Genomic DNA, 55,699 nt, shown 5'->3' with positions numbered 1-55,699 from the left:
CAATTTCATCCGCAACATGCCCGGCCGCCTGGCCGGCGAAACCGTGGATGCGGACGGGCGGCGCGGCTATGTGCTGACGCTGTCGACGCGTGAGCAGCATATCCGGCGCGACAAGGCGACCTCCAATATCTGCACCAATTCCGGCCTGATGGCGCTGGCCTTCACCATCCACATGACGCTTCTGGGCGAGGCGGGCCTGCGCACGCTCGCCCGGCTCAATCACGAGCGCGCCTGTGAGATGGCCGACCGCCTCGCCGCCCTGCCGGGGGTGGAGGTGATCACCAGCGCCTTCTTCAACGAGATCACCGTGCGCCTGCCCAAGCCCGCCGCAGACGTGGTGGAAGCCATGGCCGCGCGCGGCGTGCTGGCCGGCGTGCCCGCCAGCCGGCTTTATCCGGGCGCCGGGCTCGATGATCTCCTGATCCTGGCGGCGACCGAAACCAATACCGAAACCGATCTCGACGCGCTCGAGACGCGCCTGAAAGAGGTGCTGGGATGAGGCTGGCTGCGCTCATTCTCGGCATTGCCGCGGCGGGCTATCTCGCCGTGGCGGCGCTGGCGTGGGCGTTTCAGGCGCATCTGATCTATTTCCCCAACCCGGCGGCGGGCGAGCCGCCCCAGGGCTCGCCCTTCACGGCGGTGCAGGTGGACACCGAAGACGGAGAGACGCTGGCGGCCTGGCGGGCCGCGGCGCGTCCGGGATGCCCGACCCTTTTGCTGCTGCACGGCAATGCCGGGCATGTGCCCTCGTCCGGCTGGCTGTACGAGCAGCTGAACCGCGCCGGTGCGGGCGTCCTGGCCTTGTCCTGGCGGGGTTATGCCGGCTCCACCGGCACGCCGAGCGAGGCGGGCCTGTATGCCGACGCCGAAGCGGGCTTCATGGCGCTGATCGAGGACGGCACGCCTGCCGGGGAAATTGTGGTGCACGGGTTTTCGCTGGGCTCGGCGCCGGCGGTCAGGCTGGCGGCGGATCATGATTTCAACGCCCTGATCCTGGAGGCGCCCTTCCTGTCGGCCGAAGCGGTGGCGCGCGAAAGCATGCCGTTTCTGCCCGTGGGATGGCTGTTGCGCGACCGCTACCGCACGGACGAGATGATCGCGGACGTCGACATGCCGATCCTGATCGTCCATGGCGCGGCGGACACCATCATTCCCGCCCGCCATTCCGAACGGCTGGCCGCTCTGGCCCGGGCGCCGGTGACCCGGATCCTGATCGATAATGCCGGCCACAATACGCTCGCCCAGAACGGGATGTACGAAACGGCCGTGTGGCCGTTCCTGTCCGACCGTTTTCCTGATTGCCGCTTTGCGGCTGAAGAAGTGGAAGTCTGACCATGGCCATGAACACCCAGGGACGTCCCTCCCGCCCGCTCCACGCCCATGATGCGGGGGCCTATACCGACACGTTTTCCGGCTCGCGCGGGCTGGACCAGGCCGAGCCGCTGATCTTCGAGCGCGGGCGCGTGGATGTGACCGGTGTGGACCTGCCCGAGCCCTCCGGCGCGCCCTTGCGCGTGGGCGGGCTGGAGCGCAAAGCCGAGATCGGCCTGCCGGGCCTGGCCGAGCCGGAGACCATGCGCCATTACGTGCGCCTGTCGCGTAAGAATTACGCCATCGATCTGGGGCTTTACCCGCTGGGGTCTTGCACCATGAAACACAATCCGCGCCTCAACGAGAAGCTGGCGCGCCTGCCCGGCTTTTCCGACGTGCACCCGCTCCAGCCCCAGTCCACCGTGCAGGGCGCGCTCAAGCTGATCGGCGAGCTGGCCCACTGGCTGATGGTGCTGACCAATACGCCGTGCGTGGCCATGAGCCCCAAGGCCGGCGCCCATGGCGAGCTGTGCGGCATGATGGCGATCCGCGCCGCGCTGGACGCGCGCGGCGAGACCGGACGCCGCCGGGTGCTGGTGCCCGAAAGCGCTCACGGCACCAATCCGGCCACGGCGGTGCAGTGCGGTTTCTATTGCGACGAGATCCCCGCCGACGCCACGGGCCGGGTGGACATGGAGGCCTTCAAGGCCAAGCTGGGCCCGGACGTGGCCGGCATCATGCTGACCAACCCCAATACCTGCGGCCTGTTCGAGCGTGACATCAAGGAGATCGCCGACCTGATCCATGAGGCGGGCGGGTATTTCTACTGCGACGGGGCGAATTTCAACGCCATTGTCGGGCGGGTGCGGCCGGGCGATCTGGGCATCGACGCCATGCATATCAATCTGCACAAGACCTTCTCCACCCCCCATGGCGGGGGCGGGCCGGGCTCGGGGCCGACGGTGTTCTCGCAAGCCCTGGCGCCTTATGCGCCGGTGCCTTACGTGGTGCGCGAGGGCGAGACCTGGCGCATGGTCGAGCATGAGCACGAGGCCGAAGGCGAACCCTTCGGGCGCATGGTCGCCTTCCACGGCCAGATGGGCATGTTCACCCGCGCGCTCTCCTACATGATGAGCCATGGCTCGGACGGGCTGAAACAGGCCGCCGAGGATGCGGTGCTGAACGCCAATTATGTGCTGGCGCGCCTGCGCCATGTGATGACGGCGGCCTTTGACGGGACCTGCATGCACGAGGCGCTGTTTGACGACCGCTTCCTGAAGGGCACGGGCGTGTCCACCCTCGATTTCGCCAAGGCGATGATTGATGAGGGCTATCACCCCATGACCATGTATTTCCCGCTGGTGGTCCATGGCGCCATGCTGATCGAACCCACCGAGACCGAGAGCAAGGCGTCGCTGGACCGGTTCTGCGACACCCTCGAAGGCCTCGCCCTGGCGGCGCAGAACGGCGAAACCGAGCGCTTCACCGCCGCCCCGCGCCATGCGCCGGCCAAGCGGCTGGACGAAACCCGCGCCGCGCGCAGTCCGGTGCTGCGCTGGACGCCGCCGCAGGATCAGCCCCAAGCGGCTGAATAAGCTGAAGCCTGAAGCGCCGCGCCGCCACACAATCGCCGCGGCCTGCATGCACTGACTGCTAAAACCGGTCCGGCGCACTTTGTCGGGCCGGGTGCGGCGCATTAGATTAAGCCGACGCCCTGCCGGTCCGGCCGGCGCACGGGAGCCAGAACGCGGTGGCGATGAACGAAGGCATGAATGGCTGGGGCCGTAACGGCGTGACGCACATCGTCCAGGCGGTGTTGCGCGCCATTGGCGTGGCGCTGGGCCTGTTCCTGCTGGCGATTTCCATCCCCCTGTTCTTCCTGCCCATTCCGCTGGGTCTGCCGCTGGCCATTCTGGCGCTGATCCTGCTGGCGGCCACCTCCAAGACCGCCCACCGGGCGATCACGGGCTGGCTGCGCCGCCATCCGGCGGTGTGGGAGCGGGTGAAGCATTTCTTCGACCGCGGCCAGCGCGACTAAGCCTCTGGCCGCCCATCTGCTTTCAGACGAGAGGCCGCCCATGACCCTTACCCTTCACCATCTCGGCCAGTCGCGCTCGGAGCGCATTATCTGGCTGCTGGAAGAGCTGGGCGCGCCCTATGAGCTGGTGGTGCACAAGCGCGACGCCGCGACCCGTCTGGCGCCGGCCGCCCTGGCGGACATCCACCCGCTGGGCAAGGCGCCGCTGCTGGTGCTGGACGATGGCCGCGCGCTGGCCGAGACCGGGGCCATCGCCCAGTATCTTCTGGACCGGTTCGACATCGCCAACCGGCTTCGGCCGGTCCCGCAAAGTCCCGCCTGGCCGGTCTATCTGGAATGGATGCACGCCAGCGAGGGCGCGGTCTTCCTGCCCTTCCTGATGAACGCCTATCTGCGCCCGTCCGGTCTGATGGACAGCCCGCTGGGCCAGTATATGGCCGCTGAACGCGCCAAGATTCTCGCCCATGTGGACGCGCATCTGGCCGCCCATGCCTGGTTTGCGGGCGAGACGTTCAGCGCCGCCGACTGCCTGATGGGCTTCCAGCTGGAAGCCGCCGACCAGGCCGGCGCGATTTCTGAAGATTCGCCGGTGAAAGACTGGCTGGAGCGCATCCGCGCCCGCCCGGCCCACCAGGCCATGCGCCAGATCACGGCGAAGGACTGACCGCCCCTCACGCATTGTGACGCCCGCCAGAGTCTGCTATATAACAATTGTTATATAGGCGGAGACCGGCATGCAAAAGCTCAAGATCACCAGCGTGGGCTCCTCTTCGGGCGTGATCCTGACCAAGGAGGTCATGGCCCATCTCAAGGTCCGCAAAGGCGATACGCTTTACCTGACCGAGGCGGCGGACGGCGGCTATCGCCTGACGCCTTATGATCCCGATTTTGAGCGGCAAATATCGCTGGCGGAAGACATCATGCATGATGACCGCGAGGTGCTGCGCGCGCTGGCCAAGTGACAGGTCCGGCGCCGGGCAGGGACTGGCGCTGGATCAGCGCGGCGGTGATCTACGCCCTTCATGACCGGCAGCTGGCCGAACATGGCGGCGCGCAAGGGGTGCGTGATGCGGGCGGGATCGACAACGCGCTGGCCCGGCCGGTCAATCTGGCCGGATACGCCAGCGCGGACGCGGCGGCGCTGGCGGCTGCCTATGCCTATGGCCTGGTCAAAAATCATGGATTTGTGGACGGCAACAAGCGCATTGCCTGGATCGCGGCGCGCCTGTTTCTGGCCGATAACGGATTTCGCCTGCGCTTCGAGCCCGCTGACGCGGTTCGCCTCATGGAAGGGCTGGCGGGCGGGCAGGTGACGCAAGACGAACTGGCCAGCTGGTTTCGCGACCGCCTGGTTTGAGGCCGCCTTTGCCCGTCATCGCGCCCTTCATGGCGATTTTCACCCCATCGCCTCGCCGGCCAGCTGGGCGCTGGCGTCTTCCAGGATGGATTCGCTGGCTTCGCCGAACACCGCCTCGCGCCCGACCTCGAGCATGACCGGCACGGCGAAGGGGGAGATTTTGGCGAGCGCGGCGTGATCGATCCGCCCGGCGACTTTCGCCAGCCGGTCAGACAGCCGCCGGATGTCCAGGAGCCCGGAAGCCGCGTCGCGCCAGGCGGCTTCGAGCAGGATATGGCCGGGCTCATGCTCGCGCAGCACGTTATAGATGAGGTCGGACGAGAAGGTGACCTGGCGCCCGGTCTTCTCCTGGCCGGGAAAGCGCCGCTCGATCAGGCCGGAGATGAGGGCGCAATTGCGGAACGTGCGCTGCATCAGCGCGCTCTCGGCCAGCCAGGCGTCGAGATCATCGCCCAGCATGTCTTCGCTGAACAGCGCCGCCATATCGGCGTCAGCCATGTCCTTGAGGCCCCACACCGCCAGCGCGTACTCATTGGCCACAAAGCCCAGCGGGCGCAGGCGCGCGCGTTCGAGCCGGCGGGTCAGCAGCATGCCCAGGGTCTGGTGGGCCAGGCGCCCCTCGAACGGATAGCACACCAGATAGAATTTGCCCCCGCGCGGGAAGGTCTCCACCAGCAGCCGGTCCGGCTCGGGCAGGCGCGAGCGCTCTTTCTGAAGCGCGAGCCAGTCGCGCACCTGTTCAGGCAGGCCGTCCCAGGCCGATGGGGTGTGGACCAGTTCACGCACGCGCTCGGCCAGAAAGGTGGTGTAGGGAAATTTGCCGCCCTGCCAGCTGGGGATTTTCGGGTCCTCGCCGCCGGCCCGGCTGACCAGGCATTCGGTCCCGCTGACCCCTTCAAAGCGCAGCATCTGACCGGCGAACAAAAACGTGTCGCCGGGGGTGAGCTGGTCGGCGAACCATTCCTCCACCTGGCCCAGCCTCGCGCCCGCGCCGCGCAGCGTGGGCTTGCGCGCGGCGCCCGGGGCGGACGGCAGCGGCGCGCCGGCGGCATAGGAGGGCGGGGCGGTGAGGCGGGCGGGCGCAGCGCGCGTGCTGAGGCTGGCGGGCTGGGGCTGGGGCGTCTCCGCCTGACCCTTGCGCCGGGCCGCGAAGCGCACGTCCAGCATGGGGCTTTCGATGATCACGCCGATATTGAGCCTGTGGCGCTGGGCCGCGTCGCGATTGCGCACCCGCCACAGCCCGTCGCGCCCCTGCACCATGCGCCGGAAGCGGTCATAGGAGCCCAGCGCATAGCCGCCCGTGGCGGCGAATTCCAGCACCCGGTCAAAGGTTTCGCGCGGCAGGTCCGCATAGGGCGCCGCGGCGGTGACTTCGCCATAGAGATCATCAGCCGAGAAGGGATCGCCGCAGGCCCGGCCCATGATGTGCTGGGCGAGCACGTCCAGCGCGCCCTCGCGCAAGGGCTCGCCGTCCAGCGCCCCGGCATGGACCGCCTCGCGCGCGCAGGCGCATTCGAGATGCTCAAACCGGTTGGACGGGACCAGCACGGCGCGCGAGGGCGCGTCGAGCCGGTGATTGGCCCGGCCCAGGCGCTGCATCAGGCGCGCGGCGCCCTTGGGCGCGCCCATCTGGACCACCAGATCCACATCGCCCCAGTCAATGCCCAGATCCAGGGTGGAGGTGCATACCACCGCGCGCAAGGTCCCGGCGGCCATGGCGCTTTCCACCTTGCGGCGCTGTTCGGGCGAGAGCGAGCCGTGATGAAGCGCGATGGGCAGTCCGTCCTCATTGGCCGCCCACAGCATCTGGAACACGAACTCGGCCTGGGAGCGGGTGTTGACGAACACCAGGGTGAGGCGCGCGTGCGCGATCATCTCATACACCGCCGCGATGGCGTGACGGCCCGAATGGCCCGCCCAGGGAATGCGCGCGGCATCCGGGGTGAGGATGTCGACCACCGGCGCCGCGCCGGGCGCGCCGTGGATGATGCGGGCCTGACGGGTTTCTCCCGGGCTCTGCCGGGCGAGCCAGCGCGCATGACCGGCCTCGTCCATCACCGTGGCCGACAGCCCGGCGCGGCTGGCCGCCGGGGCGTAGCGCGCCAGCGCCGCCAGGCCCAGCGCCAGCAGATCGCCGCGCTTGCCTGCGGCCAGCGCATGCACCTCGTCGATAATGATCCGCCGCAGATCGGCGAAGAAGGCCGCGCCATTATCCTGGGCGCAGAACAGGGCGAGCTGTTCGGGCGTGGTCAGAAGGATGTCGGGCGGCGATGCCCGCTGGCGCGCGCGGCGCGATTGCGGCGTGTCGCCGGTGCGCGTCTCGATGCGCAGATCCAGCCCCATCTCCGAAACCGGCGTGGAGAGATTGCGCGCCACATCATAGGACAGCGCCTTCAGGGGCGAGACATAAAGGGTGTGCAGCCGGTGCGGCCGGTCGGCGCCTGCGCCGTCGGTGCGCCGGGCCAGATCTGTCAGGCTCGGCAGAAACCCGCCCAGCGTCTTGCCCGCGCCCGTGGGCGCGATGAGCAGGGCGTCCTCACCCGCCTCCGCCGCCTCCAGCATGGCCAGCTGGTGGCTCCGCGGCGCCCAGCCGCGCGCTTCGAACCAGGCCTGAAACCGTGCGGGCAGGGCGTTCATGGCATGAGACATAGCGCATGGGCGGCGCTTTGCTGCATCCCCTCATGCGTTTTCCCGGCTTGCGTTGGGGAAACGCAGGGTGTGGGGGTGGCGTTCTGGTGATCGCCTGCGCCCCCTCACCTTTATCCTCTCCCCTCTTTGAGGGGGTGAGGCCGCCAAGTCTGGTCCGGGGGATCAGACGATCGGCCGAACGGAAGGTGAGGGGTGCGGCGCGCCAGCATAAGACGATTTTCCGCTCCATCTCCCACCCCGCGTTTTCCCGGCGCAAGCCGGGATCCAGACCAACGGTTCTCCTGGGCCCCGGCTTTCGCCGGGGAAACGCAGGGTGAGAGGCTTGGGCGAGGTGATCGCCTGCGCCCCCTCACCTTACCTCTCCCCCATGGTCATGGGGGAGAGGGGGCTTTGACGCCGCGCTTCATCCTGTGGGCTTGGCGCTTAGCATTTTCCGAATAGAACTCGGCGTCGAAGCCTCCTCTCCCCTCTTTGAGGGGAGAGGGTAGGGTGAGGGGTGCGGCGCCTGCGTCAGATGATTTTCCCCTCCATCTTCCCCCATGCGTTTTCCCGTCGAAAGACGGGATCCAGACATACGGCTCTCCTGGGCCCCGGCTTGCGCCGGGGAAACGCGGATGGAGAGGTTTGGGAGAGTTGAGAGACGGGGCCTGGGAAGGCGCCTAGCGGCGGTCGGTGGTGTCGCCGTCCACGGTCCAGCCATGGGGGCCGCGATGGGCTTCCAGGATGCGCGGGTCCTTGCGCGGACGGGTGCGCCCGCGCACCTTGGCGTAGAGCCACCAGGCGCCCGCGCCGGCCAGCGACACCGCCGCCACGATCAGGGCGGCCATGGTGACGAAGGCGGCCAGAATCACCGCCAGAGCGATCACCGCGCCGGCCAGCAGCGCCGCCGCGACGGCGCGCAGGGCGGTCATGAGGCCCTGAGAGTTCAAGGCGCCGGTATGGGTCATGGGCGGGCTCCTGCGCTTGAGAGGACGCATGATGCGCGTGCGAACACACACAAGGTTGGGCTTTATGACCCCTTCGTCAATGGCTGGCGCCTTACAAAGGCGCAAGAAAGGCTGCAGGGGGAGCGTGTCTCCATCCTTGCCTCAAGCGTTTTCGGCGAAACGCATGGGGGAGAAGTTTGAGTTCTGGTGATCTGCCGCGCCCCCTCACCTTTATCCTCTCCCCCATGTCCATGGGGGAGAGGGTAGGGTGAGGGGTGGGCGCGCGGGTCTGAAGTTTTTCTCTGCAGCAATCCCCCCTTGGCGTTTTCCCGTCGAAAGACGGGATCCAGAACCGCCGGCGCCCCTGGACCCCGGCTTGCGCCGGGGAAACGCGAGGGCGGAGGGGACTTGATCGAAAGCGCGGCTCCTCTGTCCTTCCCTGCTTGCGGGGAAGCTGCGCGTCAAATCCTTGCGCCTGCCTGAACCGCCGCTCAGGCCGGCTGGGATTCAAGGCGGCGGGGGCGCAGGCCGCGGGCCTGCATGACGGCGTCATAGGCGGCGTTGATCACGGCCATTTTCTCGTCGGCGATGCGTTGCAGCTCGGCGGGCGCGCCGCGCGCGATCAGGCGGTCGGGATGATTGCGCGCGGCGATGGCGCGGTAGGCCGATTTGATCTCGGCGTCGCTGGCCGAGCGGCTGACGCCCAGGATCACGTAAGGATCGTTTTCGGGCGGGGCGATATGGGCGTATTTGATGCGCTCGAAATCCTGGGCGCCGAAGCCGAAAATCTCCGCCACTGTGGCCAGATACGCCTCTTCATCGGGGGTCACCCGGCCATCGGCCTTGGCGATATGGAACAGGCCGTCGAGCACGTCTTCCAGCACCGCCGGGTGATGGCGCATGCGCCGGGCCAGGCGCCGGGCATAGCCCTCAAAGCCCAGCGTGGTCTGTTTGGCCAGATTATAGGCGCGCGCCAGCGGCGCCTCGAAGCCGGGCGGGGCGCGGAAGACCTGGGCGAAGGCGGCGGTCTCCTCGGCGCTCACCTCGCCATCGGCCTTGGCCATCTTGGCGCCCAGCCCGATCAGCGCCATGGCGAATTCGGCGTCGTCCACCCGCCGTCCGGGCGGGCAGTCCTCCTCCGCACACGCGAACGGATCGGGCGATCCGGTCAGAAGGGCGGCCAGCTTGCGCCAGAAATTCATCGCCGGTCAGGGCTCCGCAAGGCGCGCCGGACGGGCGCGGCCTGAGCGTTCTGATTGACCGGCGCGCCGCGGGGCGTCAACCCGCCCCGGCGCCCGGCCTTGCAGGGGCGGGCGGGCTGTGCTGCATAACCCTTTGCAATTCAGGCAGGAGCGCCGGCGGCCGCGATGACCCAAGGGCTGGAAATCTGGATCGACCGGGGCGGGACCTTCACCGACATCCTGGCGCGCCATGGCGACGGCCGGCTGGAAGCGTTCAAGCTGCTGTCCCAGTCGCCGGCCTATGACGATGCGGCCAGCGCCGGCGTGCGCCGGGCGCTGGGCCTGGCCCCTGATGCGCCCCTCCCGGACGGCGCCGTGGCGGCGGTGAAAATGGGCACCACCGTGGCCACCAATGCGCTGCTGGAGCTGAAGGGCGCGCGCACGCTGTTTCTGGTCACCCAAGGGTTTGAGGACGCGCTGATCATCGGCGATCAGAGCCGGCCCGATATTTTCGCCCTGCGCATTGACCGCCCCGCCCCGCTGGCGGCGCGGACCGTGGGCGTAGCCGGGCGCATGACCCCGGAAGGCGCGGTGGCCGATCCGCTGGACGAGGATGCGGTGCGCGCGGCGCTGGCTGCAGCGCGGGCGGAAGGTTTCCAGTCCGTGGCGGCGGCGCTGATCAATTCGTATGCGAATGATGCCCAGGAGCGGCGCATCGAGGCGCTGGCGCGCGAAGCCGGTTTCGCGCATGTGACCCTGTCCAGCGCGGCCAGCCCGCTAATCCGCTTCGTGCCGCGCGCCTCCACCGCCGTGATCGACGCCTATCTCCAGCCCGTTTTGCAGGATTATGTGGCCCGCGTGGCGCGTGGGCTGGACGGCGCGCCGCTGTATTTCATGCAGTCCGGAGGCGGACTTTCGGATGCAAAGCAATTTGCCGCCCGCAATGCCGTCCTGTCCGGTCCGGCGGGCGGGGTGGTGGGCATGGCGCTGACGGCGCGGGCCGCCGGGTTCGAGCGGGTGATCGGGTTTGACATGGGCGGCACCTCCACCGACGTGTCGCGCCATGATGGCGGCGATTATGCCCGCGCCGACATGCACAGGCTGGATGGACGCGTACTGCGCGCGCCCATGCTGGCGGTCCATACCGTGGCGGCGGGCGGCGGTTCGATCCTGAGCTTTGACGGCGAACGGGCGCTGGCCGGGCCCCATAGCGCAGGCGCTGATCCGGGGCCTGCCTCCTACGGGCGGGGCGGACCGGCGGCGCTGACCGACGCCAATGTGGTGCTGGGCCGGCTGCAGCCCGGTTTCTTCCCGCGCGTCTTCGGCGCCGGTCAGGACCAGCCGCTTGATGTGGAGGCGGCGCGCAAGGCGCTGTCAGAGCTGGCTCAAGCCATGGATCTGCCCGGACCCGAAGCGGCCGCCGAGGGCTTTCTGGCGGTGGCGGTGGAGGCCATGGCCGGCGCGATACGCCAGATTACAACGGCCGAGGGCGTTGATCCACGCGGCTATGCGCTCAACGCCTTCGGGGGCGCGGGCGGCCAGCATGCCTGCCGCGTGGCCGGGGCGCTGGGGATCACCACCGTGCTGATCCACCCCCAGGCGGGGCTGTTGTCGGCCTATGGCATTGGCCTGGCGCCCGTGCGCGCGGTGCGCGAGGCGGGGCTGGAGCGGGCGCTGGATGCGGACGGCTTGCGCGAGGCCGGGCCTGTTCTGACGCAGCTGGCCGATGAGGCGCGCGGCAGCGCCGCCGGGCAGGGCGCTCAGAATATTCGCATCCGAAGGGAGTGGCGCGTGCGCGCGGCGGGCTCCGACACCGCCATCAGCGTCGGCGATGGCGCGCTGGAGGCCATGCGCGCCGAATTCGCCGCCGCCCATGAGCGCCTGTTCGGCTTTGCGCCGGATGCAGACGCCGCCCTGGTGCTGGAATCGGCTGCGGCCAGCGCAGAGGGCGATCCGCCGGGCGCGGGGCTGAAACCTGCGCCCTTGCCCGCCGGCGACGCCCCGCCTCAAGCGGCGGCGCAGGCGCAGATCTACGCCGGGGGCGGCTGGCGCGATGCGCCGGTCTATCGCCTGGCCGGTATCGCCCCGGGGCCGGACATCGAGGGCCCGGCCCTGATCGCCGATGATCACCAGACCATCGTGCTGGAGCCCGGCTGGCGCGCCCGTCGCAGCCCGGACGGCATGCTGATCCTGACCCGCGACAGCGCCGCCAGCGCAGCGGCGTCCGCGCACGCGTCAGATCACTCAGCCCCCGATCCGGTGACGCTGGAGCTGTTCAACCGGCGCTTCATGGGCGTGGCCGAGCAGATGGGCGCGGTGCTCGAGCGCACGGCCCATTCGGTCAATATCAAGGAGCGGCTGGATTTTTCCTGCGCGGTGTTCGACGCGGACGGCGGGCTGGTGGCCAACGCCCCGCACATGCCGGTGCATCTGGGCTCCATGTCGGCCAGCGTGCGCGCGGCGCTGGACGCCCATCCCGATCTGGGTCCGCGCGATGCGGTGGCGCTGAACGCGCCGTGGAATGGCGGCACGCATCTGCCCGACATCACCGTGATCCAGCCCGTGTGCGCGCCCGATGGCGAGCGATTGTTCTTCGTGGCCGCACGCGGCCATCACGCCGATGTGGGCGGCATCGCGCCGGGCTCCATGCCGCCGTTTTCCACCCGCATCGAGGAAGAGGGCGTGGTGCTGGATGCGGTGCGGCTATTGAAGGATGGCCGCTTCGAGGCCGGCGCCGTCCGCGCGGCGCTGGAGGCCGGGCCGTATCCGGCGCGCAATCCCGATCAGAATATCGCCGACCTGAAGGCCCAGCTGGCGGCCTGCGCGGCGGGCGGACGGGCGCTGATGGAGATGACGGCGCGCGAGGGGCTTACGACCGTGCGCGCCTATATGGGCCATGTGCAGGACAATGCCGAACGCGCCGTGCGCCGGGTGATCGGCGCGCTGGAGGATGGCGAGGCTGAGATGGCCATGGATGGCGGCGGGGTGATCCGCGTCGCCATACGGGTGGACCGCGCCGCGCGCGAAGCCGAAATTGATTTCACCGGGACCAGCGCGCAGCTCAGCGATAATTTCAACGCCCCCGGCGCGGTGGCGCGTGCGGCGGTGCTCTATGTGCTGCGCTGCCTGGTGGAGGATTCCATCCCGCTCAATGAAGGCTGTCTGAAACCCATCCGGCTAATCATCCCCGAGGCCAGCCTGATCGCGCCGCGCCCGCCCGCGGCGGTGGTGGCGGGCAATGTGGAGACCAGCCAGCTGATCGTGGATGCGCTGTTTGCGGCCACGGGCCGGCTGGCGCCCAGCCAGGGCACGATGAACAATCTCACCTTCGGCGATGCGCGCCGCCAGTATTACGAGACCATCTGCGGCGGGGCGGGCGCCGGCGTGCTGGCCGATGGGCGCGGGTTTGACGGCGCCTGCGGCGTGCACACCCACATGACCAATTCGCGCCTGACCGACGCTGAAGTGCTGGAACTGCGCTATCCGGTGCGCATCCTGGCCCACCGCCTGCGCACCGGTTCGGGCGGGGCCGGGCGCTGGCGCGGCGGCGACGGGACGGTGCGCCGCATCGCCTTCCTGGAACCCATGGAAGCCTCGCTCCTGTCGGGACGGCGCACCGTGGCGCCGCCGGGGATCAAGGGCGGGGCGCACGGCCAGCCCGGCGCCCAGCGCGTGATCCGCTCAGACGGCCGCGTTGAGGACCTGCCCGCCCTGTTCCGCGTGGAGGTGCAGCCGGGCGATGTTCTGGAGATCGAAACCCCGGGCGGGGGCGGCTGGGGCGAGGCCGGTTGAGGGCGGCCCCCGGCGGGGCTCAGCCCTGCGCGGCGAGGGCTTCGAGATCGCTCAGCGCCGTGCGGGCGTCGCGGAACACCAGATCAATATCGGCCATTTCCATAAGGCTGCGGTCCTCAAGGGTCAGGGGCGGGGCGGCCCCGATCACCGCCTGTGGCGAGACAAGGCGTATGGACACCACAAGCCTGACCAGCGCGGCCAAGGACCTGTCCGAGCTGAGCGACAGTCCGATCAGATAGGGCCGGGTGCGGGTGATGCGGTCCAGGATCGCCTGGTGTCCGGCGCCGGTGAGCAGATCAATGCTCCATCCCGCCTCGCGGAAAATCTCGGCCGCCAGGGTCACCCCCACCGCGTGGTCTTCACCGGGAACGGTTGCAAAGAACGCGGACCTGCGCGCGCTGACGGGATGGACAGGCCGTTCAGCGCGCAGGGCGCGCATCAGGGCGTAAAGATGACCGCTGGCCTTGGCCACCTGCAGGCTGGAGAGCGTGTCTTCCTGCCATTGCCGCCCCAGCCATTGCGCCGCCGCGGCGATATATCCCTGATACACGCCGCTACGCGTCAGGCCGGCCCGTCTTTGGCCGCCGATGAAGGCGAGCAGCGCATCAGGCTCGTCTTGCGTGATCAGGACGCAGAACTGGTCCAGGAGCTCGGGGCGAATATCAGACGACCGGGCCAGGCGGGTGTCCCGGGCCCGTTCGGACAGGCGCAATAATGTCTCGTCCACCAGCGCCCGGATGGCCGTGTGGGCCAACCGGTCAGACTTTGTTTTATAGAGCGAAACAGCTTTCTTATAGGTCTCGGGATCGAAGGTAAGTTCGTCGTCTGCCATTCCACGCCGCTCCGCCAGGCGGAGCCTTCCTCCTGTCATTATTGTTCCGCCACGGCTCTGGAACGAAGCCGCGCCGTGATCAGAACAACTATGCCGCGGAGCGCTTCAGGAAAGGCCCGGCGTCAAGTCTGTGACGTGATGGGTGATGAGGGGGGAAGGGCGCGCCTATTCCGCCGCCGCGGCGGCGGGCGCGTCCGGGTCATAGCCCAGGATCGGGGAGAGGGCGGTTTCGGCCTCCTCCAGGCTCCAGCCCTTACGCCGGGCATAGTCCTCCACCTGGTCGCGCGCGATGCGTCCAACGGCGAAATAGACGCTGTCGGGATGGGCCAGATAAAGCCCCGAAACCGAAGACGCCGGGTTCATGGCCCGGCTTTCGGTCAGGGTGATGCCGGTGCGCCCGGGCGCGTCCAGCAGGCGGAAGAGCAGGTCTTTTTCGGTGTGGTCGGGCTGGGCGGGATAGCCCGGCGCCGGGCGGATGCCCTGATAGGCCTCGGCGATCAGCTCGGCATTGTCCAGCGCCTCGTCCGGGGCGTAGCCCCAGATCTCCCGGCGCACGCGCGCGTGGAGATATTCGGCAAACGCCTCGGCGAAACGGTCGGCCAGCGCCTTGAACAGGATCTCCGAATAATCGTCATTGGCCTTGCGGAAGCGCTCGGCGATCCCGGCTTCAGCCTCGCCAGCCGTCACCGCGAACCCGCCGATCCAGTCAGGCCGCGAGGCGCTGATGAAATCGCTGATGGCGTAATGGGGCTTGCCTGAATCCTTGCGCAATTGCTGGCGCAGGCCGAAGAAGCGCCCGGCCTCGGTCTTGCGCGCCTCATCGGCGAAGACGATCACGTCATCGCCCTCGCGCCGGGCCGGCCACAGGCCTGCCACGCCGCGCGGTTTCAGCCAGTCCTCGGCGATCATCTGCTTGAGCATGGCCTGGGCGTCGTCGAACAGGGCGCGGGCCGCCTCGCCCCGGCGCGGATCGTCCAGGATTTTCGGATACACGCCCTTGATGTCCCAGGCCATGAAGAAGGGCGTCCAGTCGATATAGGGGGCCAGATCGGCCAGGCGCACATCCTCGATGGTGGTCAGCCCGGGCTTGCGCGGCGCGGGCGGCGCATAATCCTTCGCATCCACATCAAATGCATTGGCGCGCGCTTCGGCCAGCCTGACCCGGTCGCGGCTGGCCTGGGTGCGCGCGCGGGTGATGCGGGTCTTCTCGTGGCCGGCGCGGATTTCCTCCCAATAGGGCCCGCGCTGGTCAGCCGAGAGCAGGCGCGAGACCACGCCGACAGCCCGGCTGGCGTCATGGACATGGACCACGGGCGCGCGCTTGAAGGCCGGCTCGATCTTCACCGCGGTGTGGGCCGGGCTGGTGGTGGCGCCCCCGATCAGCAGGGGCAGCTCAAAACCCTGGCGCTCCATCTCGGCGGCCACATGCACCATCTCGTCGAGCGAGGGCGTGATCAGGCCGGACAGGCCGATAATATGGGCGTTTTCCTTGCGCGCGGTCTCCAGGATTTTCTCCGCCGGAACCATCACGCCCAGATCGATCACGTCATAGCCGTTACACTGCAGCACCACGCCCACGATATTCTTGCCGATATCGTGGACATCGCCCTTCACCGTGGCCATGACCACGCGTCCGGCGGACTCCTTGGCCGCGCCGCTGGCCTCGCGCTCGGCCTCCATGAAGGGGATGAGATGGGCCACGGCTTTTTTCATCACCCGCGCCGACTTGACCACCTGGGGCAGGAACATCTTGCCCTCGCCGAACAGATCGCCGACCACGTTCATCCCGTCCATCAGCGGGCCTTCGATGACGTGCAGCGGGCGGTCGAACGCCTGGCGGGCTTCTTCGGTGTCCTCCACCACGAACTCGTCAATGCCCTTGACGAGCGCATGTTTCAGCCGCTCGGCCACGGGGCGCGTGCGCCACTCGGCGTCCTCTTTCTTCGCAACCGTACCATCGCCCTTGAACCGGTCGGCGGCCTGCAGCAGGCGCTCGGTGGAATCGTCGCGGCGGTTGAGGATCACGTCCTCGGTCAGCTCGCGCAGCTCGGGGTCGATCTCGTCATAGATGTCCAGCTGGCCGGCGTTGACGATGCCCATATCCACCCCCGCCTTGATGGCGTGATAGAGGAAGACCGAGTGCATGGCCCGGCGCACCGGCTCATTGCCGCGGAAGCTGAAGGAGATATTGGACACGCCCCCCGACACATGGGCGCCGGGCAGTTCTTGCCTTATGCGCCGCGCCGCGTCGATGAAGGCGATGGCGTAGTCATTATGCTCCTCAATGCCGGTGGCGACGGCGAAAATGTTCGGATCGAAAATAATATCATTGGGATCGAATCCGACCGTGTCCACCAGGAGGTCATAGGCGCGCTTGCAGATGTCGAATTTGTGGTCTGCGGTCTCGGCCTGGCCGCTTTCGTCAAAGGCCATCACCACCACGGCCGCGCCATAGGCCAGGCAGGCGCGCGCCTGCTCCAGGAATTGGTCCTCGCCCTCTTTCAGGCTGATGGAATTGACGATGGCCTTGCCCTGCACGCATTTCAGGCCCGCCTCGATCACCTCCCATTTGGAGCTGTCGATCATGATCGGCACGCGCGCGATATCGGGCTCGGCGGCGATGAGATTGAGGAAGGTGACCATGGCCTGCTTTGAATCGAGCAGGCCCTCATCCATGTTCACATCGATGATCTGCGCGCCGTTCTCCACCTGCTGGCGCGCCACCTCCAGCGCAGCCGGATAGTCGCCATTCTGGATCAGCTTGCGGAACTTCGCCGAGCCAGTGACGTTGGTGCGCTCGCCCACATTGACGAACACAGCGCGGGAGGGGGAGGCGTCAGTCATCAGGCGCGGGACTCCAGTTGGGTGAGCGCGGCTTCGGCGCGGGACGAGAGCTTTCCGTCATCAAACACATGGATAACCTCAACCCCGCCCAGCCGGGCGCCATCGGCCATGTCCTCAGTGAGCAGGGCTTCGCATCCCGCTTCGCCGGCAGAGGCGAGCAGGAGCGCATCCCAATAGCCGAACCGCCCAGCGGCGGCCTCGGCCAACGCCCGCTCCACCGCAGTGCGGCTGGCGCGGAAGCTGGAATGAGAGCTGAGCAGGTTGCGCGCAGCCTGGGCCGCTTCCCAGGGCGTGCGCCCGCTATGGCGCACGGCGTTGACATAGAACTCGCCGCACACCTGCAGGGCGATGGGCGCGCCCGCGCTCTGGGCGCGGTTGACGAGTTCGGCGCAGATGGCGCCCTTTACCGGCTCGGCCTCGTCCACGGAGTAGAGATAGAGATTGGTGTCCAGCGTGATCATCCGCGCGGCCCCCGCTCGTGCAGCGCGTCGCGCCCGGAGGGCCGGGAGTCAAACCGCCAGCCTGCCTGACGAAGGGCGGTGAAAGCGGCCCAAGCGGCTTCCTTATCGGCGGGCGAGGCGGCTTCCAAGACATCTGCGCGGGCCTGGGGCCTTGCGCTGCGGCGGGCCGGGCTGCCTTCGGAAGGCGCCAGGGCGATGTCCACCAGCGCGCCGCGGCGGGTCTTGTAGAGGCCGAACCAGGCCTTGCGCGTGTCGTCATCAAGGGGTTTGAGGCCCCCGGTGGGGCGTCCGTCCTTACCGTCCGCCTTCTTCTCCCATACCCCCTTATGCCCCCCTACGGTGAGCGTGACGGTTTCACCTGCCTTGAGGCTTGCGAGCCGTTTGGTCAGGGCCGGGTCTCCGGAGATGTGCTTGAGCCATAGCGACCAGTCCGCCACTTTGACCTGGGCGGATGCATGGGGTGTGCTGTGCATGTTCATGACGTCCTCCTTCTGGATGACGCCAAACTAGCACTGCCCCTATAAGGGGTAAAGGGGGGTATAGGGGGGTTATAGCCCGTCATGCCAGCTCAAACGGTTCAAGGCCCGACAGGCGCATGGCCGGGGGGCGTTTGGCGATCTCGCGGGGGCGCCCGGCGAAGGCGGCTTTGGCGATGCGGGTGATATGGTCCGGCGTGGTGCCGCAGCAGCCGCCGACAATGTTCAACAGGCCCGATTGCGCCCAGTCGCCGATGAAGCCGGCGGTCTCTTCGGGCGTCTCGTCATACTCGCCGAAGGCATTGGGCAGGCCGGCATTGGGATAGGCGATCACGCGGGTCTCGGCGATGCGGCTCATCTCGGCCACATAGGGGCGCAGCTGTTCGGCGCCCAGCGCGCAATTGAGCCCCACCGCCCAGGGCCGGGCGTGGCGCACCGAGTTATAGAAGGCTTCGGTGGTCTGGCCCGACAGGGTGCGGCCCGACGCGTCGGTGATGGTGCCCGACAGCATGATCGGGATATCGGCGTCCACGCCGCCTTCGGCGCGCAGATCCAATAGCGCCTTGATCGCGGCCTTGGCGTTGAGGGTGTCGAAAATCGTCTCGATCAGGAAGAAGTCCACGAACGGCGCCATGGCCCTGGCCTGCTCGGCATAGGTGTCGCGCACCTGGTCGAAGGTCACGGCGCGAAACCCCGGATCCTCCACATCAGGCGACAGCGAGAGCGTGCGGTTGGTCGGTCCGATGGCGCCCAGCACGGCCTTGGGCTGGCCCGTCTCCGCCTCGGCGGCGTCAGCGGCCTCACGCGCCAGGCGCGCGCCCTCGGCGGCGATCTCGGCGGCGATGTCCTCCATGTGGTAATCGGCCTGGGCGATCTGCGTGGCCGAAAACGTATTGGTCTCCACCATGTCCGAACCGGCGGCGAAATAGGCCGCATGGATGTCGCGGATGGCGCCGGGCTGGCTCAGATTGAGCAGATCGTTATTGCCCTGGACGGGGCTTTTCCAGTCGGCGAAGCGCGCGCCCCGGTAATCGTCTTCGGTGAGTTTCAGGCGCTGGATCATGGTGCCCATGGCGCCGTCCAGCACCAGAATACGCTCCTGGCCCAGCGCTTCGAGCGCCTTGATGCGGTCCGTTCGGGTCATGGTTCAGGCCGCCTCCGCCGGTTCGGGTTTCACGCCCAGCAGCGCGCACGCCGCCAGCGCCAGCTCGGCGCGGTTGAGCGTGTAGAAATGGAACTGGTCGACACCGCCCGCTTTCAGCGCATCGCACAGATCAGCTGCGATATGGGCGGTGATCAGCTCGCGGGTCTTTTCGTCTTCGTCCATGCCGTCGAACACCGTTTCCAGGCGTTCGGGGATGGAGGCGCCGCACAGCTTGGCCATGCGCTTGAGGCCCTTGAAATTGGGCTGCAGCATGATGCCCGGCACGATGGGAATGGTGATCCCCGCCGCGCGCACCGTCTCCAGATAGCGCAGGAACACATCGGCATCGAAGAAGAACTGGCTGATCGCACGCGTCGCGCCATTATCGATCTTGCGCTTGAGATGATCGATATCGGCCTGAAGGCTGGCGCTTTCAGGGTGTTTTTCGGGATAGCAGCCCACCGAAATCTCGAAATCGGCGATGGCGCGGATCCCTGCGCTCAGGTCCGCCGCATTCTCATAGCCGCCCGGATGCGGGATATAGCGCTCGCCAATGCCCTCGGGCGGGTCGCCGCGCAGGGATACGATATGGCGCACGCCCGCATCCCAATAGCTGCGGATGACATCATCAATCTCGGCCCGGGTGGCGCTGACGCAGGTCAGGTGGGCGGCCGGCAGCAGGTCGGTCTCCTCCACGATGCGCTTGACCGTGCGGTGGGTGCGCTCGCGCGTGGAGCCGCCTGCGCCATAGGTCACCGAGACAAAGGCCGGACCCAGCGGCTGGAGCCGGTTGATGGAGTCCCACAACCGCGCCTCCATCGCCTCGTTCTTGGGCGGGAAGAATTCGAACGAGACATGCGGCGCGCCGGGCCGGAGCGTTGCATGAGCTGACATGGCCTTGTCCTTCAAATCCCCTTCGGCGCTCAAATTAGCGCAACGATATAAAGATATCTTTATGCGATTATCTGCCCGGATTCAATGGCCGGGATGCGCTGCAGGCCGGACTGCGCCTGCGCCCTGCGGCGGCTTGACGCAGCGCCCCGGCGCGCCAGTTTCCGCTCCAGCAGCACGCCAAGGAGACCTCATGCGCTGGCCCGTCCTGATATCCGCCGCCGCTCTGGCCCTGGCCGGGTGCGCCAGCGCGCCCGATCGCGCCAATGATCCGTTCGAGCCTGTGAACCGGGCCACGCTGGGCTTCAATCTGGCCGCTGACCGCGCCGTGGTGGGCCCGGCGGCGCGCGCTTACGGGCAATACACCCCGCAGCTGGCCCGCACCGGGATCGGCAATGTGCTGCGCAATCTCAGGGAGCCGGTGGTGTTCGCCAATCTGGTCCTGCAGGGCCAGCCCGGACCGGCGGCGGACGCCGCCTTCCGCTTTGCGGCCAACACCACGGTGGGGGTTGGCGGGCTGTTCGATGTGGCCGGCCGTGAGGGCGTGCCCCGCCATGAAGCCGATTTCGGCCAGACCCTGGCGGTGTGGGGCGCAGGCGAGGGGCCGTATATCGTGCTGCCCTTTATCGGACCGTCCAGCGTGCGCGATTCGGCCGGGCGCTTCGCCGACCGCTATCCCTATCCGCTCAACTGGAGCGAGGACTGGCCTGGTGATGGCGTGCGCTGGACCGAGCGGGCCTTGCGCGTGGGCGAGATCCGGCTGGAGCTGGAAGACACGCTCGCCCGGCTGGACGATGCGCCCGGCGGCGAAGACCAGGCTGACATCTACATCACCCTGCGCGAGGCCTGGCGGGCCGAGCGGCGCGCCTTCATCACCGCGCCGCGCGAGTGATCATCCGGTCTGCGCCGGGGCGCCATCACGATAGCGGGAGCGCCGGACGGCGCGCTTGAAGCGCGGGTGCGGCTTCGTTAGAGCCTTGCATCCATGAGCCTGCGCCATTTCGCCCTTTTGTTTCTCATCTGCCTGATCTGGGGCGTGAATTTCGTCGTGGCGAAATGGTCCGTTTCGGGCACGCCGGTGATTGTGGAGGGGTTTGAGGGCGCCCCGCCGGTGTTCTTCGCCTTCCTGCGCTTCGCCCTGCTTTATGCGATCCTGGCGCCCTGGCTCTTGCCTGTGCCACGGCCCTTCGGACCGGTGATCGGCGCAGCCCTGACCATGGGCGCCATCCAGTTTGCGCTGTTGTTCATCGGCCTGCGCTACGCCACGCCTTCGGCCATCGCCATCGTGGTCCAGCTCTCGGTGCCCTTCACCACCATATTGTCGGTGATCTTCCTGGCCGAGCGGGTGGGCTGGGTGCGCGCCAGCGGCATGGCGATCGCGTTCGCCGGCGCGGCGCTGGTGGTGTTCAAGCCGGCCGAGTTCTCGTTCACCATTGGCCTGTGGGCCGGGGTGGGGGCGGCGCTGGCGGCGGCGGCGGGCGCCATTTTCATCAAGCGCACGCCCGCGCCCGCCCTCAAGCTGCAGGCCTGGATCGGGCTGATCTCGTTTCCGCCGCTGGCATTGTTGTCGTTTGTGATGGAGCGTGACCAGATCAGCGCCGTCCTGGCCGGGGGCTGGCCGTTCTTCGCCACGCTGGTCTTCACCGTGGTGCTGGTCAATGTGTTCGGCCATGGCGCTTTTTACTGGCTTCTGCGCCGCTATGACGCCTCGCTGATCGCGCCCCTGACCCTGATGGCGCCCCTGATCGGGGTGATCAGCGGGGTGGCGCTGCTGGGCGACGAGATCACCTGGCAGCTGATTGCCGGCGGCATGCTGGCGCTGGCGGGCGTGGGCATTGTGGCCGCGCGCCGCTCCCGGCAGGCGCCGGTGGAGACCGTGTTGAGGAAGCCGCGATGAGCCCTTCGGTCATTCATGCGCCCTCGCCCAATTTCAATGACCGGCCCGCGCCGGTCTCGATCCTGGTGCTGCACTATACCGGCATGGAGACGGGCGCGGCGGCGCTGGAGCGGCTGCGCGATCCGCAAGCCAAGGTCAGCAGCCATTATCTGGTGGAGGAGGACGGGCGCGTCTTCGCCCTGGTGAGTGAGGACAAGCGCGCCTGGCACGCCGGGGCGGGCGCCTGGCGCGGCTGCCGGGATGTGAACTCGGCCTCCATCGGGATCGAGATCGTCAATGGCGGCCATGATTTCGACCTGCCGGACTTTGCTGACGCCCAGATCAAGGCGGTGACCGCGCTGTGCCGGGACATCCTGGCCCGCCACGCCATCGCTGCGCGTGATGTGATCGGCCATAGCGACATGGCGCCGGCGCGCAAGGCCGATCCGGGCGAGAAATTTCCCTGGCGCACGCTGGCTGAGGCCGGGATCGGGCTGTGGCCGGAGGCGCCGGTGGCGGGCCTCAGCGCGGACGCCGCACCCGCTGCGCTGGCCGCCATCGGCTATCCGGCAGCCGATAATGCGCTTGCAGATGTGGTCACGGCCTTCCAGCGCCGCTTCCGGCCGGCGCGCGTGGACGGGCGCCTGGATGATGAGACGCTGGGCCTCATCGCGGCGGTGCAGGCGCTCAGCGCTTGACGCGGCGGGCGCAAACCCCGACTTAAGAGCGGTGTCGGGCGGCCGGGCGGCCGCTCCTGCAAGCGCCGAAAGGCCGCAGGAGAGGAAAGTCCGGGCTCCATGGAGGCAAGGCGCCGGGGAAATCCCGGCGGGCCGGGCGACCGGTTCAGGGACAGCGCCGCAGAAATCAGACCGCCAGACCCGGCTCGCCGCGTCCGGCAAGGGTGAAACGGTGGGGTAAGAGCCCACCGCCCCGACCGCAAGGAAGGGGGCACGGCAAGCCCCGCCTGGAGCAAGACCGAATAGGGACGGACGCTGCAGCTCCGGCTGCAGCAGGCGCGCCTCCGCGCTGCCGTCCGGGTGGGTCGCATGAGGCGTCGCGCAAGCGCCGTCCCAGAGGAATGGCCGCCGCGCTGTTTCCGTCCCGGAAACAGCGGCACAGAACCCGGCTTACAGGCCGCCCGGCACGCTTGTCTTATGTCTGACCGCTCAGGCGCCGATCGGGGCTGAACGCTTCCTGGGCGATGTCTTCGAACAGCTCTTGCGGATCGCCCGCCCTTATGACGGCGTTCCAGCTATGGCGCGAGACGGCGCTGGGCGCGATCAGGACGTGATGGTCCGCCAGCACACGGTCGCCGAAGGCCTGCCGGGCGGGGACGGGAATGCCCGGTTTCAGCCAGTCCGGGTCCGGCCATGACGCTTCGTCAGCGACCCGGATCGACAGGCCGGGTTTCAGCCGGGCGCGGGTGAGCGTATGGGGCAGGGCGCCCAGCACCGGGAAGGTCTTGTGGGCGGCGACTTCCAGAATGGCGGTGGCCGGATCAAGGCTGGCATAGATCACCCGGCGGCCCGTGCTGTTCCAGCGTCCGCCCGCCAGCGCGCTGCCTGCGCCGCTATGCCAGGTCGGGGCGTGCACCGCCTTGTCCAGACGCCAGACATGAAGGCCCAGACCCGGAACAATCAGCGGCGCCAGCCGCTTCACGTATAGACGCCCTGATCGATGCGGATCAGCGCCTGGCGGACCAGTTCCTGCCCGGCGGGTGTTTCCAGCAGCGAGAGCGGCGTGCGCCCGTCCAGCGCCAGCGCCGGGCGGGCGAACCACTCAAGCGCCGCGGCGCGCGAACCCAAAGCATCCTCGGCCTGGGCGATCAGGCTGGCGAGCATCCAGATGCGGTTGCCGGCATCGGCGCTGACCGGGCCGTCGCGCAGCTTCCAGCGCTGATATGTGCGCCGGGACAGGCCCAGCGCACGGGTCAGCACCTCATCCTCGTCCAGCCGGGCCGGGCCGTCACGCGCGGTGAGGCTGAGGACGCGCTCCAGCGCCGCCACAGGCAGGCCGGCGCGCAACAGCTCATGGGCGCCCAGGCGCGTGCGCACATCGCGGTCCAGCACATCCGGCCCGCCCAGCAGCGCCGCAGCGCGCGCCACCATGTCGTCTTCGGGAAGGGCGTATTCGGCGACCATGAGGCCTGTCTCCGTCATATGTCGTATTCATAGTGCCATATGTCGCAGGCCGCCGCAAATCACCCCCACGCCCGGCCGGCCTCCGCCGGAGGCGTTAACCTGTTCTTTCTCTGTTCTTGAATCGGGCGGATTCGCCTGTCTGGTTTGACTTGTGGGCAACAGCATTACCCGTCTCCAGGACAGGTTTATGGATTGTGTCCCATGCTATCCCATGTTATCCCATAATTAACCACGCAAACCGGGGGCGTGGCTCAACGGGGAAGCCAGAACGGCCATGTTCGTCTCGACGACCACGAACGCGATTGACGCGAAGGGACGGGTCTCCGTTCCCGCCGATTTCCGTGCGAGCGTGGCCGCTGAGGGTTTCAACGGGGTTTATGTCTGGCGCTCGTTCAACGGCGCCTTCCTGGAAGGCGGCGGCAAGCGCCTTCTGGAGGACTATGCCGAGGCCATCGAGGAGATGGACCCCTATGACGATGCGCGCACCGCGTTCGAACGGGTGATCTTCGGCGGCGCGCGCGCCCTGGCGTTTGAATCCACCGGCCGGGTCACCCTGCCGCGCGAGCTGATGGAGCATGCCGGGCTGTCATCCTCGGCGGTGTTCATCGGCATGGGCCGGCGGTTCGAGATCTGGGATCCGGCCGCCCATGCCGGGCAGGCGGGCAAGGATCTGGCCTTTGCGCGCGACAACAAGGCGGCCCTGCGCCGTCCGCGCCGCCGGGAGGGCGCGTGATGACCGCCGCCCCGCACATCCCGGTCATGCTGGACGAGGTCCTGCGCCAGCTCGCGCCGCGCGATGGCGGGCTCTATATCGACGCCACCTTCGGCGCCGGCGGCTATAGCCGCGCCATTCTGGGCGCCGCCGACTGCCGGGTGCTGGGCATTGACCGCGATCCCACCGTGCGCCCCGCCGCCGACGCGCTCAAGAGCGCCTATCCGGGCCGTTTCGCCTTTGCGTTCGGGCCCTTCTCCCTGATGGAAGAGGTCATCGCCGAAGCCAACTCGTCCGGCGCGGACGGGGTGGTGATGGATCTGGGCGTGTCCTCCATGCAGCTGGACGAGGCCGAACGCGGCTTCTCCTTCCAGCAGGACGGGCCGCTGGACATGCGCATGTCGCGCTCAGGCCCCAGCGCGGCCGATGCGGTCAACACGCTGGAGGCTGACGAGCTGGCGGCGGTGTTTCGCATTTATGGCGAGGAGCGTCATGCCGGGCGCATCGCGCGCGCCATCGTGGCCGCGCGCGCCGAGGCGCCCTTCACCCGCACGCTGGCGCTGGCCGGGCTGGTGTCGCGCGTCATGCCGGGCAAGCCCCAGCGCATCCATCCGGCCACCCGCGTGTTTCAGGCGCTGCGCATTTTCATCAATGACGAGCTGGGCGAGTTGGCCCGCGGGCTGGAAGCCGCCGAGCGGACCTTGCGCCCGGCCGGGCGGCTGGTGGCGGTCAGCTTTCATTCGCTGGAAGACCGCATGGTCAAGACCTTCCTGCGCGCGCGCTGCGGGCTGGAAGGCTCGGGCTCGCGCCACCAGCCCGAACAGCGCCCGGCCCATGAGCCGAGCTTCTCGCTGCTCACCCGCAAGGCGCTGGCCGCCAGCGAAGCGGAAGCCGCCAGCAATCCCCGCGCGCGCTCGGCCCGTCTGCGCGCCGCCGCCCGCACGCCTGCGCCGGCCTGGCCGCGCGCCGCGGCGGCCCATTCACGCCTGCCCACTCTTGATCGTCTCACGGAGGCCTTATCATGATCCGCCTGGTCAATATCGTCGCGGCCTGTGTCGCGCTTGCGCTTCTGGCGGCGCTTTACGTGGCCAAGACCGGCACGGCCGGCGACCAGCAGACGCTGGCGGCCCTGCATGCCGAGCTGGCCCGTGAGCGCGGGCGCATCAGCGCGCTGGAAGCAGAAATCGCCCTGCAGGAAGATCACGAGAATCTGCGCCGCCTGGCGCGGCTCTATCTGGGCTTCGAGCCGGTGCGCCACGATCAGGAGATCGGGTTCAGCGACCTGCCGCGCCTGGCCGCGGGCGAGGGCGCGCCGGTGCGGGCCTCCTACAGGGAGGCGATCCGGCGCTAGATGGGGTTCTGGGGCAGGAAAATACGCGCGGTCACCGTACGCACCCAGCCGCGCCGCGGCGCGCCGGACGAGCGCGCGCCTGCGGGCATGACCCGTCAGGTGCGCCTGAAAGCCGGCCAGCCGGACCGCGATGACCGCACGCGCGGGCGCCTGGGAATCGCCGGGGCGGTGCTGGCCGCCGGCTTCGTGCTGGTGGCGGTGCGCGCGGTGGACGTGTCGCTGTTTTCTCCCGAAGGGCCGCGCGAGACGCGCCTGGCCGCCAGCGAGCCGCCGCGCCGGGCCGCGTTGACCGACCGCCATGGCCAATTGATCGCCCATACGCTTGATTTCTACACCGCCTATGCCGACGGCCAGCATATTCCGCGCGAGCTGATCGACGATACGGTGGAGCGCCTGTCCAGCGTGGTGACCGGGCTGGACGCCGAGCGGGTGGCCCGTTCCATGCGCGCGCGCCAGCGCTTTATCCCCATCGCCAGCGATCTCACCCCGCGCGCGCGCCAGACCATCCATTATCTCGGCCTGCCGGGCGTGTATTTCCGCATCCAGCCGGCGCGGGTCTACACCAGCCAGACCGCGGCGGCCCATGTGGTCGGCTATGCCGGGCGCGACATGCGCGGCCTGTCGGGCGCGGAACTGGCCTTTGACGCCGAGCTCAATGACCCGTCCGGACGCCCGGTGGCCCTGTCCATCGATCTGACCGCCCAGCACAGGGTGGAGAGCGTGCTCGGCGAGCATATGGCCCGCCACAAGGCCCAGGGCGCGGCGGCGATCCTGATGCGGGTGGGCACGGGCGAGATCCTGGCCATGGCCTCGCTGCCGGGCTTCAATCTCAATGAATACCCCCATCTGCGCGCCCCGGCGGGGGGAGAGGGCATGGACCCGCGCTTCAACCGGGCCAGCCTTGGCGTGTACGAGCTGGGCTCGGTGTTCAAGCCGCTGGCGCTGGCCGCCGGGCTGGAGAGCGGGAAGGTCACGCTGGAGGACCGGTTTGACGTGCGCCAGCCCTTGCGCGTGGGCGGGCATTCGATTGACGATTTCCGCGGCCAGCGCCGGGTGCTCACCGCGCGCGAGGTGATCATCCATTCCTCCAATATCGGCTCGGCCCGCATGGCCGAACAGATCACGGGGAACACGCTGCGCGGTTTCTACGAGGCGCTGCGCCTGCATGAGCGCGCGCCGGTGGAGCTGACCGAAAGCGGGCGCCCGCGCATGCCGCGCAGCTGGGGTCCGGCCGAGACCATGACGGCGTCCTATGGCCATGGCCTGGCGGTGTCGCCGCTGGCGCTGACCTCGGCCTATGCGGCGCTGGCCAATGGCGGGGTCTATGTGCCGCCGACCCTGCGCCCCGTGGCGCCCGGCGAGATCATCGCCGGCGAGACGGTGATGAGCGCGCGCACCTCCGCCCAGGTGCTGGCGGTGATGCGCGAGACGGTGGCGCGTTCGCGGCGCGGCGGTCCGGACGTGGAGGGGCTGGCCGTGGCGGGCAAGACCGGCACCGCCCTGCAGGCGGGGCCTGGCGGCTATGACCGCGATCACCGCGTGACCACGTTTGTGGCCGTGTTCCCGTTTGACGATCCCCAATATGTGCTCACCGTCAGCTTTGACCGGCCCCGCCCGAGCCGGGAGACCCATAACTTCGCCACGGCGGGCTGGAATGCGGCGCCGGCGGCGGGCGATATCCTGCGCTCGCTGGCCGGGGTGCTGGACCTGCGCCGCCGCGACGCCGACCCGTCCGCGCGCGCCGAGCATGTGGCGAGCCTGTTCACGCCGCGCGCGCGCGCCGACATCCCCGCTGAAGAACCGGTTCCGCTCCAGCCTGCAAGGCCCCAGCCATGAGCCGGCGTCTGGCCGATATCCTGGGCCCTGAGCTCGCAGTGCCGCCCGGCGCGGGCGAACTTGTCGTGTCGGGCCTGGCGCTGGACAGCCGCAAGGTGAAGCCCGGCGATCTGTTCGCAGCCCTGCCGGGCGTGCGCACGGACGGACGCCAGTTCATCGCCATGGCGGTCGATAACGGCGCGGCCTGCGTGCTCGCCCCGCCGGGGACGGACGCGCCCGTGCCGGTGGTCGAGGCGCGCGAACCCGCTGCGGCGCTGGCCGCCATCGCTGCGCGCTTTTATCCGCGCCAGCCCGCCCATATCGCGGCGGTGACCGGCACCAATGGCAAAAGCTCCACCGTGGAATTCCTGCGCCAGATCTGGGCGGGGGCGGGGCTGGAAGCGGCGGCGCTGGGCACGCTGGGCGTGACGCGTTCAAGCGGGCGCACTGAGGTGGGCTACACCACGCCGGACGCCATCGCCCTGCACCAGGCGCTCGACGCGCTGGCTGGCGAGGGCGTGACCCATCTGGCCATGGAGGCCTCTTCCCACGGGCTCAAGCAGCACCGCATGGACGGGGCGCGCATCTCGGTCAGCGCCTTCACCAATCTGACCCAGGATCACCTGGATTATCACCCTGATTTCGAGGACTATTTCGCCTCCAAAATGCGCCTGTTCACCGCCCTGGCGCCGTCCGGGACGAGCGCGGTGGTGAACATGGATTCCGACTGGTCGGCGCGCGTGGAGCAGACCGCCAGGGCCGCCGGGCTGGAGGTGATCTCCATCGGCTGGCGCGGGCGGGATCTGGCCGTGCGCGAGATCACGCCGAAACCGGCCAGCCAGATCATCCGCTTCGCCTGGCGCGGCGCCGAACAGCTCATCGAGCTGCCTCTGATCGGCGAGTTCCAGACCGCCAATGCGCTGGGCGCGGCGGCCATGGCCATCGCGTCGGGGCTGGAGGCGCAAAGCGTGTTCGCCGCGCTGGAGCGCCTGACCGGCGTGGCCGGGCGGATGCAGCCGGCGGGCATGACGAAAGACGGCGCGCCGGTGCTGCTCGATTACGCCCATACGCCCGACGGTCTGGACAAGCTCCTGCGCGCAGCGCGGCCCCATACGCGCGGGCGCATCATCCTGGTGTTCGGCGCCGGGGGCGACCGCGATCCCACCAAGCGCCCGGCCATGGGCGCGGTGGCGGCGCGCCTGGCTGATGTGTGCATTGTCACCGACGATAATCCGCGCAGCGAGGACCCGGCCTCCATCCGCGCGGCGATCCTGGCCGCCTGTCCGGGCGCAACTGAAATCGGCGACCGCGAGAGCGCCATCCGGGCGGGCATTGAGATGCTGGCGCCCGGTGATGCGCTGCTGATCGCGGGCAAGGGCCATGAGACCGGCCAGATTGTCGGCGGCCGGGTGATCGCGTTTGACGAGCCGGCCATCGTCGCGCGCCTGCTCAAGGAAAGGGAGGGCCGGTCATGACCGCGCCGCTTTGGACCGCTGCTGACGCCGCCCTGGCCGCTGGCGGGCGCCTGACCGATGGCGGCTGGAGCGCTACAGGCGTCTCCATCGACACCCGCACGCTGCAGCCGGGCGATCTGTTCGTGGCGCTCAAAGACGCGCGCGACGGCCATGACTTCGCCCGCGCCGCGCTGGACAAGGGCGCCGCTGCGGTGCTGGTCTCTGATCCGGCCTGTTGCGAGGGCCCGCGCCTGGTGGTGGATGACACCCTCGACGCGCTGCGTGCTCTGGGTCAGGGCGCGCGCCTGCGCAGCCCGGCCATCCGCATCGGCGTCACCGGCTCGGTGGGCAAGACCAGCGTGAAGGAAGCCCTGGCGGCCATATTGCGCGCGAACGGTCCCGCTCACTGGAGCGTGGCCAGCTATAATAATCACTGGGGCGTGCCGCTGACCCTGGCGCGCATGCCGGCCGACACGCGCGGCGCGGTGTTCGAAATGGGCATGAACCATGCCGGCGAGATCGCTGCGCTGACCGCCCAGGTGCGCCCCCATGTGGCGCTGATCACCAGAATCGCCCCGGCCCATCTGGAAAATCTCGGCTCCATGGAGGCCATCGCAGAGGCCAAGGCGGAGATTTTCACCGGGCTGGAAGTGGACGGCGTGGCGGTGATCCCCGCCGATGATGACTACGCCCCGCGCCTGCGCGACGCCGCCATGCGCTCGCGGGCGGGCTTCCTGTTCGATTTCGGCTTTGCGCGCGCCGCCGCTGTGCGGGTGCTGCGCTACGCCCCCGATGGCGAGGGCGGGGCGGGCGAGATGGATGTGATGGGCCGGCTGCGCCACTTCCGCCTGGCCTTGCCCGGCGCCCATCAGGCGGTGAACGCGGCGGGCGCGGTGGCCGCCTCGCTGGCCGCCGGGGTGGATCCCGAGCTGGCGCTGGAGACCCTGGCGGGCCTGACGCCGGGGGCCGGGCGCGGGGCGCGCTTTGATGTCACGCTCAGCAGCGGGCGCGCCGTCACCCTCATTGATGACAGCTATAACGCCAACCCCGCCTCCATGCGCGCGGCCCTGTCCGCACTGGCCCAGCGCACCCCGGATGCGGGCGCGCGCCGGGTGGCGGTGCTGGGCGAGATGCTGGAGCTGGGACCGGACGCGCCGGCCCTGCACGCCGCACTGGCCGCGCCGCTGGCGGAAGCGGGCGTTGAGCTGGTGATCGGGGTGGGGGCGGGCATGAGCGCCCTGATCAAGGCCTTGCCCGCCGGAATGGAAGGCGTCAGCGCAAAGGACTGGAATTCCGGGCTCGAACAGTTCCAGGCTCTGGCGCGCCAGGGTGATATCGTGCTGATCAAGGGCTCCAACGCATCTGGCGTTCACAAGATCGCCGCCGCCGTGAAATCTGTCCGCGCCGCCGCGCCAAACGAGGCCTGAATCGCGCCATGCTGTATTTGCTCCTGACTCCTTTCGCTGATGATTTCGCCCTGTTCAACCTGTTGAACTATCTCACCTTCCGCACCGGCGCCGCGCTCATGACCGCGTTCGTGATCGCCCTGGTGGCGGGCATGCCCTTCATCGGATGGCTGCGCAAACAGGGCTCCCAGCCCATCCGCACCGACGGGCCGGAAAGCCATGTCATCTCCAAGGCCGGCACGCCGACCATGGGCGGGTTCATCATCCTGTTCGGCATTCTGGCGGGCACGCTGATCTGGGGCGATCTGTCCAATCCCTATCTGTGGGTGGTGATGTTCGTGACCGCTGCCTTTGGCGGCATCGGCTTCATCGATGACTGGCGCAAGGTCACCAAGCGCTCCCATCACGGCCTGTCGGGCAAGGCCAAGCTGGCCTTGCAGGGCGCGGTGGCGCTGGCGGCGGTGATCTGGATGGTGCAGCTGCTCGATGGCGCGCCCAACACGCCGGAGAATTTCGCCACCTCGGTGGCCGTGCCCTTTTTCAAGGACGTGCTGATCCCCTTGAGCTACGCCTTCTTCATCTTCGGGGTGCTGGTGATCGTGGGCGCGTCCAATGCGGTCAATCTGACCGACGGGCTGGACGGCCTGGCCATCGTGCCGGTGATGATCGCGGCGGGCGCCTTCGGGATCATCGCCTACATGGTCGGCTCGGCGGTCTATTCCAATTATCTGTTCCTGAACTTCACCCCCGGCACGGGCGAACTGGCCGTGATCTGCGGGGCGATGATCGGGGCCGGGCTGGGCTTTCTCTGGTACAACGCGCCGCCGGCCATGGTGTTCATGGGCGATACCGGCTCGCTGTCGCTGGGCGGCGCCATCGGCGCCATCGCCGTGGCGGTCAAGCACGAGATCGTGCTGATCATCATTGGCGGGCTGTTCGTGCTCGAGGCGGTCTCGGTGATGGTGCAGGTGGCCAGCTACAAGCTGACCGGCAAGCGCGTCTTCCTGATGGCGCCCATCCACCACCATTTCGAAAAGCTGGGCTGGTCGGAATCCACCATCGTGGTGCGCTTCTGGATCATCGCCTTCGTCCTGGCCCTGATCGGGCTGTCGACGCTGAAGCTGCGCTGATGGGTGAGGGCCCGTGATCTCCGTCCGCGCCAGCGCTGCAGGACGGGCCTGCATCCTGGGCCTGGGCGCGCGCGGACGCGCCATGGCCCGCGCGCTGGCCGCGGGTGGAACGCCGGTCACCGGTTGGGACGAGGATGAGGCCCGGCGCAAGAGAGCGGCGCGCGAAGGCGTGGTGATCGAACATCCCACCGCGCGCGACTGGGGCGATCTGGCGGTGCTGGCCATTGATGACGCCGCCCGGCTGGATGGGCCCGATGATAACGGCCTGCTGGCGCTGGCAAGCGCCGCCGCTGCGCCGGTGACCACCGAGCTGGCCCTGTTCGCACACGCCCTGGCCGCCCGGCCCGGCGCGCGCCTGGCGCTGGCCCCGGGCGGGCCGCAAGCCCATGGCGCGATGGCGCTGGCGGGCTGGATTATGCAATGCAGCGGGCTTGATGCGCGCCCCGGCGGCTGGGGCCGCGCCTTGTTTGACGCCCCGCCCTTGCGCGCGGGCAGCCTCTCCCTGATCACCGCCAGCGCCGCCGAGCGCGCCCGCGCGCCGGACCTGGCGCCGCATGCGTTGTGGCTGGGACCGGACGCAGATGTCAGCGCCGAGGAGCTCGCAAGCCTCGCCGCGCGCTGCAGCGGCCCGGCCCTGATCGACATGGATGCGCCCGGCGCCGGGGCGCGGCTGGCGGCGCTGCGCAAGGGCGGGATGGACCGCGAGCGCCTGATCGCCTGTTCCGGCCGCATGGCGCTGGGCGAGGGCGTCTATCTGATCGGCGGACGGCTGCATGACGCGCGCACTCATGGCGCGGGCCGCCACTGGCGCGTCAGCGGGGCGGGGCTTGAGGGGCTGGCGCCCGGACTGATCGCCGGCGCGGCGGCGCTGGCTCTGGCGCTGGGCGCGGACGCAGATGCGATGGAGGCGGCGCTCGCCAGCTTTCCCGGCGCTCAGGGTCTGCGCGCGCCGGTCTTCCAGCTGGGCGCGGTGGAGATCATCGATCACAGCGCCGCGCAAGACCCGCGCGAAACGCTTGACGCCATAACCCCGGACCTTCCGGTCTGGTGGATCGCCGATCCCGGCCTCGACGCGGCGGCGTTCGCCAGCCCCCTGCCGGATCATTTGCAGCGGCTGATCCTCACCGGCCCGGACCCGCGCCTGGTGCGCAAGCTGGGCAAGCGCCTGGCCTGCCGCACGGCGGCGGGGCTGGACGAGGCGCTGGCGCGTGCGCTGCACGGCGCCATGCTCAGCGGCGGGCGGGCGCAGCTTCTATACGCTCCGTCAACCCGGCGCGGTCCAGAGCAGGTCCATGAGGACAGCGCCGCCCTGGCCGCGGCGCTGGACCGGCTGACCGGCCGATTGAAACAGGGAGATGCGGCATGAGCCCCGCCCGGCGCTATTCGCGGGTCCTGCGCGAGCTGGACAAGCCCTTGCTGGGGATGATCATCTTCCTCCTGGGCATGGGCCTTGTGCTGTCGTTCGCCGCCAGCCCCGCCGTGTCCAGCGCCGCCGATCCCTTCTTCTATGTGCGCCGCCAGGCCATGTTCATGGCTGCGGGCCTGATCATCCTGATGATCAGCGCAAGCTTTTCGCTCACCGGCGTGCGGCGCATGTCCGGACTGATGCTGCTGGGATCGCTGGTGCTGATGGCGGCGGTTCTGGTCTTCGGCGCGAACGTCAACGGCTCCACGCGCTGGCTGCATCTGGGCGGTTTCTCCCTGCAGCCCAGCGAGTTCTTCAAGCCGGCCTTCATCATCATCACCGCCTGGCTGTTCACCGAGGAAGACCGCGGCGCGCCCGCGCCGGGCCGGCTGATGGCGCTGGTGATCTACGCGCTGGCCGTGCTCTTGCTGACGCGCCAGCCCGATCTGGGCCAGACCGCGCTGATCACCCTCATCTTCGCAGCCCTGCTATGGATCGCCGGCCTGTCCTGGCGCTGGACCGCCGGGCTGGGCGCCGCCATTGCGGCGGGCGGGGCCGCGGCGATGCATCTGGTGCCCTATATCCAGCGCCGGGTGCAGGACTTCCTCTCCGGCGGTTCGGGCGCGCGCAGCCAGACCGATATCGCACTGGAAGCCATCGGCCATGGCGGGCTGTGGGGCGCCGGGCCGGGCGAGGGGCGCATCAAGCACATCCTGCCCGAAGCCCATAACGACTATATCTTCGCGGTGGCGGGCGAGGAGTTCGGCGCGCTGGCCATGCTGATGATCATCGCGCTCTATGCGCTGCTGTTCGCGCGCGCCTGGATGCTGGCCCTGCGGCTCAATGATCCGTTCGCGCGGCTGGCCACGGCGGGCCTGGCCCTGCTGTTCGCGCTTCAGGCGCTGGTCAATATCGCGGTCAATCTCGATCTGGCCCCGTCCACCGGCATGACGCTGCCCTTCCTGTCCTATGGCGGGTCGTCCATGCTGGCGTTGGCGTTTTCGGCCGGGCTCCTGCTGGCGCTGACCCGGCACAGGCCGGGCGCCTATCAGCCGCGCCGCCTGCGCGCGGCGGGAGCCGGGGCGTGAGCGCGCGCAGGCTGATCATCGCCGCAGGCGGCACGGGCGGGCATATCTTTCCGGCGCGCGCGGCCGCCGAAACCCTGATCGCGCGCGGCTGGCAGGTGGCCCTGATCACCGATGCGCGCGGGGCGCGCCACACCGGCGATTTCCCCGGCGAGGGGGTGAGCGTCATCCGCGCCTCCAGCCCGTTCCAGTCCAATCCGCTGCGCCTGCCCGGCGCGCTGGCCGATCTGGCCTCCGGGATGATGGCGACGCGCAAGCTGCTCAAGGCCTTCGGTGCGGATGTGGCGGCGGGGTTTGGCGGCTATCCGGCCTTTCCGCTGCTGGCCGCGGCGCGCCTGTCGGGCCTGCCGTTTGTGATCCATGAGCAGAATGCGGTGCTGGGCCGGGTCAACCGCCTGTTCGCCGGGTCCGCCCACTCCGTCGCGTCGGGCTTTGACCGCCTCGACCGCCTGCCCGCCCGCGCCCGTCACGCCGTCACCGGCAATCCGGTGCGCGCCCACGTGCTCAGCGCACGTGCGGCCCCCTATGCCGCCCCGGCGCGTGATGGCGAGATCCGGCTTCTGGTGCTGGGCGGCAGTCTGGGCGCGCGCATATTGTCTGAAACCGTGCCCGAGGCGGTCGCGCTGCTGCCCGAAGCCTTGCGCCAGCGTCTCAGCGTCGTGCAGCAGACCCGCCAGGACAGCCTGGAGCGCGCCCGCGCCGTTTATGACGCGGCGGGCGTCAAGGCCGAGCTCTCGCCCTTCTTTGACGATATGGGCGCGCGCTACGGGCAGGCCCATCTGGTGATCTCGCGCGCGGGGGCCTCGTCAGTGTCGGAGCTGGCGGCCATCGGGCGCCCGGCCATCCTTGTGCCGCTGGCCATCGCCATGGACGATCACCAGAGCGCCAATGCCCAAGGCCTCGCCCATGCGGGCGGGGCGGAGGTGATGGCCGAGCGCGATGTCACCGCACAAAGCCTGTCACAGCGCCTTGAAACGCTGCTGGCGGACGGCGAAGCTCTCGCCGCGCGCGCGGCGGCGGCCCGCGCCGCCGGCCGCCCCGATGCGCATGAGGCGCTGGCTGATCTGATCGAACGCGCCGCGGAGTAGCCTTCATGCCGCCCAGAGACCTCGCCGCCGCCGCTTCGCCTGTGCATTTCGTCGGGATTGGCGGGATCGGCATGAGCGGCATCGCCGAGGTGATGCTCAATCTGGGCTATCAGGTCACCGGCTCGGACATCAAGGACAGCCCCAATGTCCAGCGCCTGCGCGACAAGGGCGCGGTGGTCCATATCGGCCATGCGGCGGACAATATCGACGGGGCCGGCGCGCTGGTGGTGTCCAGCGCCGTGCGCCGCGACAATCCCGAGCTTGCAGCGGCGCGCACCCGGCGCATCCCGGTGGTGCGCCGCGCCGAAATGCTGGCCGAGCTGATGCGCCTGAAGCATTCGGTCGCGGTGGCCGGCACCCATGGCAAGACCACCACCACCTCGCTGGTGGCCGCCCTGATGGATGCCGCCGGGTTTGATCCCACCGTGATCAATGGCGGCATCATTTCGGCCTATGGCTCCAACGCCAAGATGGGCGAGGGCGGCTGGATGGTGGTGGAGGCCGACGAGAGCGACGGCTCCTTCCTGAAACTGCGCGGCACGGTGGGGATCATCACCAATATCGATCCCGAACACATGGAGCATTACGGCGATTTCGACGCGCTGCGCGAAGCCTTCCGGCAATTCGTCGAGAACCTGCCCTTCTACGGCTTCGCCGTGCTGTGCGTGGATCACCCCGAGGTGCAGGCGCTGGCCGCGCGCATCGAGGACCGCCGGGTGATCACCTATGGCTTCTCGCCCCAGGCCGATGTGCGCATCGTCAATCATGACGGCGACACCACGGGCGCGCGCTTTGACCTGCGCTTCCAGGCGCGCGGCGCCGAACCGGCCACCTGGGCGGGCCTCGCCCTGCCCATGACCGGCGAGCACAACGTGCTCAACGCCGCCGCGGCGCTGGCGGTGGTGCAGGCGCTGGGCGGGCAGGAGGCCGAGGCGCGAAAAGGCCTGGCCGGGTTCAAGGGCGTCAAGCGCCGCTTCACCCTGGTGGGCGAGGCGGGCGGCGTCGCCGTCATTGATGATTACGGCCATCACCCGGTGGAGATCGCCGCGGTGCTCAAAGCCGCGCGCCAGCGCGCCGGCGAGGGCCGGGTGGTCGCCGTGGTCCAGCCCCACCGCTACACGCGCCTGCATGACCTGTTTGAAGAGTTCTGCACCTGCTTCAATGACGCCGACAGCGTGCTGGTGGCGCCGGTCTATTCAGCCGGCGAAACGCCCATCGAGGGCGCTGATCAGGACGGGCTGGTGGCCGGCCTGCAACGCCACTCCCACCGCGACGCGTCGGCCACCACGCGCGAGACGCTGGCCGCCGATCTCAAATCCCGCATCGCGTCTGGCGATCTGGTGGTCTGCCTGGGCGCCGGCGACATCACCGCCTGGGCGGCGGAACTGCCGGAGCGGCTGGAGGCGGCGGGGTGAGCGCGCTCCTCACCCGCCTCCCGCCCGTGCGCGGCAAGCTGATTGAAGGCGCGCCGCTCTCCGGCATCACCTGGCTGCGCGTGGGCGGACCGGCGCAAGTGCTGTTCCTGCCCGCCGACGAGGCCGATCTGGCGCGCTTCCTGGCCGAGACGCCGCGCGATATTCCCGTCCATGTGCTCGGCGCGGGGTCCAATACGCTGGTGCGTGATGGCGGGCTGAAGGGGGTGACGGTGAAGCTCACCCCGGCCTTCGGACGCATTCAGGCCGAGGGCTTGCGCCTGCGCGCCGGGACGGCGGCGCTGGACAAGACGGTCGCCAAAGCCGCGGCGAAGGCGGGCATTGCGGGGCTTGAGTTTTTCGTCGGCGTGCCCGGCACGATCGGCGGGGCGCTGCGCATGAATGCGGGCTGCTATAACGCCGAGACGCGCGATGTGCTGGTGGAGGCCGTGGCGCTGGACCGGCGCGGGCGCCGGCTGATCGTGCCGCTCGACGAGATGGGCTACGCCTATCGCCACAGCGACGCGCCAGCCGACTGGATTTTCGTCGAGGCGGTGTTTGAAGGCCGCGCCGATGATCCGGCCGCCATCACGCAGCGCATGGACGCGATCACGGCGCGGCGCGAAAGCACCCAGCCGATCCGGGAGAAAACCTCCGGCTCCACCTTCAAGAACCCCGATCCGGCGCTGTCGGGCGGGCGCTCGGCCTGGCAGCTGATCGATGCGGCGGGCTGGCGCGGCAAGCCGGTGGGCGGGGCGCGCTTTTCCGAGCAGCACTGCAATTTCCTGATCAATGACGGCACGGCGAGCGCCAGCGATCTCGAAACCCTGGGCGAGACCGTGCGCGCGCAGGTGAAGGCGCAGTTCGGCGTCGATCTGGACTGGGAAGTCCGCCGCGTGGGAGAGCCCGCATGACCAAGCGCATCGCCGTCCTCCTCGGCGGGCTGAGCCCGGAGCGCGAGGTGTCGAAAGTCTCCGGCGCGCAAATCGCCAAAGCCTTGCGCGGGCGCGGCCATGAGGTGATCGAGATCGATCCGGCCGAGCCCTTCTGGCCCGAAGCGCTCAAAGAGGCCGCGCCGGATCTGGTGTTCAACGCCCTGCATGGCGAGTGGGGCGAGGACGGGCGCATTCAGGGCGTGCTGGAATATATGCGCCTGCCCTACACCCATTCGGGCGTGCTGGCTTCGGCGCTGGCCATGGACAAGCAACGCGCCAAGGCGGTGCTGCGCGCCGCCGGGCTCAAATGCCCTGAAGGGCTGATCGCCAACCGGTATGAGGCCGCGCGCGATCATCTGATGAAACCGCCCTATGTGGCAAAGCCCAATGCGCAAGGCTCCTCTGTGGGGGTGGTGATCGTGCCAGACGGCGCCAATCGCCCGCCCGCGGTGCTGGCCAGCGGCGAATGGCCCTATGGCGATGAAGTGCTGATCGAGCGCTTCATCCCGGGGCGCGAGCTGACCGTGGCGGTGATGGGCGACCGGGCGCTGACCGTCACCGAGATCGTGCCGAAGACCGCCTTTTATGATTACGAGGCCAAATACGCCGATGGCGGCTCGGTCCACCAGCTGCCCGCCGATATTCCGCAAGCGGTGGCCGATGAGGCCATGGCCGCGGCGGTGACCGCGCACCAGACGCTGGGCTGCCGGGGTCTGACGCGCTCCGATTTCCGCTATGACCCGGCCTCGGGCGGTTTGTGGTTACTCGAAATTAATACCCAGCCGGGCATGACTCCGACATCACTCGCGCCCGAACAGGCGGCGCATTGCGGGATCGGTTTTGACGATCTCGTGGAGTGGATGGCGGAGGATGCGTCTTGCCCAAGGTAGAGCGCGCCAAGGCCAGCGGCGCAGGCAGGAAACGGCGCGCCAGCCCCCGGCGCACGCCGGTCCGCACGCCGCCGGCCGGGCGCATGAAGCTGTCACACTGGCTTTCGGCCCGCCTGCGCGCCGCGCGGCGCCGGGCGAGCTATGCGCTGCGCCTGGCCGCCATGACCGGCGCGGTGATCGCGGTGGGCGCGCTGGCCGTGATGGCCGCTCTGGGCCGGCTGGGCGATGTGGGGGCGGGCCTGCAGGACTGGTATGAGGCGCGTCTGGGCGATGCGGGCTATCAGGCCGGCTGGGTGGATGTATCCGGCGCCAGCCGGGTCGAGGCCGCTGACATCGCCGCCCTGATCGGGGCGCAGCCGGGAACCGGGATGATCGGCATCGACCCCCATGCTGCGCGCGCCGCGCTGGAAGAGCTCAGCTGGGTGGACTCGGCCAGCGTGCTGCGCCTGTGGCCGGACCGCATCGGCGTCATCATCACCGAGCGCGAACCCTTCGCCCTGTGGCAGCACAATCAGCGCCACCATGTCATCGACCGCTCCGGCGTGGTCATCGAGGCCGCCGATCCGGCCGATTTTGCAGACCTGCCCATCGTCATCGGCGACGGCGCGCCGGGCGAGGCGGCCCGTCTGATGGCGCTGATGGCGCTGCATCCCGAAATCGAGGCGCGCACCACCCATCGTGTGCGCGTCGGCGCGCGGCGCTGGTCGCTGCGGCTGGAGAGCGGCGGCGAGGTGCTGCTGCCCGAGGCCGATCCGGCGGGCGCGCTGGCGCATCTGTCGATGATGCACGCCGAGCGCGGCGTGCTCGATTACGACGCCCAGATCATTGATCTCAGGGTCGAGGGCGAGATGGTGCTGCGGCCCTGGCCCGAACGCACCGCCTCGGGCGGCCGGGGGGCGTGATGGGGGTGATGGGGATGTTCGGCGCTGCAGGCGGGGAGAGCGCAGGCGCGCGCAAGCCCGCCCTCTATGCCGCGCTGGATCTGGGCGCGTCCAAGACCGTGTGCTTCATCGCGCGCACCGAACCGACCCTGGCGGGCCTGCGTCCGCGGGTGATCGGCGTCGGCCATGTGCCCACGCGCGGCGTGCGCGCCGGCGCGGTGGTGGACATGGAGGCCGCCGCCAGCGCCATCCGCGCTGCGGTGGACAATGCCGAGCGCATGGCCGGCCAGACGGTGAGCGCCCTGCATGTCGCCGCCGCCTGCGGCGCGCCGTCCTCCACGCGCATCGCCGTGGACATGGAGCTGGACCAGCGCGAGGTGCGCGAGCGCGATCTGCGCCGCATCATCCATGAAGCCGCCAGCGCGTTTGACGAGCCGGGCCGGGCCATCGTGCATGCGCTGGCCCTGTCCTGGCGGGTGGACGGCCATCGCGGGGTCAAGGACCCGCGCGCCATGGTGGGCGAGGTGCTGGGCGTGGACCTGCATCTGGTCAGCTGCGCGGCCGACCCCTTGCATAATCTCGCCGCCTGCGTGGAGCGGGCGGGCTATTCGGTGGCCGGCGTGACCGCCACGCCCTACGCCTCGGGCCTGGCGGCCCTGACCGCCGACGAGCTGGAGCTCGGCGTGATGGTGATCGATATGGGCGCCCAGCTGACCACCCTGTCCATCTTCGCCGAAGGCGTGTTGCAGCATGTGGACGCCCTGCCCGTGGGCGGCGCCCATGTGACCAGCGATATCGCGCGCGGCCTGTCCACGCCGCTGGCCGCCGCCGAACGCATCAAGGCGCTCAGCGGCAGCGCGCTGGACAGCCCCGAGGACGATCAGGTGATGATCGAGGCGCCGCCGCTGGCGGGGGGCGCGTCCCACACCATGACCCAGCATCCGCGCGCCATGCTCAACGCCATCATCCGCCCGCGCCTGGAAGAGATATTCGAGCTGGCCCGCGACCGGGTGAAAACCGCCGGGGCGGCAGGCGCAGCCGGGCGCGGCCTGGTGCTGACGGGCGGCGCGTCCCAGACGCCGGGCATCACCCAGCTGGCCGGACGGGTGATGAGCAAGCAGGTGCGCATCGGCCGGCCCGAAACCCTCAACGGCCTGGGCGACGCGGTCAGCGGCCCGGCCTTCAGCGCGGGCGCCGGCCTGATCCTGCGCGCCGTCAACGGCCCGCCCGAAGCGCTGGCCGGACTGCCCCGCGCCCTCACCCCCGCCCCGCGCGGCCGCAAGGCCGCCGCCCCCGCCGAACGCGGTCCGGCGGCCGTCTGGCGCTGGTTCGCGGAGAGTTTTTGAAGGGGGCGTAACGCGTTCACCGGGCTTATGACTGGCCCTGCCTGCCTTGGAATGCCACTGTGATCCGGGCCGCTGGCCAGGGCATGGAGCAAAGACGATGGCTGACATGTTGACGCCCTATGATCCGGCAGAGGACCTCAGTGAGGGCGAGGCCGTGGCGGTGTTCATGGCCGAAGCCTTCCAGACCCAGGACCCGGCCTATATCGCCCATGCCCTTGGTGTGGCGGCGCGCGCCAAGGGGATGACGCAGATCGCACAAGCGACCGGACTGTCGCGCGAGCATCTCTACCGGTCCCTGAGCGAGGCGGGCAATCCCACGCTGAAGACCACGCTGGCGGTGATGAAGGCGCTGGGCCTGGAACTGGACGCCCATCCGCACAAACCGGCCTGAGGCCTTGCGCCCAGCCCTCGTCAGAACTCCGCTTCTTCCCAGTCGGGGAAGTCGGCTTCGTCGGCGCCGATAAATCGCAGATAGGCCGTCACCAGCGAGGAATAGGGCGGCACCGGCACCGCGCTGGCGGTGAAGCTGCCGTCGGGATCGATGGTGTCGCGGATCTCGAAATGCAGATGGTCGGTGGTCAGGGACCGCCGGCAGGCGCCATTGCTCCAGCCAATGCCGAACCAGTTGGATACCCGCCCGATGGGATCGCCTGCGCGCACGTCCTGTCCGGCCTCCACTTCCAGCGCGGAGCGTTCGCACACGCTGGGCAGGTTGGCGGCGCTGCACTGGGCCGGGGTGGTCAGCTGCGACAGGTCGCAATTATCCCAGTGCTCCAGATGCATATACCAGTAGGTCCGCCCGTCATCGCCGCGCAGGCGCACGGTCATGGAGGCGACCGAAGAGATATAGCCGTCGGTCACCGCCACCGCCATCTGGCGCTCTTCCAGCGGGAAGTTGCGGGTGCATTGCTGCGGCCTGATATCCTGGCCCACATGGTGGCCGTGGGCGTTATTGGGGCAGAAGGGATTGCGGGTGGACGTGCCGCGCCGTTCGCAGAAATTGTCTTCCCACGGGTAATCGAAATTGCGCGCGTCGCATTCGCCCGATCCGCCCGGACCGCCCACGCCGGAAAATTGCCCGCCGGGGCGGTAGACCTGGGTGTTGGCGTAGCCCGGCCCGTCCAGCGGCCAGGTCAGGTCCGGGGCGAACACATAATTGCGCGACAGCTCATCCGAACCGTCCCAGCCAAAGCCGGAGCGGTTGGCCACGTCCACATTATTGCGGTAGTCGAAGGTGGGCAGCTCGCCGGGCGGCGCCCAGGCGAACACCGCGCCGTCCGGGTCCAGCGGACCGGGCGAGGGATCGGGATCCGGCTCCGGATCAGGATCCGGCTCTGGCTCCGTCTCTGGCTCTGGCTCCGGATCAGGGCCGGGATCAGGCTCCGGCCCCGGATCGGGATCAGGCTCCCCAGGCCCGGGCTCGACCGGCCCGGGGGGCGCCGGAACATCGTCCAGCGGAAAGTAATAGAGCGCCGCGCCGCCCGCGACAGCGACCACTGCGGCCAGCAGGATGTCGCGAGCGGCGGACATGGCCCTTACTCCTCGGCCGGGCCGTCGCCGTCATCCCCGTTGGGATCGGGCTCGGGCTCGGGCTCAGGTTCCGGCTCGGGGTCCGGTTCCGGTTCAGGTTCAGGCTCGGGCTCGGGCTCCGGTTCGGGGTCGCCGGGCGGGACCGGCTCATCACCCTCAACCAGGTCCTCGATCATGGCGCCCAGCTCGTCAGCGGCCTCGCCGGCCGCGTCCAGCGCCTCTTCCACCGCATTGTCTGCAGCCTCGTCAGCGGGCGGTTCGGCGCCATTGCCATTGACCGGCATGAAATACAGCGCCGCGCCGCCAGCGGCCGCCACAACTACGGCAAGCAATTGATCACGCATCGTCTCACAACCCCCTCAGGTCTGGTCCGGAAGCTCACTCCTCCGGATTTCCGCCGGCGACGACAAGCCGTCCGACGAGTTCTCTGATAGCCGTTTCATCCTCACAGCGCGGGTCAGCATAGGTCCCGCACTCCACGGTGACTGTATAAGCCGCGCCATAGCGCGTGAAGCTGGCGGTCAGCCCGCCGCTTTCGTCGCGCTCCACCATGACGCCGTCGGCGCCGCGGCCGCGATCCATGCGCTCGCGCATTTGCGGGCTGTTCATGCGGTGGCGGATGAGGCGCGTGCCCGAAATGGTCACGCTCATGCCGTCATGATCGTAGGAGGCGTCGTAGAAATTGGCCCGGGTGCGCAGCATCAGGCCGGGCTGGCCGCCCGAGCGGGTCTGGATCACCCCATTGATCTGGGGCAGCAGCACCGGCAGGTGCACCGGCTCCAGCCGATCGGCCAGATCCCGGGCCACGAAGGGGGTATAGCTCTCGGTGGTGACCACACGCGTGGCGGTGGCGGCGGTGCGTTCGCGGAACGCGGCCAGCTGCGCCTGGTGATCGGCGCGCGCCGCCGTCCAGTCGATATCGGCAATGCGAGGATCGCGCGCGCGCTCCGGGGCAGGCTGTTCAGCCTGTTCGGCCTGCTCCTCGCCGCGGCGGATCACCTCCATCTGGCGGAAACGCTCGATATCGAAACGCTCGTGCAGCTGGCCGGGCAGATCGCGCAGGGGCGGGCGGGGGTCTTCCTGGCGCTGCTGGGCGAAGGCGGGGGCGGCCAGGGCGCACGCCATGGCGCCTGCGCTGAATGCGCGGAAGACCTGCCGTATCTGCCGGGCGCAGAGCCGAGCCATGCTTCGTCCCCTCAGTGATGAACAAGAGATTAACACAAGACGCCCCCGTCAGCCTAGCTCCAAACTTGAACGCGGCCAGTGTTTCGCGCTCCGGCGCCGGTTTCAGGGCGAAGGCGTGGCGGACATGGGTAAAAACCCCGGCGCGATGGCGCGCCGGGGCTGTGTGAACGGTGAAGCCAGGAAAGTCCTAGTGCGCGCTGCGCAGGCGCTGGCCGGCGATCTCGTCCATCTCGGCCTGTTCGGCCATGCGCGCAGCGTCCTGCAGGCGCATCAGCCGGCGCTCCTCGAGCAGTTCGTACTTTTTCAGCTCGGCGAAGGCCTGTTCCATGCGCGCGCGGATGTCATCGGCCTGGGCGTCGACTTCCTCCATCGAGGCGCGCAGCTTGTCCTTGCGCTGGATCACCGAGCGGGCATAGCTGCCATAGGCCAGATAGCCCTCGCGGGACTCGCTGGCCACGGACTGTTCCTCGGGCACGCTTTCTTCCAGCCGGGTGATCTGTTCGCGGATCGAGGCGCGGATGCGCTCGATCTCCGCCATCTGTTTTTGCAATTCCTCGACCTTGAACCGCGCCAGCCGGATCAAGGGCGCGTGTGATCTCGCCGCCATCGTCTACCCTTCCTGTTCCACCAATACGCCCGCCAGCAACGCAAAGCTCTCCTCAATCGAGGAGGCCTCGTCTCTTGTTTGCGCCAGCAAGGCTTCGAGCGGTGCGTTGACCGCAATGGCCCGGTCCACCTCCGGGTTGGTTCCGTGGGCATAGGCGCCCAGACGGATCAGTTCCTCCATGTCGGCATAGGCCGCCAGGAGCTTGCGCGCCTCGATCGCCAGGGGCGCCTCTTCGGGCGCGTAAACCTCCGGCGCAGTGCGCGAAATCGATTTGAGCACGTCAATGGCCGGGAAGCGGCCGCGCTCGGCGATGGCCCGGCTCATGACGATATGGCCGTCCAGAATGCCGCGCACCGCATCGGCGATGGGCTCGTTGTGATCATCGCCGTCCACCAGCACGGTGAACAGGCCGGTGATGGAGCCCGAGCCTTCCGGCCCCGGCCCGGCCCGCTCCAGCAGGGCGGGCAGTTCGGCGAACACTGACGGGGTGTAGCCGCGCGTGGTGGGCGGTTCGCCCGCCGCCAGCCCGATCTCGCGCTGGGCCAGCGCAAAGCGCGTCACCGAATCCATCAGGCACAACACGTTCAGGCCCTGATCGCGGAAATACTCGGCCGTGGCCATAGTCACATAGGCCGCGCGCCGCCGCGCCAGGGCGGGGGCGTCGGAGGTCTCGGTGATCACCACCGAGCGCGCGCGCCCGTCCGCGCCCAGCACGTCCTCGACAAACTCGCGCGCCTCGCGCCCGCGCTCGCCGATCAGGCCGATGACGATCACATCGGCGCCCGATCCGCGCGCCAGCATGCCCATGAGCACCGATTTGCCCACGCCCGACCCGGCGAACACGCCCAGGCGCTGGCCCTTGCGCATGGGGGCGAACAGATTGAGCGCGCGCACGCCCAGATCCAGGCGTTCGCCCAGCCTCTGGCGCGCATGGGCGCAGGGCGGGCGGCCTTTCAGCGGATAGTCCGCCGGACCGTCGGGCAGGGCGCCCAGCCCGTCGCGCGGGCGGGCGAAGCTGTCAATCACCCGGCCGAGCCAGGCCCGGCTGGGGCGAATCGCCACCCCTTCCGGAACGATTCGCGCGCCTGCGCCGGGCCGCACGCCCGCCAGGTCGCCATAAGCCATCATCAGGGCGGTCTCGCCGCGAAAGCCCACCACCTCGCAGGCGGCCGGTTCGGTTCCGGGCGCTGCATCCAGCACCGCATGAGCGCCCAGGCGCAGCGCCTGGGGCGGCCCCGAGGCCTCGATCAGCAGGCCATTCACAGCGCTCACGCGGCCCCTGAAGCGGCGCGTCTCAACGCTGGAGAGTCTCTCGATCAGGCTTTGCACGGGGGCGGTTCCGCCTTGTTGCCAGCGCGTTTTGCGCCATCGGACTTCCGTTTTAACCTCATTGCGGTTTCAACGGCGTAAACGCAGCGGCCCGCCAGGATTAATTATCATCAGGCGCAAAAATACCGTCAGCCTGTTCCATTCGCTCCAGAAATCACTATTTTCCCCCTCGCGCTGGCGGCTTGCGCCCTGATCGAAGGGCCAGCCGGGCGCGCGGCCCGTACCGGGTTGAAAAGCGCCCCCATGCGGCGCGTCCGCAGAAGAACTCACATCGCTGGCGCTGTCGCCGCCGCCGAGCCATCGACGACGAGGAGGAGCCATGCCGTTTGACCACAAGCCTGAGCGCATCGCCGGGTCGCGCCCGAAACTCAAGGCGGTCTCGCGCCGCCACAAGGACAATGTCTACGCGCAGATCGATGAGACGCGCTTCAACCGCTATGTGGTGCATGATATCGCGCGCTATCGCGACTATGTCGCGCGCGGCGGCGCAGCGGTATATTCTGAAAGCGAGCTCGATGCGCTGGAAGCCTCTGGCGTGTCGGACCGGCTGCCGCCGCGGGCCACGGACTATTATCTCGATCTGGCCGTGCGTTCGCGCGCGGTGCGCAATCTGATCAAGGCGCGCCCCGAAGAGATGGACGATCTGTCCGGCGAGGCCGATCCGTCCAACCAGCTCAAATACAGCCCCGTGCCGGGCCTTTTGCACAAATACGAGCTGGTGCTGCTTTATGTGGTGCGCGCGTGTTCGAGCTGGTGCCGCTATTGCTACCGCTCGGATTTCCTCACCGGCAAGACCTCCAAGGACACCGCCTCCATCCACGAGATCCGCCAGTATATCGAGGGCCATAACGAGGCTGTGGAACGCGGCGAGATCACCGGTAAGCCGAAAATCCGCGAGGCGCTGCTGTCGGGCGGCGATCCGATGGTGCTCTCCAACCGCAATCTGTTCGACTATCTCAACGGGCTGGCCGAAGCCGGCCTTGAGGTGATCCGGATCGGCACCAAGGAGATGGCCTTCTTCCCCGAGCGCTTCGACGATAATTTCCTGGAGATGCTCGACCTGTTCCACGAGCTGCACCCGCAAGTGCTGCTCGCCTTCATGGTCCACTTCACCCACCCCGACGAGTTCCTGATGCTGGGCGAGGAGGGCGAGTATGTGCGCGACGAGGCCGGACGGCTCTTGCGCAATCCGCTGGTGGAGCGGGCCGCCCACGGCCTGGGCGCGCGGCCCTGGATCACCATGGAGAACCAGACCCCGATCATCGACGACGTGAATGACGACGCCGATACGCTGCGCCTGCTCCAGCAGGAGCTCAAGCGCATGGGGATCAATAATCACTATTTCTTCCAATGCCGCGAGATCGAGGGCCATCGCGCCTTCGCCGTGCCGGTGGAAAAGGCCTGGAAGCTGCACGCAGACAGCCAGGCCAATCTGTCCGGGATTGAGCGCTCGCGCTTCGCCCTGTCCACCGAGGCCGGCAAGATGGAGATGGTGGCCGTGATCGACGGCGATGAGCGTCTGGCCGCGCTGGGCGGCGAGATGGGCGAGGCGCTGGCTGACGGCCTGGTCATTTTCCGCCTGCACCGCACGCCCCATAACGACGCCCAGGGCGATCTGGTGATCGCGCGGCGCAATCCGGACGCCTTGTGGATCACCGGCTATGAGGACCGCATCCTCTATGACGGCCGGGTGCGTTCAGATGGGGATAAATGGGGCGCCCTGCTGGGCGCGCTGGCCCCGATGCTGCTGAACGCTGCGGAATAACGCACCTGTTAACCCTTTGAGACTCCGGGGGCGGCTGTGATAGAGCCGCCCCCGGACTCGATTCGGCCACAGGAGTCAAACCGCTGTTAACTTCCTTTAAGGACTTCTCGCCTCACAGTGCGAACAAGGTTAACGCTTTGAGTGTCCGGCGAGGTGGATGATTCGCCGCGGATGCCTTGGGAGGGGGAACCGATGCGGGTTCTGCTGATTGAAGACGATCGCGCCACGGCGCAGGGGATCGAGCTGATGCTGAAGTCGGAAGGCTTCAACATCTATGTCACCGACCTCGGCGAGGAGGGCGTCGATCTCGGCAAGCTGTACGATTACGACATCATTCTTCTGGATCTCAATCTGCCGGACATGCCGGGGTTTGACGTGCTCAAGACCCTGCGCGTGGCCAAGGTGGACACGCCCATCCTGATCCTGTCGGGCAATGCCGATATCGATAACAAGGTGCGCGGCCTGGGCTCGGGCGCCGACGACTACATGACCAAGCCCTTCCACAAGGAAGAGCTGATCGCGCGCATCCACGCCGTGGTGCGCCGCTCCAAGGGCCATTCCCAGTCGATCATCCGCACCGGCGAGATCGCGGTCAATCTCGACGCCAAGACCGTCGAGGTGGCCGGCCAGCGCGTGCATCTGACCGGCAAGGAATACCAGATGCTCGAGCTGCTCTCCCTGCGCAAGGGCACCACGCTGACCAAGGAGATGTTCCTCAACCATCTCTATGGCGGCATGGACGAGCCGGAGCTGAAGATCATCGACGTGTTCATCTGCAAGCTGCGCAAGAAGCTGTCGGCGGCCAATAGCGGCGACAATCATATCGAGACCGTGTGGGGCCGCGGCTATGTGCTGCGCGATCCGGTCGAAGAGGCCAAATCGGCCTGATCCCCAGGATCCAGCCCAATGATCACAGCCCCGGAGCCCGTCTCCGGGGCTGTTTCACATCGGCTCGCCGCGCCTGCGGGGTCGTGCTATATTCAGGGTCATGAAACACGCGGCGATTCCACTGGCGCTGATGGCTGCGGCCCTCGCCGCACCGGGCGCGCAGGCCCAGGTGATCATGGGCTCCAGCCAGGCCGAGGCCTGTTATCACGCGGTTGAAGCAGGCGACCGGGGCCGCGCGGCCACGCTGCGCCGCTGCGAGGCGGGGCTGGAGGATATGCGCCTGACCCCGCGCGACCGGGCCGCCACCCACAATAATCTGGGCATTCTGCTGCACCGCGCCGGACGCTCGGACGAGGCGCTGGTCCAGTTCGACCGGGCGCTGCGCCTGGATGCGGACAAGCCCGCCTTCTGGCATAATCGCGGCGTGGCGATGATGGGGTTGGAGGATTTCACCGGCGCGGCGGAGCACTTCACCCGCGCGCTGGATCTGGGCTTTGACCGGCCCTCCCACGCCTATTTCAACCGCGCCCTGTCGCGCGAACAGGCCGGCGATCTGGCCGGCGCCTATGACGATCTCCAGGCCGCCCTGGACGCCAATCCCGGCTTCGCCCTCGCCCGCCAGGAACTCACCCGCTTCGTGGTCGAGCCCTCGGGGTAGTGGGCGGCGTTCGATCCATCTTTCCGCGGCTGAAGTCTTGCCCCCAAAGCCCCCCTCTTGCGTTTCCCCGGCGCAAGCCGGGGTCCAGTGCGGCGGTGTTTCTGGATCCCGGCTTTCGCCGGGAAAACGCAGGGGGCGGATCAGAACCAGTCTTCGTAGAGATCGCGCCAGTCCGGATTGGCGGTTTCGATGAGCTCCAGCTTCCAGCGCCGGCGCCACTCCTTGATCTGAAGCTCACGTTTGAGCGCGGCGCTCATCTGGCCGTGAAATTCATACCAGACCAGCCGGTTGACCCGGTATTTCCGGGTGAATACCGAGCCCATCCCCTCGCGATGCTGCCAGATGCGCCTGACGGGCGAAGAGGTGGAGCCGCAATAAAGCGTGCCATTGCGCCGGCTGGCCATCAGATACACGCAAGGCTGAAAGGGCTCTTCGCGCATGAGGGGAATGTAACAGGGCTGCGCGCGTTTGCGAGCTAAAAGTTCTTTGTCTTTCCCAACCTGCGTTTCCCCGGCGCAAGCCGGGGCCCAGTGCGGCGGTGTTTCTGGATCCCGGCTTTCGCCGGGAAAACGCAAGGGGAGAGGGCGGCGTTCGATCCATCTTTCCGCGGTTGAAGTCGTGCTCCCAAAGCCCCCCTCATGCGTTTCCCCGGCGCACGCCGGGGCCCAGCAGCGCTGGTGTTTCTGGATCCCGGCTTTCGCCGGGAAAACGCGGGGGGAGAGGTAAGGTGAGGGGTGCGGCGCCATGCCCCCCAAACCGCGCATAACCACCCCCGCTATCCCCGCCCTCACGCCAATACTTCCAGAGCCTTGACCGCGATCTCCCGCAAAAAATCCGGCCGGGGCGGGCGGGCGTTAGGGTTTGGGCAGGGTCGAGATGGAGGGCTGGGGCGATGGCCGCGGCGCCGGACTGGGAGGCGATTTACCGCGCCTGGCTCAGCGGCGAGGCGCCTGAAGCGCTGGCCCGGCGCCACGGCGTGAAACCGGCCACCATAAAGCAGCGCTGCGGGTGGTTGGACAAGGTGTTCCCCCCCAGCGAGTCCGGGCGGCTTATGGCCCGGGCCTTGCGCCTGATCGAGCAGGCGCTGGATGCAGCCGAAGCCGGCGACTGGAAGCGCGCGGGCCGCATCCTGGCCTTCGTCAACACGCTGACCGGGCGTCTCGCCCAGCTGGAGAAACAGACCATGACCAGGCACAGCCGCAAGGCGGCGGAGACAAGGACCGCATCGCGTGACGCACCCGAACACCATGCCCGGCCCGGAAGCGCAGAACACAAGCAGCTTGTGGCCGAATTCGAAGCTCGTCTTGATGCGCTGTCTCGATCCATCGGCATGGGACCCTATCGTGCAGGAGGTGAGGGCGGGGAAGAAACCGCCTGAGGAATGGCTCTATGACTGGCGCCAGTGGGCGCATGGTAAGCAGACGGCGCCGCCCGGCGACTGGCGCATCTGGATGTTTCTGGGCGGGCGCGGCGCGGGCAAGACGCGCGCGGGCGCCGAATGGGTGCGCGCCCAGGTCGCCGCCGGCGCCCGGCGCATCGCCCTGGTGGGCCCGGCCTTTCAGGATGTGCGCGAGGTGATGCTGGGCGGGCCGTCGGGCCTGATGAATCTGGGCTATCCCCATGAGCGCCCCGCCTATGAGGTCTCGCGCCGGCGGGTGGTCTGGCCGGGCGGCGCAGTGGGCTACGCCTTCAGCGCCGAGGACCCCGACGGGCTTCGCGGGCCGCAATTTGATGCGGCCTGGGCCGATGAATTCGCTGCCTGGACGCGCCCGCAGGAGACGCTGGACATGCTGCGCCTGGGCCTGCGGCTCGGCGCCGATCCGCGCCTGGTGATCACCACCACGCCGCGCGCCATACCGGCGGTGAAAAACCTGATCGGGGCGCCCGGCGTCGCCCTGACCCGCTACGCCACCGTGGAGAACCGGCACAATCTGGCGCCGGGCTTTATCGAGGCCATGGAGGCCCAATACGCCGGCTCTCACCTGTTCCGTCAGGAGCTGGAGGGCATGCTGGTCGATGATCCTGAAGGCGCGGTGTGGACCCGCGCCCTGATCGAACAGGCCCTGCGCCTGGAAGCGCCCGAGCCCGAGCGCATCGTGGTGGCGGTGGACCCGCCCGCCGGCGACGGATCGGGCGATGCCTGCGGGATCATCGTGGCGGGCGCGGCCGGAACCGGGCGCACCTCGCGCGCCGTGATCCTGGCCGACGCCTCCCTCCACGCCCGGCCCGAAGCCTGGGCGGCGCGGGTGGCTGAAACGTTCGAGGCCCATGACGCCGACAGTGTGGTGGCCGAGGCCAATCAGGGCGGCGACATGGTGCGCGCCGTGCTGCAGGCCGCCGCGCGCGACCTGCCGGTGCGCCTGGTGCGCGCCAGCCGCGGCAAGCGCGCCCGGGCCGAACCGGCCGCCGCGCTCTACGCGGCAGGCCGCGTCGCCCATGCCGGACGCTTCCCGGCGCTGGAGGACCAGATGTGCGCCTTCGGCGCGCCCGGTGAACACGCCAGCCCCGACCGCGCCGACGCCCTGGTCTGGGCGCTGGCCGCCCTGATGGACGCGGCGGGACCCAGAATGCGCGGGATGTGAGGGGTTTTGGGATAGCAAAGCGGGGCTGCCCTCTTTCCTCCCCCGCCTGCGGGGGAGGTGGATGACGCGGAGCGTCAGACGGAGGGGGGAAGCTGCGCTTCAAACCTTTGCGCCTGCCTGAACCGCCGCACCCCCCCTCCGTCAGCTGCGCTGACACCTCCCCCGTAAACGGGGGAGGAAAGGGGATGGCGCCCGCGTCTGAAGTTTTTCTCCGCATCCCCATCCCCCCATGCGTTTTCCCGGCGCAAGCCGGGATCCAGACCAACGGCTCTCCTGGGCCCCGGCTTGCGCCGGGGAAACGCAGGTTGAGGGCTCTGTGCAAACTCAACGCCCCCCAACACAAAAAGGACCCTCTCATGCTGAAGAAACTTCTGGGCCTGGACGCCAAGGCGGCCGGGGGGCGCTGGACGGTGTCGCTGGGGCCGTGCGCGGCCTGGAGCGCGCGCACCTATGGCGCGTTCGCGCGCGAGGGCTATGGGCGCAACGCCATCGCCCATCGCTGCGTGCGCCTGATCGCCGAGGCCGCGGCGGCCTGTCCCCTGCGGGTGGGCGGCGAGGGGCCGGGGGCGCAGGCCGTGCGCGCGCTGTTGGCGCGGCCCAATCCGGACCAGTGCCGGGCCGAACTGTTCGAAACGTTTCACGGCCATCTGCAAGTGGCCGGCGACGCCTATCTGGAGCTGGCGGGCGGGGCGGAGGGGCCGCATGCGCTCTACGCCCTGCGCCCGGACCGCATGCGCGTCCTCACCGGCCCCAAGGGCTGGGCGGACGGGTGGGAATACCGGCTGGGCGGTGAGGCGCGGGTGTTCGCCCGCGACCGGGCCAGCGGGCGCAGCGCGCTGCTTCACATGAAGCTCTTCAATCCGCTGGACGATCATTACGGCCAGTCGCCCATGGAGGCGGCGGCGCGCGCCGTGGACGTGCACAATGCCGGCGGGACATGGGCCAAGGCGCTCTTGGACAACGCCGCCCGGCCCTCGGGCGCGCTGGTGGTGACGGGGCGCGAGGGCGGGGATGGCCGCCTGAGCGAGGCGCAATACGCCCGCCTGAAGGACGAGCTGGAAGGGCTGTATTCCGGACCGGCCAATGCCGGGCGGCCTCTGCTGCTGGAGGGCGGGCTGGACTGGAAGCCCATGGGACATTCGCCCGCCGAGATGGACTTCATCGAGGCCAGGCGCGAGGCCGCGCGCGAGATCGCGCTGGCGTTTGGCGCCCCGCCCATGATCCTCGGCCTGCCCGGCGATAATACATATGCGAACTATCGTGAGGCGAACCTGGCCTTCTACCGCCAGACCGTGCTGCCGCTGGCGCGCAAGACCGCCAGCGCGCTCACCGCCTGGCTGGCGCCCTGGCTGGGCGAGGGGTTCGTGATCGAGCCTGACGAGGACGCCCTGCCGGCCCTGTCCGAGGAGCGCAGCGCGCGCTGGGCGCGGGTGAACGCGGCGGGTTTCCTGTCCGATGACGAGAAACGCGCCCTGCTGGGCCTGGATGAGGAGCGCCGCCCATGAAAGCGCCTGCTTTTGCGCGCGAGCCCTGGCGCGTGGACCGCACCCTGACGCTGGGCGTCGCCGTGGCGCTCGCCCTGCAGACCGCCAGCGCGCTGATGTGGGCGGGCGGCGTGCGCGAACGCCTCGCCCAGCTGGAAACCCGCGCCGCCGCCGCCGACAGCGTCAATGAACGCCTCGCCCGCCTGGAAGAACACAGCGCCTACACCCGCGCGGCGATCACCCGCATTGAACGCAAGCTCGATGAGGGCGGCTAGGGGGCAGCCCCTCCCGCCATCGAGTGGCAGGGAAAACCACCAACACCTGCCTTCCCGGACGGCGAAGCCGATCCGGGACCCATCCACCGGTCATCGGCAACCGCTGAGGCGGCTCGAAACCTTGGGGGATGGGTCCCGGATATGGGCTGCGCCCATTCCGGGAAAGCAGGATGGGTTAGCACCCCCCAAACTTCACATACAAAGGAGATGCGCATGCCAGCGCAGGACGGCTCGGGCGTCATGCTCGAGATGGCCGGCTATGCCAGCCTGTTTGATGAGGCCGACCATGGCGGCGACATCGTGCGCCGCGGCGCGTTTGCGGCCAGCCTGGCCCGGCGCGGGGCGGCGGGGGTGCGCATGCTGTTCCAGCATGATGCCGGCGAGCCGGTGGGCGTGTGGGACGCCATCACCGAGGATGGGCGCGGCCTGTATGTGCGCGGACGGCTGATGGGCGACGCCCCGCGCGGGCGCGCGGCGCTGTCCCTGGTGCGCAACGGGGCGGTGGACGGGCTGTCCATCGGGTTTCGCACGCGTCACTCCAGGCCGCGCCCCGGCGGCGGGCGCGAGCTGCTCGAGATTGATCTGTGGGAGGTGTCCATCGTCACCTTCCCCATGCTGGCCGGCGCGCGTCTGAGCGTGCTGGCCGGGCCGGGCGCCGTGCGCGCCCGCGCCGCCGCCTGACCTTCTTCCTGTAAACTTCACACATGAAAGGATCCCCATGACCCGGGAGACCAAAATGGCCGCGTCCGGCGGCAAGACCCGCGCGGCGATGCATGAATTGCTCACCGCCTTTGAAAGCTTCAAGCAGGCCAATGATGCGCGTCTGAAGGAGATCGAGACCAAGCGCAGCGCCGATCCGCTGCTGGAGGAGAAGATCAACCGCATCGACACCGCCCTGCACCGCGCGCAAGGCCGGCTGGACCGGCTGGCGCTGGAGGCCGGGCGGCCTTCCTTAAGCGGTGAGGCGCCCAGCGAGGCCAAGGCGGCGTTTGCCCATTTCCTGCGCAGCGGAGACGGCGCGCGCCTGGTGGAAGCCAAGGCGCTGTCCGGCGGCTCGCCCGCCGATGGCGGCCATGTCGCCCCGCCGGAAATCGAGGCCATGATCACCGCCAAGGTGCGCGAGGCCAGCCCCATCCGCGCCATCGCCAGCGTGCGCCAGAGCGCATCGGGCGTGTTCAAGAAGCCGGTGAGCCTGGGCGGCGCCAGCGCAGGCTGGGTCGCCGAAACCGCCGCGCGGCCCGAGACCGACACCTCCACCCTGGCGCTGATCGAGTTTCCCGCCGCCGAGCTCTACGCCATGCCCGCGGCCACGCCCACCTTGCTCGATGACGCCATGGTCAATCTGGACGAATGGCTGGCCGACGAGGTGCGCGACGTGTTCGCCGCGGCCGAAGGGGCCGCCTTCGTCAATGGCGACGGCGTCAACAAGCCGCGCGGCTTCCTGTCCTATCCCAGGGAAGAAGAGGGCCAGAACGCCTGGGGCGAGATCGGCTTCGTGGCCACCGGCGCGGCGGGCGCCTTCCCGGCCGAAGACCCGGTGGATGTGCTCATCGACCTGATCTACGCCCCCGCCGCCGCCTACCGGGCCAATGCGCGCTTTGTCATGAACAAGGCGAGCGTCAGCGTGGTGCGCAAGTTCAAGGACTCAGAGGGCAATTATATCTGGCAGCCGGGCCTTGCCGCCGGCCAGCCGGCCACGCTGATGGGCTACCGCGTCACCGAGGCCGAGGACATGCCCGATATCGCAGCGGGCGAATGCGCGATTGCGTTCGGCGATTTCGAGCGCGGCTATCTCATCGTCGACCGCCAGGGCGTGCAGATCCTGCGCGATCCCTATTCGGCCAAGCCCTATGTCCTGTTCTACACCACCCGCCGTGTCGGCGGCGGCGTCCAGGACTTCAACGCCATCAAGCTCTTGAAGTTCGCCGCGGAGTAGGGGGCGTCGAGCATTGTCTTTCCTCCCCCGCTTGCGGGGGAGGAAAGAGGTCGCGGCCAGCGTTTGAAGAGTTCTCACTCCATCTCCCCCATGCGTTTTCCCGGCGAAAGACGGGACCCAGAATCTCCGGCGCAACTGGGCCCCGTCTTTCGACGGGGAAACGCGGAGGAGGGGCGGCGTTCAGGTGATCCACCGCACCCCCTCACCTTTATCCTCTCCCCCATGTCCATGGGGGAGAGGGGGCATCCAAGCCGTACTTTATCCTTTGGGCTTGGGATCAGGCATTTCCGAAAATACGCAGCGTCAAAGCCTCCTCTCCCCTCCCTGAGGGGAGAGGGTAGGGTGAGGGGTGCGGTGCCTGCGTCTGAAGCTTCTTTTCCCCGTCCTTCCCCCCTTGGCGTTTTCCCGGCGAAAGCCGGGACCCAGACCCACGGTTAATCTGGGCCCCGGCTTTCGCCGGGGAAACGCGGGGGAGGGGGCTTGGGTTCAGATCATCTCCCGCACCCCCAGCCCAAACCACCCCCCAAAAAACCTCACGAAAGGATGCGCCATGGCGCTTGTGGAGCTGGCGCCGGCGGGCGCCGGGCCGGTCAGCGTGGCTGAAGCGCGCAGCTGGCTGCGCGTGGGTCAT

The 55,699-nt window shown here is 68.8% G+C and carries 54 protein-coding genes and 1 other RNA gene (2 of these 55 only partly in view); 38 read left to right on the top strand and 17 right to left on the bottom strand.

The features are described 5' to 3' along the window. The 7 genes from gcvPA to F1654_RS04875 all read left to right on the top strand — a co-directional run. A protein-coding gene (gene gcvPA / locus F1654_RS04905) for an aminomethyl-transferring glycine dehydrogenase subunit GcvPA (RefSeq protein ID WP_150022351.1) crosses the window boundary here: on the top strand, positions 1-499 show its end. 851 nt of this gene lie to the left of the window's left edge; 499 of the gene's 1,350 nt are visible here — the last part of the coding sequence; the start codon falls outside the window, past its left edge; the stop codon is at positions 497-499. Further along, the gene (locus tag F1654_RS04900; RefSeq protein WP_150022350.1) at positions 496-1,332 is read left to right on the top strand and encodes an alpha/beta hydrolase; all 837 of its coding nucleotides are present in this window, start codon (positions 496-498) and stop codon (positions 1,330-1,332) included. The genes gcvPA and F1654_RS04900 overlap by 4 nt, the downstream gene beginning before the upstream one ends. Positions 1,333-1,334: 2 nt before the next feature. Beyond that, positions 1,335-2,906 (top strand): aminomethyl-transferring glycine dehydrogenase subunit GcvPB, encoded by a 1,572-nt coding sequence (gene gcvPB, locus F1654_RS04895; protein WP_150022349.1) that lies wholly within the window; start codon positions 1,335-1,337, stop codon positions 2,904-2,906. Positions 2,907-3,067: 161 nt separating this feature from the next. After that, positions 3,068-3,349: a hypothetical protein gene (locus F1654_RS04890; protein ID WP_150022348.1), complete on the top strand. Its 282-nt coding sequence runs from the start codon at positions 3,068-3,070 to the stop codon at positions 3,347-3,349. Between the two features lie 40 nt (positions 3,350-3,389). Then, entirely contained in the window at positions 3,390-4,013 is a 624-nt protein-coding gene (locus F1654_RS04885) for a glutathione S-transferase family protein (protein WP_150022347.1), read from the top strand. Between the two features lie 70 nt (positions 4,014-4,083). Further along, entirely contained in the window at positions 4,084-4,311 is a 228-nt protein-coding gene (locus tag F1654_RS04880) for an AbrB/MazE/SpoVT family DNA-binding domain-containing protein (protein WP_150022346.1), read from the top strand. After that, entirely contained in the window at positions 4,308-4,706 is a 399-nt protein-coding gene (locus F1654_RS04875; protein WP_233205131.1) for a type II toxin-antitoxin system death-on-curing family toxin, read from the top strand. Before F1654_RS04880 ends, F1654_RS04875 begins: the two co-directional genes overlap by 4 nt. A 39-nt stretch (positions 4,707-4,745) precedes the next feature. Here F1654_RS04875 and F1654_RS04870 read toward each other — a convergent pair whose 3' ends face one another. The 3 genes from F1654_RS04870 to F1654_RS14090 form a co-directional block, all read right to left on the bottom strand. Beyond that, a complete protein-coding gene (locus F1654_RS04870; protein WP_233205130.1) occupies positions 4,746-7,343 on the bottom strand; it encodes a ligase-associated DNA damage response DEXH box helicase in 2,598 nt (865 codons plus the stop codon). 671 nt (positions 7,344-8,014) lie between these two features. Further along, on the bottom strand, positions 8,015-8,302 hold the full coding sequence (locus F1654_RS04865; RefSeq protein WP_150022344.1) for a hypothetical protein: 288 nt from the start codon (positions 8,300-8,302) through the stop codon (positions 8,015-8,017). 470 nt (positions 8,303-8,772) lie between these two features. Beyond that, positions 8,773-9,483 (bottom strand): TerB family tellurite resistance protein, encoded by a 711-nt coding sequence (locus tag F1654_RS14090; RefSeq protein WP_150022343.1) that lies wholly within the window; start codon positions 9,481-9,483, stop codon positions 8,773-8,775. A 165-nt stretch (positions 9,484-9,648) separates the two neighbouring features. On the opposite strand from F1654_RS14090, the gene F1654_RS04855 reads away from it, so the two are divergent. Beyond that, the gene (locus tag F1654_RS04855; RefSeq protein ID WP_150022342.1) at positions 9,649-13,254 is read left to right on the top strand and encodes a hydantoinase B/oxoprolinase family protein; all 3,606 of its coding nucleotides are present in this window, start codon (positions 9,649-9,651) and stop codon (positions 13,252-13,254) included. Positions 13,255-13,273: 19 nt separating this feature from the next. Here the strand turns inward: F1654_RS04855 and F1654_RS04850 are convergent, their stop codons facing one another. From F1654_RS04850 to metF, 6 genes are all read right to left on the bottom strand, one after another. After that, entirely contained in the window at positions 13,274-14,086 is an 813-nt protein-coding gene (locus F1654_RS04850) for a cobalamin B12-binding domain-containing protein (protein ID WP_199200452.1), read from the bottom strand. A gap of 165 nt (positions 14,087-14,251) precedes the next feature. Next, complete coding sequence (gene metH / locus F1654_RS04845; RefSeq protein WP_150022340.1) at positions 14,252-16,930, bottom strand: methionine synthase; 2,679 nt, start codon at positions 16,928-16,930, stop codon at positions 14,252-14,254. After that, a complete protein-coding gene (locus tag F1654_RS04840) occupies positions 16,930-17,391 on the bottom strand; it encodes a PIN domain-containing protein (protein ID WP_150022339.1) in 462 nt (153 codons plus the stop codon). The genes metH and F1654_RS04840 overlap by 1 nt, the downstream gene beginning before the upstream one ends. After that, the gene (locus F1654_RS04835; RefSeq protein WP_150022338.1) at positions 17,388-17,870 is read right to left on the bottom strand and encodes a hypothetical protein; all 483 of its coding nucleotides are present in this window, start codon (positions 17,868-17,870) and stop codon (positions 17,388-17,390) included. Before F1654_RS04835 ends, F1654_RS04840 begins: the two co-directional genes overlap by 4 nt. Positions 17,871-17,949: 79 nt before the next feature. After that, positions 17,950-19,011, bottom strand: coding sequence for a homocysteine S-methyltransferase family protein (locus tag F1654_RS04830; protein WP_150022337.1), 1,062 nt, complete (start codon positions 19,009-19,011; stop codon positions 17,950-17,952). 3 nt (positions 19,012-19,014) lie between these two features. Further along, positions 19,015-19,905: a methylenetetrahydrofolate reductase [NAD(P)H] gene (metF, locus tag F1654_RS04825; RefSeq protein WP_150022336.1), complete on the bottom strand. Its 891-nt coding sequence runs from the start codon at positions 19,903-19,905 to the stop codon at positions 19,015-19,017. A 190-nt stretch (positions 19,906-20,095) separates the two neighbouring features. On the opposite strand from metF, the gene F1654_RS04820 reads away from it, so the two are divergent. From F1654_RS04820 to rnpB, 4 genes are all read left to right on the top strand, one after another. Next, complete coding sequence (locus tag F1654_RS04820) at positions 20,096-20,794, top strand: MlaA family lipoprotein (RefSeq protein WP_199200451.1); 699 nt, start codon at positions 20,096-20,098, stop codon at positions 20,792-20,794. A gap of 93 nt (positions 20,795-20,887) precedes the next feature. After that, positions 20,888-21,799 (top strand): DMT family transporter, encoded by a 912-nt coding sequence (locus tag F1654_RS04815; RefSeq protein WP_150022334.1) that lies wholly within the window; start codon positions 20,888-20,890, stop codon positions 21,797-21,799. Further along, positions 21,796-22,476, top strand: coding sequence for an N-acetylmuramoyl-L-alanine amidase (locus tag F1654_RS04810; protein WP_150022333.1), 681 nt, complete (start codon positions 21,796-21,798; stop codon positions 22,474-22,476). The genes F1654_RS04815 and F1654_RS04810 overlap by 4 nt, the downstream gene beginning before the upstream one ends. A 34-nt stretch (positions 22,477-22,510) precedes the next feature. Then, an RNA gene (gene rnpB / locus F1654_RS04805) (RNase P RNA component class A) lies at positions 22,511-22,924 on the top strand. A 6-nt stretch (positions 22,925-22,930) separates the two neighbouring features. Here rnpB and F1654_RS04800 read toward each other — a convergent pair. Beyond that, positions 22,931-23,437, bottom strand: coding sequence for an RES family NAD+ phosphorylase (locus tag F1654_RS04800; protein WP_233205129.1), 507 nt, complete (start codon positions 23,435-23,437; stop codon positions 22,931-22,933). Further along, positions 23,434-23,937, bottom strand: coding sequence for an antitoxin Xre/MbcA/ParS toxin-binding domain-containing protein (locus tag F1654_RS04795; RefSeq protein ID WP_150022332.1), 504 nt, complete (start codon positions 23,935-23,937; stop codon positions 23,434-23,436). Before F1654_RS04795 ends, F1654_RS04800 begins: the two co-directional genes overlap by 4 nt. Before the next feature lie 256 nt (positions 23,938-24,193). Here F1654_RS04795 and F1654_RS04790 point away from each other — a divergent pair, with 256 nt between their 5' ends. The 16 genes from F1654_RS04790 to F1654_RS04715 all read left to right on the top strand — a co-directional run bounded on the left by F1654_RS04790 (position 24,194) and on the right by F1654_RS04715 (position 41,220). Beyond that, positions 24,194-24,652, top strand: coding sequence for a division/cell wall cluster transcriptional repressor MraZ (locus F1654_RS04790; protein ID WP_150022331.1), 459 nt, complete (start codon positions 24,194-24,196; stop codon positions 24,650-24,652). Next, positions 24,652-25,656 carry a 16S rRNA (cytosine(1402)-N(4))-methyltransferase RsmH gene (gene rsmH / locus F1654_RS04785; RefSeq protein ID WP_150022330.1) on the top strand — a complete coding sequence of 335 codons (1,005 nt, stop codon included), beginning with the start codon at positions 24,652-24,654 and terminating at the stop codon, positions 25,654-25,656. Before F1654_RS04790 ends, rsmH begins: the two co-directional genes overlap by 1 nt. Next, the gene (ftsL, locus tag F1654_RS04780; RefSeq protein WP_150022329.1) at positions 25,653-25,982 is read left to right on the top strand and encodes a cell division protein FtsL; all 330 of its coding nucleotides are present in this window, start codon (positions 25,653-25,655) and stop codon (positions 25,980-25,982) included. The genes rsmH and ftsL overlap by 4 nt, the downstream gene beginning before the upstream one ends. Continuing rightward, complete coding sequence (locus F1654_RS04775; protein WP_150022328.1) at positions 25,983-27,818, top strand: peptidoglycan D,D-transpeptidase FtsI family protein; 1,836 nt, start codon at positions 25,983-25,985, stop codon at positions 27,816-27,818. It begins immediately after the preceding gene. Continuing rightward, complete coding sequence (locus F1654_RS04770) at positions 27,815-29,272, top strand: UDP-N-acetylmuramoyl-L-alanyl-D-glutamate--2,6-diaminopimelate ligase (protein ID WP_150022327.1); 1,458 nt, start codon at positions 27,815-27,817, stop codon at positions 29,270-29,272. Before F1654_RS04775 ends, F1654_RS04770 begins: the two co-directional genes overlap by 4 nt. Further along, the gene (locus tag F1654_RS04765; protein ID WP_150022326.1) at positions 29,269-30,678 is read left to right on the top strand and encodes a UDP-N-acetylmuramoyl-tripeptide--D-alanyl-D-alanine ligase; all 1,410 of its coding nucleotides are present in this window, start codon (positions 29,269-29,271) and stop codon (positions 30,676-30,678) included. Before F1654_RS04770 ends, F1654_RS04765 begins: the two co-directional genes overlap by 4 nt. A gap of 8 nt (positions 30,679-30,686) precedes the next feature. Beyond that, positions 30,687-31,787, top strand: a complete 1,101-nt coding sequence (gene mraY, locus F1654_RS04760; RefSeq protein WP_150022325.1) for a phospho-N-acetylmuramoyl-pentapeptide-transferase — start codon at positions 30,687-30,689, stop codon at positions 31,785-31,787. A gap of 13 nt (positions 31,788-31,800) precedes the next feature. After that, positions 31,801-33,153 (top strand): hypothetical protein, encoded by a 1,353-nt coding sequence (locus F1654_RS04755; RefSeq protein WP_150022324.1) that lies wholly within the window; start codon positions 31,801-31,803, stop codon positions 33,151-33,153. Further along, on the top strand, positions 33,150-34,280 hold the full coding sequence (locus tag F1654_RS04750; RefSeq protein WP_150022323.1) for an FtsW/RodA/SpoVE family cell cycle protein: 1,131 nt from the start codon (positions 33,150-33,152) through the stop codon (positions 34,278-34,280). Before F1654_RS04755 ends, F1654_RS04750 begins: the two co-directional genes overlap by 4 nt. Beyond that, positions 34,277-35,365: an undecaprenyldiphospho-muramoylpentapeptide beta-N-acetylglucosaminyltransferase gene (gene murG, locus F1654_RS04745; RefSeq protein ID WP_150022322.1), complete on the top strand. Its 1,089-nt coding sequence runs from the start codon at positions 34,277-34,279 to the stop codon at positions 35,363-35,365. Before F1654_RS04750 ends, murG begins: the two co-directional genes overlap by 4 nt. Positions 35,366-35,370: 5 nt before the next feature. Continuing rightward, positions 35,371-36,780 (top strand): UDP-N-acetylmuramate--L-alanine ligase, encoded by a 1,410-nt coding sequence (gene murC, locus F1654_RS04740; RefSeq protein ID WP_150022321.1) that lies wholly within the window; start codon positions 35,371-35,373, stop codon positions 36,778-36,780. Continuing rightward, on the top strand, positions 36,777-37,691 hold the full coding sequence (gene murB, locus F1654_RS04735) for a UDP-N-acetylmuramate dehydrogenase (RefSeq protein ID WP_150022320.1): 915 nt from the start codon (positions 36,777-36,779) through the stop codon (positions 37,689-37,691). Before murC ends, murB begins: the two co-directional genes overlap by 4 nt. Beyond that, positions 37,658-38,602: a D-alanine--D-alanine ligase gene (locus F1654_RS04730; RefSeq protein ID WP_408628085.1), complete on the top strand. Its 945-nt coding sequence runs from the start codon at positions 37,658-37,660 to the stop codon at positions 38,600-38,602. Before murB ends, F1654_RS04730 begins: the two co-directional genes overlap by 34 nt. Continuing rightward, on the top strand, positions 38,590-39,504 hold the full coding sequence (locus tag F1654_RS04725) for a cell division protein FtsQ/DivIB (RefSeq protein ID WP_150022318.1): 915 nt from the start codon (positions 38,590-38,592) through the stop codon (positions 39,502-39,504). Before F1654_RS04730 ends, F1654_RS04725 begins: the two co-directional genes overlap by 13 nt. Then, positions 39,504-40,829, top strand: a complete 1,326-nt coding sequence (gene ftsA, locus F1654_RS04720) for a cell division protein FtsA (RefSeq protein WP_199200450.1) — start codon at positions 39,504-39,506, stop codon at positions 40,827-40,829. Before F1654_RS04725 ends, ftsA begins: the two co-directional genes overlap by 1 nt. Positions 40,830-40,926: 97 nt before the next feature. Next, the gene (locus F1654_RS04715) at positions 40,927-41,220 is read left to right on the top strand and encodes an addiction module antidote protein (protein ID WP_150022317.1); all 294 of its coding nucleotides are present in this window, start codon (positions 40,927-40,929) and stop codon (positions 41,218-41,220) included. 20 nt (positions 41,221-41,240) lie between these two features. Here the strand turns inward: F1654_RS04715 and F1654_RS04710 are convergent, their stop codons facing one another. From F1654_RS04710 to fliI, 5 genes are all read right to left on the bottom strand, one after another. Then, positions 41,241-42,359 (bottom strand): M23 family metallopeptidase, encoded by a 1,119-nt coding sequence (locus F1654_RS04710; RefSeq protein ID WP_150022316.1) that lies wholly within the window; start codon positions 42,357-42,359, stop codon positions 41,241-41,243. Positions 42,360-42,364: 5 nt separating this feature from the next. Beyond that, complete coding sequence (locus F1654_RS13855; protein ID WP_199200449.1) at positions 42,365-42,703, bottom strand: hypothetical protein; 339 nt, start codon at positions 42,701-42,703, stop codon at positions 42,365-42,367. A 34-nt stretch (positions 42,704-42,737) separates the two neighbouring features. Continuing rightward, complete coding sequence (locus F1654_RS04700; RefSeq protein ID WP_150022315.1) at positions 42,738-43,544, bottom strand: hypothetical protein; 807 nt, start codon at positions 43,542-43,544, stop codon at positions 42,738-42,740. A 187-nt stretch (positions 43,545-43,731) separates the two neighbouring features. After that, positions 43,732-44,151, bottom strand: coding sequence for a flagellar export protein FliJ (fliJ, locus tag F1654_RS04695; RefSeq protein ID WP_150022314.1), 420 nt, complete (start codon positions 44,149-44,151; stop codon positions 43,732-43,734). A 3-nt stretch (positions 44,152-44,154) separates the two neighbouring features. After that, positions 44,155-45,480 (bottom strand): flagellar protein export ATPase FliI, encoded by a 1,326-nt coding sequence (fliI, locus tag F1654_RS04690; RefSeq protein ID WP_150022313.1) that lies wholly within the window; start codon positions 45,478-45,480, stop codon positions 44,155-44,157. Positions 45,481-45,799: 319 nt separating this feature from the next. On the opposite strand from fliI, the gene F1654_RS04685 reads away from it, so the two are divergent. From F1654_RS04685 to F1654_RS04675, 3 genes are all read left to right on the top strand, one after another. Continuing rightward, positions 45,800-47,245, top strand: a complete 1,446-nt coding sequence (locus F1654_RS04685; RefSeq protein WP_150022312.1) for a KamA family radical SAM protein — start codon at positions 45,800-45,802, stop codon at positions 47,243-47,245. A gap of 192 nt (positions 47,246-47,437) precedes the next feature. Next, positions 47,438-48,133, top strand: coding sequence for a response regulator transcription factor CtrA (gene ctrA, locus F1654_RS04680; protein WP_150022311.1), 696 nt, complete (start codon positions 47,438-47,440; stop codon positions 48,131-48,133). A gap of 100 nt (positions 48,134-48,233) precedes the next feature. Further along, the gene (locus F1654_RS04675; protein WP_150022310.1) at positions 48,234-48,791 is read left to right on the top strand and encodes a tetratricopeptide repeat protein; all 558 of its coding nucleotides are present in this window, start codon (positions 48,234-48,236) and stop codon (positions 48,789-48,791) included. Between the two features lie 140 nt (positions 48,792-48,931). Here the strand turns inward: F1654_RS04675 and F1654_RS04670 are convergent, their stop codons facing one another. Then, positions 48,932-49,204: a GIY-YIG nuclease family protein gene (locus F1654_RS04670; protein ID WP_269844602.1), complete on the bottom strand. Its 273-nt coding sequence runs from the start codon at positions 49,202-49,204 to the stop codon at positions 48,932-48,934. A 479-nt stretch (positions 49,205-49,683) separates the two neighbouring features. On the opposite strand from F1654_RS04670, the gene F1654_RS04665 reads away from it, so the two are divergent. The 7 genes from F1654_RS04665 to F1654_RS04635 all read left to right on the top strand — a co-directional run. Then, positions 49,684-50,169, top strand: coding sequence for a hypothetical protein (locus F1654_RS04665; RefSeq protein WP_150022308.1), 486 nt, complete (start codon positions 49,684-49,686; stop codon positions 50,167-50,169). Continuing rightward, entirely contained in the window at positions 50,099-51,373 is a 1,275-nt protein-coding gene (locus F1654_RS04660; RefSeq protein ID WP_150022307.1) for a DNA-packaging protein, read from the top strand. The genes F1654_RS04665 and F1654_RS04660 overlap by 71 nt, the downstream gene beginning before the upstream one ends. Positions 51,374-51,729: 356 nt before the next feature. Beyond that, the gene (locus F1654_RS04655; protein ID WP_150022306.1) at positions 51,730-52,878 is read left to right on the top strand and encodes a phage portal protein; all 1,149 of its coding nucleotides are present in this window, start codon (positions 51,730-51,732) and stop codon (positions 52,876-52,878) included. Continuing rightward, a complete protein-coding gene (locus F1654_RS04650) occupies positions 52,875-53,132 on the top strand; it encodes a hypothetical protein (protein WP_150022305.1) in 258 nt (85 codons plus the stop codon). Before F1654_RS04655 ends, F1654_RS04650 begins: the two co-directional genes overlap by 4 nt. Positions 53,133-53,345: 213 nt before the next feature. Next, on the top strand, positions 53,346-53,813 hold the full coding sequence (locus F1654_RS04645) for an HK97 family phage prohead protease (RefSeq protein WP_233205127.1): 468 nt from the start codon (positions 53,346-53,348) through the stop codon (positions 53,811-53,813). A 37-nt stretch (positions 53,814-53,850) separates the two neighbouring features. Beyond that, entirely contained in the window at positions 53,851-55,068 is a 1,218-nt protein-coding gene (locus F1654_RS04640; RefSeq protein WP_150022303.1) for a phage major capsid protein, read from the top strand. A 550-nt stretch (positions 55,069-55,618) separates the two neighbouring features. Next, positions 55,619-55,699, top strand: the beginning of a protein-coding gene (locus F1654_RS04635) for a head-tail connector protein (RefSeq protein ID WP_150022302.1). The gene runs 516 nt beyond the window's last position; only the first 81 of its 597 coding nucleotides appear in the window; its start codon is at positions 55,619-55,621; its stop codon lies off the right edge, out of view.

It is taken from the genome of Alkalicaulis satelles (assembly GCF_008630495.1).
GTDB lineage: Bacteria > Pseudomonadota > Alphaproteobacteria > Caulobacterales > Maricaulaceae > Oceanicaulis > Oceanicaulis satelles.
This window is presented reverse-complemented; position numbering and strand designations above follow the sequence as displayed.

What these genes read in the sequence shown, in the direction of transcription:
- fliJ (WP_150022314.1), bottom strand. Translation starts at nt 44,151, where the DNA reads ATGGCGGCGAGATCACACGCGCCCTTGATCCGGCTGGCGCGGTTCAAG.
- ftsA (WP_199200450.1), top strand. Translation starts at nt 39,504, where the DNA reads ATGGGGGTGATGGGGATGTTCGGCGCTGCAGGCGGGGAGAGCGCAGGC.
- F1654_RS04660 (WP_150022307.1), top strand. Translation starts at nt 50,099, where the DNA reads ATGCGCTGTCTCGATCCATCGGCATGGGACCCTATCGTGCAGGAGGTG.
- F1654_RS04850 (WP_199200452.1), bottom strand. Translation starts at nt 14,086, where the DNA reads ATGGCAGACGACGAACTTACCTTCGATCCCGAGACCTATAAGAAAGCT.
- ftsL (WP_150022329.1), top strand. Translation starts at nt 25,653, where the DNA reads ATGATCCGCCTGGTCAATATCGTCGCGGCCTGTGTCGCGCTTGCGCTT.
- F1654_RS04885 (WP_150022347.1), top strand. Translation starts at nt 3,390, where the DNA reads ATGACCCTTACCCTTCACCATCTCGGCCAGTCGCGCTCGGAGCGCATT.
- F1654_RS04900 (WP_150022350.1), top strand. Translation starts at nt 496, where the DNA reads ATGAGGCTGGCTGCGCTCATTCTCGGCATTGCCGCGGCGGGCTATCTC.
- F1654_RS04830 (WP_150022337.1), bottom strand. Translation starts at nt 19,011, where the DNA reads ATGACCCGAACGGACCGCATCAAGGCGCTCGAAGCGCTGGGCCAGGAG.
- murC (WP_150022321.1), top strand. Translation starts at nt 35,371, where the DNA reads ATGCCGCCCAGAGACCTCGCCGCCGCCGCTTCGCCTGTGCATTTCGTC.
- F1654_RS13855 (WP_199200449.1), bottom strand. Translation starts at nt 42,703, where the DNA reads ATGCGTGATCAATTGCTTGCCGTAGTTGTGGCGGCCGCTGGCGGCGCG.
- F1654_RS04775 (WP_150022328.1), top strand. Translation starts at nt 25,983, where the DNA reads ATGGGGTTCTGGGGCAGGAAAATACGCGCGGTCACCGTACGCACCCAG.
- F1654_RS04865 (WP_150022344.1), bottom strand. Translation starts at nt 8,302, where the DNA reads ATGACCCATACCGGCGCCTTGAACTCTCAGGGCCTCATGACCGCCCTG.
- F1654_RS04765 (WP_150022326.1), top strand. Translation starts at nt 29,269, where the DNA reads ATGACCGCGCCGCTTTGGACCGCTGCTGACGCCGCCCTGGCCGCTGGC.
- F1654_RS04840 (WP_150022339.1), bottom strand. Translation starts at nt 17,391, where the DNA reads ATGATCACGCTGGACACCAATCTCTATCTCTACTCCGTGGACGAGGCC.
- F1654_RS04815 (WP_150022334.1), top strand. Translation starts at nt 20,888, where the DNA reads ATGAGCCTGCGCCATTTCGCCCTTTTGTTTCTCATCTGCCTGATCTGG.
- F1654_RS04820 (WP_199200451.1), top strand. Translation starts at nt 20,096, where the DNA reads ATGCGCTGGCCCGTCCTGATATCCGCCGCCGCTCTGGCCCTGGCCGGG.
- metF (WP_150022336.1), bottom strand. Translation starts at nt 19,905, where the DNA reads ATGTCAGCTCATGCAACGCTCCGGCCCGGCGCGCCGCATGTCTCGTTC.
- F1654_RS04675 (WP_150022310.1), top strand. Translation starts at nt 48,234, where the DNA reads ATGAAACACGCGGCGATTCCACTGGCGCTGATGGCTGCGGCCCTCGCC.
- F1654_RS04700 (WP_150022315.1), bottom strand. Translation starts at nt 43,544, where the DNA reads ATGGCTCGGCTCTGCGCCCGGCAGATACGGCAGGTCTTCCGCGCATTC.
- F1654_RS04750 (WP_150022323.1), top strand. Translation starts at nt 33,150, where the DNA reads ATGAGCCCCGCCCGGCGCTATTCGCGGGTCCTGCGCGAGCTGGACAAG.
- F1654_RS04870 (WP_233205130.1), bottom strand. Translation starts at nt 7,343, where the DNA reads ATGAACGCCCTGCCCGCACGGTTTCAGGCCTGGTTCGAAGCGCGCGGC.
- F1654_RS04715 (WP_150022317.1), top strand. Translation starts at nt 40,927, where the DNA reads ATGGCTGACATGTTGACGCCCTATGATCCGGCAGAGGACCTCAGTGAG.
- F1654_RS04640 (WP_150022303.1), top strand. Translation starts at nt 53,851, where the DNA reads ATGACCCGGGAGACCAAAATGGCCGCGTCCGGCGGCAAGACCCGCGCG.
- F1654_RS04790 (WP_150022331.1), top strand. Translation starts at nt 24,194, where the DNA reads ATGTTCGTCTCGACGACCACGAACGCGATTGACGCGAAGGGACGGGTC.
- rsmH (WP_150022330.1), top strand. Translation starts at nt 24,652, where the DNA reads ATGACCGCCGCCCCGCACATCCCGGTCATGCTGGACGAGGTCCTGCGC.
- F1654_RS04665 (WP_150022308.1), top strand. Translation starts at nt 49,684, where the DNA reads ATGGCCGCGGCGCCGGACTGGGAGGCGATTTACCGCGCCTGGCTCAGC.
- F1654_RS04890 (WP_150022348.1), top strand. Translation starts at nt 3,068, where the DNA reads ATGAACGAAGGCATGAATGGCTGGGGCCGTAACGGCGTGACGCACATC.
- F1654_RS04810 (WP_150022333.1), top strand. Translation starts at nt 21,796, where the DNA reads ATGAGCCCTTCGGTCATTCATGCGCCCTCGCCCAATTTCAATGACCGG.
- F1654_RS04685 (WP_150022312.1), top strand. Translation starts at nt 45,800, where the DNA reads ATGCCGTTTGACCACAAGCCTGAGCGCATCGCCGGGTCGCGCCCGAAA.
- gcvPB (WP_150022349.1), top strand. Translation starts at nt 1,335, where the DNA reads ATGGCCATGAACACCCAGGGACGTCCCTCCCGCCCGCTCCACGCCCAT.
- F1654_RS14090 (WP_150022343.1), bottom strand. Translation starts at nt 9,483, where the DNA reads ATGAATTTCTGGCGCAAGCTGGCCGCCCTTCTGACCGGATCGCCCGAT.
- F1654_RS04855 (WP_150022342.1), top strand. Translation starts at nt 9,649, where the DNA reads ATGACCCAAGGGCTGGAAATCTGGATCGACCGGGGCGGGACCTTCACC.
- F1654_RS04880 (WP_150022346.1), top strand. Translation starts at nt 4,084, where the DNA reads ATGCAAAAGCTCAAGATCACCAGCGTGGGCTCCTCTTCGGGCGTGATC.
- F1654_RS04650 (WP_150022305.1), top strand. Translation starts at nt 52,875, where the DNA reads ATGAAAGCGCCTGCTTTTGCGCGCGAGCCCTGGCGCGTGGACCGCACC.
- mraY (WP_150022325.1), top strand. Translation starts at nt 30,687, where the DNA reads ATGCTGTATTTGCTCCTGACTCCTTTCGCTGATGATTTCGCCCTGTTC.
- F1654_RS04655 (WP_150022306.1), top strand. Translation starts at nt 51,730, where the DNA reads ATGCTGAAGAAACTTCTGGGCCTGGACGCCAAGGCGGCCGGGGGGCGC.
- F1654_RS04835 (WP_150022338.1), bottom strand. Translation starts at nt 17,870, where the DNA reads ATGAACATGCACAGCACACCCCATGCATCCGCCCAGGTCAAAGTGGCG.
- F1654_RS04645 (WP_233205127.1), top strand. Translation starts at nt 53,346, where the DNA reads ATGCCAGCGCAGGACGGCTCGGGCGTCATGCTCGAGATGGCCGGCTAT.
- ctrA (WP_150022311.1), top strand. Translation starts at nt 47,438, where the DNA reads ATGCGGGTTCTGCTGATTGAAGACGATCGCGCCACGGCGCAGGGGATC.
- metH (WP_150022340.1), bottom strand. Translation starts at nt 16,930, where the DNA reads ATGACTGACGCCTCCCCCTCCCGCGCTGTGTTCGTCAATGTGGGCGAG.
- F1654_RS04710 (WP_150022316.1), bottom strand. Translation starts at nt 42,359, where the DNA reads ATGTCCGCCGCTCGCGACATCCTGCTGGCCGCAGTGGTCGCTGTCGCG.
- F1654_RS04795 (WP_150022332.1), bottom strand. Translation starts at nt 23,937, where the DNA reads ATGACGGAGACAGGCCTCATGGTCGCCGAATACGCCCTTCCCGAAGAC.
- F1654_RS04770 (WP_150022327.1), top strand. Translation starts at nt 27,815, where the DNA reads ATGAGCCGGCGTCTGGCCGATATCCTGGGCCCTGAGCTCGCAGTGCCG.